The sequence below is a fragment of the Rhodococcus koreensis genome, from assembly GCF_017068375.1.
GTDB lineage: Bacteria > Actinomycetota > Actinomycetes > Mycobacteriales > Mycobacteriaceae > Rhodococcus_F > Rhodococcus_F koreensis.
In genome coordinates this window covers 8088199-8145318 of sequence record NZ_CP070609.1, presented here as the reverse complement: position 1 = coordinate 8145318, position 57120 = coordinate 8088199, and the positions used below count along the sequence as shown (strand labels likewise).

The window sequence follows — 57120 nt, the reverse complement described above, 5'->3', positions numbered from 1 at the left end:
GTCGATTCCGTGCCGGACTCCCCGATTCCCATCGCCCAGAGCCGGATGCCGGCACTCTCACACAGCAGGAAGGTCGCTGTGCGGTGCCCGATCTCGTGCTGATGGAAAGACAGGATCTCCATCGCACACCCCGCGTCGTACAGCATCGAGGTCATGGCGGCGACGGGGCCGGGCGCGCTCGCACCGGTCTTGCAGATCGATTCGCCGATGCCGAGGGTAGCTTCGAAATCCCACATTCCGGGTCCGGTCTTCGTTTCCGACCAGCTACCCAGGCGGAACGGGCCGTTGGACGGCGCGTAGACGGTGTCGAACGCCTTCCAGGCCATTCCGGCGGCCTCGGTGCGGAGTTCCGACGGCAGCGACTTGCCGTGGCGGGCGGCGAACGGGTCGGCGGCCGGTGCCGACGAGGGAAAGGTCGAAGCGAAAGAAGTGTTGGCGCTCATTCTCGTGGTCTTCCTGAAAGGAGGGAGGACCAACGCGTAGCTCAACGACCCGCAGCGAGGGGTCGGTCCGTATCAGACCCCGCTACGGCGGAGAACTACGAGGATGCGCTGCATGGAGGACACTGTAAGCGACAACCGTCCGCCGAGACAACCCCGGTGCGTGCGGTAGTGCCGGCGACGGTCGGGTGACGAAATCGTTACCCCTGCTTCTGGAACGTGAGGAATTCCTCATGTATCGTCGAACTTGCCATCCACCCCCCCGATGGCAATGAGCCCCAGCCATGACCCCCCATCCAAGGCTGGGGCTCAGTCTTGTTCCGGGCACCTCACCGACCGTCGCTTTCGGACATATCGCCCGCCGATCCGGAGAACGCTGCGCATCCCCGCAAAGTATTGGACACTCGTCCAATCATCGGATGTCCACGATCGAAGGCCGGCCCCATGACGGATCCACCACGCGCGGAAGTGTCCACCGACCACCGATCGGCACGGATCGCCGCCGCGGCCGCCTTCGGACTGCAGGGTTTTCTCCTCGCAGCCGTCCTCACCCAGCTGCCGCAGTACCAGGACCGATTCGGGTTCGACGACACGGTCATCGTGGTCGCCGTCGTGACCGTGTCCCTCATCGCCGGGGCGGGCAGCATCCTCGCCGAGCACCTGGCCCGCCGATTCTCCAGCAGGACGGCACTGCAACTCGGGCTCGCGACGATCGCGGCCGCAGGCGGGGTGCTCGGTTTCAGCCCGAACACCGCCGCCTTCTTCGTCTGCCTGTCCGCGTACGGCGCCGGACTCGGCATCGTCGACGCCGCCGCCAACATGCAGGCGGTGACGATCCAGCACGCCTACGGCCGCTTCATCCTGTCGTCGTTCCACGCGGTGTGGAGTGTCGGCGCCATTGCGGGCGCGCTCTTCGTCGCCGCGACGTCGGCACTCGGCGTGGGTGTCGCCGCCGACCAGCTGACGGCGGCGTTCGTCGTGACCGCCGGTCTGGCCGGCTGCGGGCCCCGGCTCCTCCGCCGCCGGGAACCGGCGGGCACCGCCGCACCGGCGACCGGCCCTGTGGCCGTTCCGGTTCCGATCCGCGCCCTGCTCGCACTCGGTACCGCGATGGCGTTGTTCTATGCCATCGATTTCGGTGTCGCGAACTGGTCCGCGCTGTACGTCAGGAATGTGCTGCTCGCGGATGCGGGCACCGCTGCGCTGGCCCTGGCCGCGTACCAGTGCGCGGCCCTGGTGTCGCGGCTCAGCGGCGACTTCTGGGTCGCGAAGTACGGCGAGATCGCCGTCGTCCGTGCGGGTTCGGCGGTCGGTGTCGCCGGAATGGCGGTCGTCGTGTTCGCCGGGTCCCCGGCCGTCGCCATCGGAGGATTCCTCGTCGTGGGCCTCGGTGTCCCGGTCGTCGCTCCCCTGTGCTTCAGCGCCGCCGGACGACTGGCGCCCGCCGGACAGGTCGACGACGTCGTGGCGCGGATCAACCTGTTCAACTACGCGGGAACCCTCGTGGGCGGAGCGATCATCGGCGGCGTCGCCGCCGCGACCAGCCTGCGGATCGGGTTCGTGGTCCCGCTCCTGTTCGCGGTCGGGCTCCTGCTCCTCGCGCCCGCGTTCGCCCCGGACCGGGACCGCGACGAGCAATCCAAGTGGGCCCCGGATCGCGACTGACAGCAGATGTTCTACTTAGGTCATGCCGACTTGGGGATGGTTCGTGATCGCGGTGGGAAACGTCTACATCGCGGTTCTGGTCTCGTCGCGGTCCTGTCGTGGCGGCTCGCACACCCCACCCGACCTGCATCCCGCATCGACGTGGCGGCAACTCGACGACGCCACCCGGGACGAGGTGACGTGCCTCCTGGACCGGGGCCGGACCACCGAGGCGATCAAGCTTCTCGTCGCACGGGACGGAATCGGCGTGCGGCACGCGAAGGCCACGGTCGAGTACGGCCGGACCGTTGCGGCGGCCGGCCTGCTGCGGGACAGTACGGGGATGACACTTCGGGAAGCGAAGGACGCGGTGGATCAGCTGTGACTGTCGAAATCGACCCGGCGGGAATCTGGGATTCCGAAGCGATCGCCGACGTCGCCGCGGCGACGTTCCCCCTCGCGTGCCCGCCCGGGGCGACGCAGGACGACATCGCCACGTTCATCGACGACGTGCTGTCCGCCGAGCGGTTCTCCGAGTACCTCACCGACCCCGACCGCACCGTCCTCAAGGTCACGCACGGCGGGGCGATCGTCGGCTACGCGATGCTGATCGACGGGGAACCCGCCGACCCGGACGTCGGCAGGGTCGTGACCCTGCGGCCGACCACCGAGATCAGCAAGCTGTATGTGCTGCCCGGCAATCACGGGACCGGTGTCGCGTCCGCGCTGATGGATGCGATCGTCGAACGCGCGGTCGCGGCGGGGTGCGCCGGGCTGTGGCTGGGCGTGAACCAGGAGAACGTGCGAGCCCAGCGCTTCTACGCGAAGCACGGATTCGCGCAGGTCGGAACGAAGACGTTCGTCGTCGGCACCCAGCTGCACCACGATTTCGTGATGCAGCGGGCGCTGTAGCGGCCGGGTCAGCTCGCCGCGACCTCGAAACGCGAGAGCGCCAGCAGGCGCGACGTGGCACGCAGATACTTCTTCCGGTACCCGCCGGCCAGCATCTCGGGGGTGAAGATCGCGTCGAGCTTGGCCCCGGCCACGGTGACCGGGATGCTCGCGTCGTAGAGGCGGTCGGCGAGGACCACCAGCCGCAGCGCGACCGACTGGTCCTCGGCGGGGTGGACGCCGTCCAGGAACACGGCCGGAATACCCGCGACCAGCTTGTTGTAGCGGGACGGGTGCAGCGTGCTGAGGTGCTTGCACAGCGCGTCGAAGTCGTCGAGCGTGGCGCCGGGGATGCTGTCGGCGCGCTCGGCGAGCTCCTCCGAGGAGATCGGGTCCGGGGCCGGCGGCAGGTCGCGGTGGCGGTAGTCGGGTCCGTCGACGCGGATCGTCTCGAAGATGGAGCCGAGCTTCTTGATCTCCCGCAGGAAGTCCTGTGCGGCGAATCGGCCCTCACCGAGCTGGCCGGGCAGCGTGTTCGATGTCGCCACGATGGACACGCCGCGAGCCGACAACTCCGACAGCAGGCGGGAGACCAGCATGGTGTCGCCCGGGTCGTCGAGTTCGAATTCGTCGATGCACAGGACGCTGTGGTCGGACAGCTGCTCGACGGCCTTGTTGAAGCCGAGGGCGCCGACGACGTGCGTCAACTCCACGAACGTGCCGAACGCCTTGGGCGACGGGACGCTGTGGAAGATCGAGGCCAGGAGGTGGGTCTTGCCGACGCCGAAGCCGCCGTCGAGGTAGAGACCGGCACCGGTGGCCGGCGTCTTCTTCCCGAACAGACCGCGTCGACCGCCGCTGCGGATCTTCACGACCTTCTTCGCGAACTCCTCCGCCTTCTGGACCGCGGCGGCCTGGCTGGGTTCTGCGGGATCGGGAATGTACGACGCGAAGCTCACCTCGTCGAACATGGCCGGGGGCACCATCTGAGCTACCAACTGATCAGCGGGGACCACGGGGCTGCGATCGACAAGACGTGCATGCATACAAGCAGGGTATCCACGTGTTGTGATCACCAACATGCACCGTGTACATATTGCGACATTTTTCACACCGGACCGCCCGCCCGTCCGGGAGGAGTCCAGCGAATCGGCCGCGAACACGCTGCGCGAACTGTATGCCTACCCGGCGGAGACCCCTCGACCGTGGATCCGCGTCAACTTCGTGAGCAGCATCGACGGCGCCGTCTCGGTCGACGGGGTCAGCGGGGCGCTCGGCACCCCCGCGGACGCACTGGTCTTCGCAACCCTGCGGGAACTGGCCGACGTCGTCCTGGTCGGGGCCGGAACCGTCCGGGCGGAGAACTACGGCGGGGCGCGCGTCGGCGCCGAGGGCAGGCGTCGCCGGGTGGCCTCGGGGATGCCGGAGGTCCCGCCGATCGCCGTCGTGTCCGCTCGCGCCCACCTCGACCCGCAGGCCCGCCTGTTCACGGACACCGAGGTGGCCCCTATCGTCGTCACGTGCGCGGACGCGGACCCGGCGCGGATCCGCGCCCTCACCGACGCGGGCGCCCGGATCGTCACCGCCGGCGACGGGCAGATCACCAGTGAAGGACTGCTCGCGGCGCTGGACGACCTCGGACTCCGGCGGGTGCTCTGTGAGGGCGGCCCGAGCCTGTTCGGGCAGCTGATCGCGGACGACGCCGTCGACGAGGTCTGCCTGACTACGGCGCCGGTGCTCGCCGGGGGAACCGCCGGTCGCGTCGCGACCGCACCGAATGCCCGGATCACCTCGATGACTCCCGCGCACATCCTCACCGACACCGATGGCACCGTCCTCACCCGATGGGTGCGGATGCCCCGCCCGTAGGGGAACCTGGCAGGGTGGTCGCCATGCGCAGATCGGTGTTGCTCGCAATGGTTCTCGTGGTGTGCACCGCGTGCGGAGCCGGACCGTCCAACCGTCCGCACGTAGCAGTCGAGCGCGAGGGCGGCGGCAGCGAACCCACCGCGACCGAGAGCGAGAACCCCGACGCTGCCCCGCCCGTGTTGCAGACCCCGAAGAACGACGTGGCGTGGACGGACTGCACGCAGAGCACGCTCGGCGCCCTGGGCCCGGGCACGACACCCCCTGCCGGGCTCATCTTCGAATGCGGCTCCTACGAGGCGGCCGTCGACGAGAGCGGCACCCTGCCCGGGACCTTCACGATGGGCGCGATGCGGGCGCGGCTCGCGGACACCCCCGAGAACGCGGCCCCGCTCGTGCTCACGTCGGGATCGGACCGGTCGTCGACCGCGACGCTCGCGGCGCTGAGCACCGGTGGTCTGACGTCGCTGCTGTCGACGCGTCCGGTGGTCGCGGTGGACCGCCGCGGGATCGCCGCCTCGCAGGAGATCGAGTGCCTCACCCCGGAACTCCGCAGCAGCCTGGCGAATCTCGGGCAGTTCGACCCGGGGACGGGTGACCAGGTCGACAAGGTGACCGCGCTGGGCCGCGACGCCACCATCGCGTGCACCGACTACCTGCAGCCGCAGGAACTCGCGTTCGACAGCACCCACGCCGCCGACGACATCGAGGAACTGCGCCGCACCTGGGACGTCGACGCGCTCGGGATCCTCGCCACCGGCAACGGCAGCGCCGTCGCGCTCAGCTACGCCGCCAAGTACCCCGGCCGGGTCGGCCGGCTCGTCCTCGACTCCCCCGCCGTCACCACGGTGGACGCCGCGACCGTCACGGAGCAGCAGGTGGCGGGTCAGGAGGCGGCGTTCGACGCGTTCGCCCGCCAGTGCACCGCCCTGAACTGCTCTCTCGGCGCCGATCCCCGCGCCGCGGTGACGGACGCCGTCACCCGCGCCGCGAACGGCCAGATCCCGCGGGTCTCCGCGAACGCCCTCCTCACCGCGGTGTCCGGGTCGCTCGCCGCGGCAGGCGGCGACCAGCAGGGCCGTGTCCGCGCCCTGTCGGATGCGGTGTCCGCCGCCCTCGCCGGGAACACGGCGCCGATCCTCGCGGCGATCGCGCAGGCCGAGGCCGCCTACGAGAGCGACGGCCAGTTCATCACCCGCTGCACGGACGGCCAGCAGTGGCCCGCACCCGACCGGGTCCGGGAACTGCAGAAGCTGTGGGGCGAACGGTTCCCGCTGTTCGGCCCGAACGCCGCCGTCGGCCTGCTCACGTGCACGTCCTGGCCCGCGACCGCGCCCCCCGCCCTGCCCGGCGAGCTGACACTGCCGGTCCTGGTGCTCAGCGGCACCGCCGACCCGGTCGTCGGGAACGCCGGGGTGGGGACGGTGACGGGGGCCGTGTCGAGTGCCGGCGCCGCGACGGCGACGCTGACGTGGCACGGCAGCGGCCACCCCGCCACCCATTCGGACTGCGCGCAGAAGTCGATCGTCACCTACGTCACGGACGGGAAGCTGCCGCCGGACGGCAGCGCCTGCCCCGCTTAGCGGAGGTGTTCCGCCCGACACCCACAGGGGGTGCGTGACCGCACGTCAGGGCATCTCGGTGTACCGTGCCGTGGTGTTCCTTCGACAACTCGAACCGCGCACCGGGCGGACTGCCAACGAGGTAATCAACTTCGCGCTGTGGCCGATCGCCGTCATGACCGTGCTGCATCGAGTGGTCGTCAAGGCGGTCAACGGGTACATCACCGACGACTTCCGGCCGGTCTACAACGCAGCGCTGGCCTTCCTCAACGGGCGTCCCGTCTACACCGCCAACTTCAACTGGGTCGATCCGCACTACCTGTATCCGCCGTCCGGGACGCTGCTGATGGCGCCGATCGCGGTGATCGACCCCGAGAAGTCCCGCTGGTTGTTCATCATCGCGAACGCGATCGCCATCGTGATCGCGCTGTACCTGCTGCTGCGGCTGTTCGGCCTGGGATTGAACTCCATCGCGGCCCCGATCCTGCTGCTCGCCACGTTCTCGTCCGAGACCGTCACCAATACCCTGGTCTTCACCAACATCAACGGTCTCGTCCTGCTGGGCGAGATCGCGTTCCTGGTGTTGCTCATGAAGCGCAAGGACATGTGGTCCGGCGTCGCCATCGGGTTGACGTTCGCGGTCAAACCGATCCTCGCCCCACTTCTGCTGCTGCCTCTGGTGCGCGGACAGTGGAAGGTGTTCGTCACCGCGATCGGCATCCCCCTGATCCTCACCGCCGTCGCGTGGCCGCTGTCCGCGGACCCGATGGACTTCGTGCACCACACGGTGCCGTACCTGATGGAGTCGCGCGACTACTTCAACAGCGCGATCGTCGGCAACGGCAAGTATTACGGTCTGCCCACCGGCATGATCTGGGCGCTGCGCGGCGTCTTCGCCGCCATCGTGCTCTCGTCGCTGTGGCTGCTCCACCGCTTCTACCGCCACGACGAACTGTTCTTCGTGGTCACCACGTCCGGGGTTCTGCTGACCGCGTCGTGGCTGCTCGGCTCGCTGGGCCAGATGTACTACTCGATGATGCTGTTCCCGCTCCTGATGTCCGTGGTGCTGAAGAATTCGGTGATGCGGAACTGGCCGGCGTGGCTGGCCGTGTACGGCTTCATGAGCTACGACAGCTGGCTGTCGAGCCGGTTCATCGAGGCCGGCCGGACCGCCGAGTACATGAAGACCACGCTGGGGTGGAGTCTGATGCTCCTCGTGATCTTCGGTGTGCTCACCGTCCGCTACGTCACGGCGCGACGCGAAGGCCGCCTCGACCGGGGCATCGATCCGGCGTTCCTCCTCGAACCGGGCGAGAAGGCCCCCGAGACTCCGCGGGAGCCGGAACCGGACCGGCAGCCGCACATCGAGTCGGCCGCCGCCAAGACGTAGCTCTGTCACACGCCGGGGCCTCACGGCCGGAACCGGCGAAACGTATTAGCGTGGAGCCATGAGTTCGCAGCAGCAGGATCCCACGCAGTCCGCCCCGAAGGTTGCTCTCTCCGACAGCGAGTGGCGCGAGAAACTGACTCCCGAGGAGTACGCGGTGCTGCGCCAGGCCGGCACCGAGCGCCCCTTCGTCGGCGAATACACCGACACCAAGACGGAAGGCGTCTACCACTGCCGGGCCTGTGGCGCCGAACTGTTCCGCAGCACCGAGAAGTTCGAATCGCACTGCGGGTGGCCGTCGTTCTTCGACCCGTCCGACTCGGACGCCGTCATCCTCCGCGAGGACACCTCGCTGGGCATGCGCCGCGTCGAGGTGGTCTGCGCGACGTGCCACAGCCACCTCGGCCACGTCTTCGAGGGCGAGGGCTACCCCACCCCCACCGATCAGCGGTACTGCATCAATTCGATCTCGCTGGTTCTGGAACCGGCCGGCGAATGATCGCGGGCGGATCGAACGCCCGGATCGGCGGCAGCTCGCCGTCGTAGCGTTCGATCTGCACGAGCACGTGCTGGCCCGTGCAGCCGTGGGCGAGTGACGACGTCCCCACGTCCGGGGTCAGCACGTTCGGGTTCCCGTGCACGCAGAGCGAATCCGGGTCGGTCGCGTCCAGCGGGTCGTACCAGGCCCCCGTCGACAGCTGCACCACCGCGCGGCGGACACCCTCGTCCACCACCACACCGGCGAGGCACGCGCCCCGGTCGTTGAACACGCGGACGACGTCGCCGCCGGTCAGTCCGCGGTCGGCGGCGTCGTCCGGATGGATGCGCAGCGGTTCGCGGCCCCGGATCTTCGACTTCTGGCTGGTGCCGCCGTGATCGAGTTGGCTGTGCAGGCGGGTGCGTGGCTGGTTGGCGATCAGATGCAGCGGGAACTGCCGGGCCCGCGGGCCGCCGAGCCACTCCTCCGGCTCGTACCAGCGGGGGTGGCCGGCGCAGTCGTCGTAGCCGAATCCGTCGATGTCCTCGGAGAAGATCTCGATCCGCCCGCTCGGGGTGCCGAGCGGGAACTTCACCGGATCCGCCCGGAAGTCGCCGAACAGGATCAGGTCGTCCTCGGTCCGCATCCGCACGTGGCCCTGCGTCCAGAAGTCGTCGAAACTCGGCGCCGGTCCGCCGTCCGCCCGGACGAAGTCCCGCCACTGCCCGTACAAGTGCTCGAGCCACTGCCCGGACGTGCGGCCCTCGGTGAACTTCTCGCCGACACCCAGTTTCCGGGCGACGGCGGCGAACGTGTCGTAGTCGTCCTGCGCGTCGGCGTACGGCGTCACCGCGGCGTGCATGGCGACGAGCAGCGGATCGTTGCGGGTGCAGCTGATGTCGGCCCGCTCGAGCGACGTGGTGGACGGGACGACGATGTCCGCGTGCCGGGCCATCGGCGTCCAGTAGGGGTCGTGGACGACGATCGTGTCGGGCCGGGCCAGTGCGCGGCGCAGACGCGGAATGTCCTGATGGTGGTGGAACGGGTTGCCGCCCGCCCAGTACAGCATCTTGATGTCCGGGTACGTCAGACGCTGACCGTCGTAGTCGAACGGGGCGCCCGGGTTCAGGAGCATGTCCGAGACCGCGGCCACGGGGATGAAGTCGCGGACCGGGTTCAGACCCTGAGGAAGCGTGGGCAGCGGGTACGGGACCGGGGCGAGCCCGGGCTCGTTCATGGAACCGTAGCCGTGACCGAAACCTCCACCGGGAAGGCCGATCTGGCCCAGCATCGCCGCGAGGGTGACCCCCATCCACGGGGCCTGCTCGCCGTGCCGGACCCGCTGCAGCGACCAGGTGACGGTCACCATCGTCCGGCCCGCCGCCATCCGCCGGGCGAGGGCCACCAGGTCCGGGGCGGCGATGCCGGAGATCTGCTCCGCCCAGGCCGGCGACTTCGGGACACCGTCGGAGCGTCCGAGCAGGTAGTCCTCGAAGCGGTCGTAGCCGACGCAGTGGCTGGCGAGGAACGCCGTGTCGTGCAGGCCTTCCGACGCGAGAACATATGCGAGGGCCAGCATGATCGCGACATCGGTGCCGGGCACCGGCGCATGCCGTTCGGCGACGCCGTGCACGTCGTCGCTCAACGGACTGAACGACACGACGGATCCGCCGCGCCGCCGCAGGGCATCGAGGGCGTCACGGGTGGGGTGGTCGCTGGTGCCGCCGTGATTGACGCCGGTGTTCTTGAGGGGGACGCCGCCGAAGCACACCATGACGTCGGTGTGCTCGGCGATGAGCCTCCAGGACGTGGAGCGGGCGAACATCTTCCAGTGCGTGCCCACCACCCGGGGCATGACGACGCCCGTCGCGCCCAGCGAGTAGCTGTGCACCGAACGGGTGTAGCCGCCGAGGGTGTTCAGGAACCGGTGCACCTGGCTCTGCGCGTGGTGGAACCGGCCCGCGCTGGCCCACCCGTACGAACCGCCGTAGATCGCGCTGTTGCCGTGGGTGTCGACCACCCTGCGCAGTTCGTTCGCCAGCCGCTGGGTCAGCTCCTCCCAGTCGACCGGCACGAACTCGTCGGAGCCGCGGGAGGTGCTCGGTCCCGGGCCGTTCTCGAGCCACCCCCGGCGCACGACCGGACCGGTGATCCGCGCCTTGGTTCGGACCGACCCGGCGAGGTTGCCCAGCACCGGTGACGGGTCGGCGTCACCGGTGTACGGGTGCGCGGCCACGACGTCGCCGTCGGCGACCTCGGCCTCGAACATGCCCCAGTGCGACATGTGCTGGTAGCGGGGCGCCCTGTGGGCCCCGTCGGCGTCACTCATTTCTCGTGCGTCAGATCACGGCAGAGCCGCGACGAGCTTCTCCACATCCACCCGCGGGCCGGTGAAGAACGGCACCTCCTCGCGGACGTGCAGCCGGGCCTCGGTGGCGCGCAGGTCGCGCATGAGGTCCACGATGCGGTACAGCTCGGGCGCCTCGAACGCGAGAATCCACTCGTAGTCGCCGAGCGCGAACGCCGGCACGGTGTTGGCGCGCACGTCCTTGTAGGTGCGGGCCGCCATGCCGTGGTCGGCGAGCATCTTCCGGCGCTCGTCGTCGGGCAGCAGGTACCACTCGTAGGAGCGGACGAACGGGTACACGCAGATGTAGTTGCCCGGATCCTCGCCTGCCAGGAACGCCGGGATGTGGCTCTTGTTGAATTCGGCCGGACGGTGGCACGCGACGTTGCTCCACACGGGCTTGCTCACGCGGCCCAGGGCGGTGGTGCGGCGGAAGTCGGCGTACGTCGCCTGCAGGGCCTCGATACTCGCCGAGTGCGTCCAGATCATGAAGTCGGCGTCGGCGCGCAGTCCCGCCACGTCGTAGAGCCCGCGCACCACGACACCCTTCTCGGCCTGAGCTTCGAAGAAGATCCGTGCCTCCTTGATCACAGCTTCCCGGTCGTCCCCGAGTACACCGGGTTCCACCTGGAACACCGAGAACATGAGGTAGCGGATTTCAGAATTCAATGCGTCGAAGTCGAGGCGTGCCATGGGTCTATCGTGCCACTCGCCCGGAGAGCCGTGCAGCCGCCGTCGTCGCAGCGGCCACGCACGCGGGTACACCCACCCCCCGCAGGAGCGCCCCGGACACCTCGACACCGTCCAGACCTGCGATTTCCTGCTCGATCACCGCCACCCGCTCGAGGTGGCCGGGACCGTACTGCGGCAGTCCGCCGTGCCAGCGCTGGACGTGCGCGGCGACGGGCTCCGCGGACACCCCGGTGACGGTCGCGAGGTCGCGCCGGGCCGCGGCGATCAGCTCGTCGTCGGGTGCGTCGATGACGGCGGCGTCGCCGAACCGTCCGAACGATGCCCGCACGAGGGTGACCTCCCGCTCGGCGAGGTGCGGCCACTTGCGGCTCGACAGGGTGAACGCCTTCGCGCCGAGCGACGTGTCGGTGGCGACCAGGATCCCGGAGTTCTGCGGGATGTCGGTGCCGGCAGGCAGGGCCAGCGCGACTACGGCCGAGGAGGCCAGCGGGATGTCGGCGGCGGCCGCCGACGCGCGGGGGGCGACGCCGGCGAGCAGTTCGGCGAGCTGCGGAGCGGGCACGGCGAGCACGACACCGTCCACCCGGCCCACCGGGTCCGCCGACCAGCCGTCGCCGTCGCGGTCGAGCGCTTCTATTCGCTCGTGCACGATCTCTGCGCCCGCGGCGTCCGTCAGGGCGCGCAGCAGGACGCCGTAGCCGTCGCGCAGCGCCCCGAACACCGGTCCTGCAGCGCGAGGGGGAAGTGCCTCCGCCACGGCCGCGGACAGGCTCGTGGCACCGCGGTCGAGGGCGGCCGCGAGGGTGGGGAGGGCGGCGCGGACACCGATGGTGTCCGCCAGCCCCGAATAGACCCCTCCGAGAAGCGGATCCACCGACCGCCGGACCACCTGCGCACCGAACCGGTCGCCGACCAGCGCACCGACGGAGACGTCGTCACCCGGCGTCCAGTCGAGGGGCACCGTCCGCTCCCCCGCCACCCGCGCGAGGGTCCGTTCGTCGACGAGTCCCCGGAGGCTGTTCTCGTCCGCGGGGATCCCCATGAGGGTGTCGGCGGGCAGCGGGTGCAGAGCGTTCTCGGACCAGATGAGCGGACGCAGCCCCGCCGGATACACGAGCTGGTCGGCGAGACCGAGTTCGCCGAGCAGGGCAGGCAGTTCCGGGCGCCGCGCGATGAAGGCTTCCGCCCCGACGTCGACGGGTTCCCCGGCCAGATCCACCGTGCGCAGCTTGCCCCCGAGCCGCTGCGCGCCGTCGGCGACGACGATCCGGGCACCGGCGCCGAGCCGTTGCCGCAGGCGGTACGCGGCAACGAGCCCGGAGATGCCGCCGCCGACGACGAGTACGTTCGGCGACGACCCGGTCACAGGGAATGCACCAACTCGACCAGCGCGGTCAGCGCGCCCGGGTCGGTATCGGGCAGGACGCCGTGCCCGAGGTTGAAGATGTGTCCCGTCGCGCCTGCGGCGAGGGCGGCGTCGGCCTCCGCGGTGATGCGGCGGACCTGCTTCTCGACGGCCGCCGGTCCCGCGAACAGCACCGCGGGGTCGAGGTTGCCCTGCAGCGCCTTGCCCGGGCCGACCCGGCGCGCCGCGACGTCCAGGGGGATGCGCCAGTCGACGCCGACTACGTCGGCGCCCGCCTCGCCCATCGCGCCGAGCAGTTCACCGGTTCCGACACCGAAGTGGATCCGCGGCACCTTCGCGCTCGCCACCTCGGCGAACACCCGCTCGGAGTGCGGCAGCACGAATTCGCGGTACTCGGCCAGCGACAGCGCACCCGCCCACGAGTCGAACAGCTGGATCGCGTCGACGCCGGCGCGCAGCTGGGTCTGCAGGAACGTGATGGTGGTGTCGGCGAGCGTGCCGAGCAGCGCGTGCCACGTCTTCGGGTCGGAGTGCATCAGCGCCTTCGTGCGCTCGTGATTGCGGCTCGGTCCGCCCTCGACCAGATACGACGCGAGGGTGAACGGGGCGCCGGCGAAGCCGATCAGCGGCGTCGACCCGAGTTCCGCGGTGAGCAGCTGCACGGCCTGCGCGACGGCACCGACCTCCTCGGGCACGAGGCGGGGCAGGGCTGCGACGTCCGCGATCGACCGGACCGGATTCGCGACGACGGGACCGGTGCCGGCCACGATGTCGAGATCGATGCCGGCTGCCTTCAGCGGCACCACGATGTCGGAGAACAGGATCGCGGCGTCGACCCCGTGCCTGCGCACGGGCTGCATGGTGATCTCGCAGACCAGTGCCGGATCGAAGCACGACTCGAGCATGCCGATCCCCGACCGGATCTCGCGGTACTCGGGAAGCGAGCGGCCCGCCTGCCGCATGAACCACACCGGGCGTCGGCCGGGAGCGCGGCCTCCCGCGGCCGCCAGGAGGGGTGCGTCGGGGAGCACCCGCCTCGCGGCGTACGTCGCCCGTTCGCTCATGCCTGCATTGGTGCTTTCCAACCCGCTCATCGGTCCTCGCGCTCTCTGCCTGCTCGAATTTCGGCAGCTCTCATGCTGCCATGCCGCGGCTCCGCCGCCGATCGGCCCTGCTCGGCGCGCCTCCGACGAGATGCGTGGGTCCGGGTCTAACGTCCCGGGCTGTGACGACTTCGGGATCGCCCGCCGAACCGGCCGAGTTCCGCGCCGCCGTCGAAGCGATGAATTCCGCGCAGGTCCGCGCGGACATCGAGCTGGGTCCCATCCGGCCCCCGCAACGACTCGCGCCGTTCAGCTACGCCGTCGGCGCCGAGGTCGTGCACGAGGACACCGGGGTCGTCGCCGAGCAGAGCGAGGGTGACGCGTTCGGCAGATTGATCCTCCTGTTCGACCCCGAGGGCGACGAGGCCTGGAACGGCACGATGCGGCTGGTCGCCTACATTCAGGCCGACCTGGACGCCGCCGTGGCGTCCGACCCCCTGCTTCCCGAGGTGGCGTGGAGCTGGCTCGTCGACGCGCTGGAGTCGCGCCACGAACCCCTCAACGCGCTCGGCGGGACGGTGACCGCGACGACGTCGGTGCGGTACGGCGACATCGCCGGTCCCCCGCATGCGCATCAGCTGGAGCTGCGCGCGTCGTGGACGGCGACGTCGGTCGAACTGGCCGCGCACGTCGAGGCGTTCTGCGAGGTGCTGGCGTACGCGGCCGGTCTGCCGCCCGCCGGGGTGGCGCAGCTGAAGACGCTCGGCGGCAAGTAGTCAGGCCGATTCCGTGCCCGCCGCGGGCACGTCGGTGGTGGCGCTGCGCGACCATTCCAGGAACCGCCCGACCGCCTGCGTGACCGAGATGCTGCGGATCGAGGGGAACACGTCGAACGCGTGCTGCGCGCCCTTCAGTTCCGCGTAGACGACGGGGTTGCCGGACACCTGCCGGAGTTCGTCGACGAAGATCCGCGCCTCGGCGACGGGAATGAGCGAATCACTCGTGCCGTGGATCACGAAGAACGGCGGTGCGTCCGCCCGGAGGTGCGCGAGCGGCGACGCGGCCCGGTAGTCGTCGGGGAACGCGGCGTTCTTGCCGAGCACCATCGGCATCAGTCCGGAGTGCACGCGCTGGAGGACCGCCTTGATTCCGGTGTCGCCGGCGAAGTCGTAGACGCCGTAGTAGGGCACACACGCCTGGACCGACGTGTCGACGTCCTCGAATCCGGGCTGCAGCCGGCTGTCGTTCGCGGTGAGGCCGACCATGGCGGCGAGGTGGCCGCCCGCGGAACCGCCGGTGACGGCGATGAAGTCGGGGTTGCCGCCGTACTCCTCGACGTGCTCCCGTAACCAGGCCAGTGCCTGCTTGATCGCGATCAGGTGTTCCGGCCATTTCGCCTTCGGCGACAGCGGGTAGTTGACGGCCGCGCACACCCACCCCCGCGAGGCCATCTCGAGCATCAGCGGCAGACCCTGCTGGTCCTTGTTCCCGATCACCCAGCCTCCGCCGTGGATCTGGAGGAGGACCGGGCTCTTCGACGGCAGGTCCTGCCGGTGGTAGATGTCGAGGCGGGCCCGGCGCCCGCCCGGCCCGTACGCGAGGTTGCGGACCCGGGTGACGGCCTTGTTCCGCATCCAGAACGGATTGAGGAGTTGCCGCCACACCGGTCGCCCGGGATGGTCGATGGCGTGGTCGCGGTCGGTGTAGTTCTCGCCGAGCGTCTCGACGAGCGCGGATTCGGCTTCGGCTCCGGCGCCCCGGCCGGTCGCGATGACGGCGGCGAGCCCGGCGGCGGAGGCGGCGGCCAGCGCGAGACCGACACGGTCGCTGCGGGTCCGCGTTCCGTGACGGGCCGCGTGCTGGGCGGCGTCGGCGGCGGTCACGGCGAGGAGGTGGGGTGCGAGTTCGGTGGTCAGCCACCCCGAGAAGAACGCGACCACCGAGGTGGGCGCGCCGGGCAGGGGACGCAGGGCGTTGGCGGCGAGTGCGGCGCCGACGGCCTGCCGGAGAACGAAGCCTCGGGTCATACCTCCCACCGTAGAACATGTTCTAATGGCGCGGTTGCGCGCCCCGCACCCCTGCGCGGGCGGATCGAGAACGACATCGAGCGCCGCCTCGTCGGCCCACCGCCGCGCGGACCTCGCGGTTCCGCGATTCGTTAAACCAGATTCTAGAACGTGTTCTAGTATCGGTTCATGCAGCGACTCAGCGGTCTCGACGCGTCCTTCCTCTATCTCGAAACGTCGACGCAACTCCTCCACGTCTGCGGAGTCATCGTTCTCGACGTCTCGACGATTCCCGGCGGCTACACGTTCGCCGGGCTCAAGGCCGAACTCGGCGCCCGCACCGAGGCGATTCCCGCGTTCCGGCGCAAGCTGCAGGACTCCAGGTTCAACCTCGACCACCCGGTGTGGGTCGAGGACACCGACTTCGACATCGACCGGCACTGCCACCGCGTCGCCCTTCCCGCCCCCGGCGGCCGCGACGAGCTGGCCGAACTGTGCGGCGACATCGCGGGCATCCCCCTCGACCGCGCCCGGCCGCTGTGGGAGATGTGGGTGATCGAGGGCCTCGAGGACGGTTCCGTCGCCGTGATGTCGAAGATGCACCACGCCGGCGTCGACGGGATCACCGGCGCCAACATGATGGCCCAGCTGTGCGGCCTCGAACCGGACGCCCCGCGGCCCGACCGCGACGACTCCGCCGAGAGCGCGGGGCAGGCGAGCACGCTCGACATCGCCGTGGGCGGGCTGCTCGCCGTCGCGTCCCGGCCCGCGAAACTGCTGCGGATCGTCCCGCAGAGCCTGACGCTGCTGCCCCGCTGGATCGGCCGGGCCCGGCGCGGCGAGGCGATGCCTGCGCCGTTCACCGCACCGCGCACGTCCCTCAACGGCACGCTGACCAGCCACCGCAATCTCGCGTTCACCCAGCTCGACCTCGACAAGGTCAAGACGGTCAAGAACGCGTTCGACGTCAAGGTCAACGACGTCGTTCTCGCCCTGTGCTCGGGCGCACTGCGGAAGTACCTGCACAGCCGCAGGGAACTGCCCGACAAGTCGCTGGTCGCGATCGTCCCGGTGTCGGTCCACGGAAAATCGGACCGGCCCGGCACCAACCAGGTGTCCGGGATGTTCACCCAACTCGGCACGCAGATCGAGGATCCCGCCGAACGCCTGCTGGCGATCGGCGAGCACAACTCGACGTCCAAGGAACACAACGAGACGCTCGGCCCGAGCCTGCTGCAGGACTGGTCGCAGTTCGCCGGCCAGGCCGTGTTCGGCACGGCGATGCGCCTCTATTCGACCCTCGGCCTGGCGGAACGGCATCCGGTGGTCCACAACCTGGTGATCTCGAATGTGCCGGGGCCTGCGGTCCCGCTGTACTTCCTGGGCGCCCTGATCCGGGCGATGTATCCGCTGGGCCCGATCTTCCACGGCGCGGGGCTCAACGTGACGGTGATGTCGCTGAACGGTCAACTCGACGTCGGTCTGATGAGCTGCCCCGAACTCGCGCCCCACCTCTGGGACCTCGTCGACGCGTTTCCGGCGGCCTTGGACGAGCTCGTCGAGGCAGCGGGGAACCGGCCGTGAACCCGCCGGTGCGCTGCGGGAATCCCGAAGCGACGTAGAGTCAGCTGTCATGTCCGAAGTCACCGACGACGCCTCGTCACCCGTCCCCGCCGAAGAACCCGGCAGGCAGGTAGTACCCCTGCTCGCACCCCGGGACGGCGTACCCGACGTGGTGACCACCGCGGAGGGTGTCGCGAAGGCCGCGGCCGCGCTGAGCGAGGGCACCGGGCCGCTGGCGGTCGACGCCGAGCGGGCGTCCGGCTTCCGCTATTCGGCGCGGGCGTATCTCGTGCAGCTGCGCCGGGAGGGCGCGGGGACGGTGCTCCTCGACCCGATCCCCACCGCCGCCGATCTCGCCCCGCTGGCGGACGTGATCAACCCGCTGGAGTGGATCCTGCACTCCGCCGACCAGGATCTGCCGGGGCTGGCGGAGATCGGCCTGGCGCCGGCGACGCTGTTCGACACCGAACTCGCGGGGCGCCTCGCCGGGTTCGAACGGGTCGGCCTCGCCGCCATCGTCGAGCGGACGCTGGGCCTCGAACTCCGGAAGGGGCACGGCGCCGCCGACTGGTCGAAGCGGCCGCTGCCCGACACCTGGCTGAACTACGCGGCCCTCGACGTCGAGGTCCTGGTCGAGTTGCGGAACGTGATGGCCGCGGAACTCGACGAGCAGGGCAAGAGCGAGTGGGCGGCACAGGAATTCGAGCACATCCGGCTCGCGGGACCACCGAAGCCCAAGGCCGACCGCTGGCGGCGGACGTCGCACATCACGTCGCTGAAGACGCAGCGGCAACTCGCCGCCGCACGGTCGCTGTGGCAGGCCCGGGAGGACCTGGCCCGCAAACGCGACGTCTCCCCCAGCCGGGTGCTTCCGGATTCGGCGATCATCGACGCCGCGACCAAGGACCCCCGCAGCATCGAGGCGCTGCGGGCGCTGCCCGTATTCGGCGGTCCCCGGCAGCGGCGGCATTCCCGGATCTGGCTGCAGGCGCTCGAGGATGCCGGGGCGCTGCCGGACTCCGAACTTCCCCCGAAGACCCCGCCGTTCACGGGCCCCCCGCCCGCGAGCCGGTGGGCGCGGCACGACCCCGACGCCGCGGAACGGCTGACGGCGGCCCGCGCCGCGCTGGCCGCACTCGGGGCGGAGGCGTCGGTGCCGGTGGAGAACCTGGTGACCCCGGAACTCGTCCGGAGGCTGTGCTGGGACTGGGCGGCTCCCGAGGACGGCGCCGAGGCGGCGATCGACCGGGTGCTCGACGCCGGCGGGGCGCGACCCTGGCAGCGGATGCTGACCGTGCCCCGGCTGGCGACCGCACTGCGCGCCGCGGCCGAGCAGAAGGGCTCCGGCGACGACTGATCGCGAGCACCGACACGCGGGGTGAGCGCGTGAATTCCCGATGAGGTACCCATTAAGTTACCCGCGAGTAACGGTAGGGGTACGCTGGTCTGGAGGCCGGACGCCTGGCCGTGATCCGGAACCAAACTGCTCCATCAGGAGGAATTCGCGTGGCTCCATCCACCACAACTCAACGCAACGTCGTCTTCGTCGACGGCATCCGCACTCCGTTCGGCAAGGCCGGCCCCAAGGGCATGTACGCGGAGACCCGCGCGGACGACCTCGTCGTCAAGACCATCCGTGAGCTGCTTCGCCGCAATCCGCAACTCGACCCCGCGCGCATCGACGAGGTCGCCATCGCCGCGACCACGCAGACCGGCGACCAGGGCCTCACCATCGGCCGCACGTCCGCGATCCTGGCCGGGCTCCCCGAGACGGTCCCCGGTTTCGCCATCGACCGCATGTGCGCCGGCGCCATGACGTCCGTCACCACCACCGCCTCGGGCATCGGCTTCGGCCAGTACGACGTGGTGATCGCCGGCGGCGTCGAGCACATGGGCCACCACCCGATGGGTGAGGGCGCCGACCCGAACCCCCGGTTCCTGGCCGACCGCCTCGTCGACCCCAGCGCACTCGTCATGGGCAACACGGCCGAGAACCTCCACGACCGGTTCCCGAGCATCACCAAGGACCGCACCGACGCGTACGCCGTCGCCAGCCAGAACAAGTACGAGGCCGCCCGCAAGGCCGGCTTCATCGCCGACACCCTCGTGCCCGTCGCCACCCGCTCCGCCGCGGGCTGGGGGCTGGCCACCGAGGACGAGCCGCCGCGTCCGGGCACCACCCTCGAGGACCTCGCGAAGCTGAAGACGCCGTTCCGTCCCGCGGGCCGTATCACCGCAGGCAACGCGGCCGGCCTGAACGACGGCGCCACGGCCGCTCTCCTCGCCGGTGAGGACACCGCGCTCGAACTCGGGCTGCCGATCGGCATGCGCATGGTCGGATTCGCGTTCCAGGGCGTCGACCCCGCGGTGATGGGCATCGGACCGGTGCCCGCCACCGAGAAACTGCTGGGCCGCACCGGTCTGAAGATCGAGGACATCGGCCTGTTCGAGATCAACGAGGCGTTCGCCGTCCAGGTCCTCGCATTCCTCGAGCACTACGGCATCGCCGACGACGATCCGCGAGTCAACCAGTGGGGCGGCGCCATCGCGTGCGGCCACCCCCTCGCGTCCTCCGGCGTCCGCCTGATGACCCAACTGTCCCGCCAGTTCGCCCAGCGCCCCGACGTCCGCTACGGCCTGACCACGATGTGCATCGGTCTGGGCATGGGCGGAACCGTGATCTGGGAGAACCCGAACTTCGATGGAGCCAAGTAGATGACCGACATTGCAACGGCATTCGCCGACGAGGTCGTGACCAACGCGTACACCAAGATCGTCGCGGTACCGGGCATCGAGGGCCCGGTCGCGCTGATCACCCTCGACAACGGTTTCGACCACACCAAGCCGTCGTCGTTCGGCCCGGGTGGCCTGGCGGCCCTCGACGCGGCCCTGGACGAGGCGTTCGCCGCCCACCCCGTCGCGATCGCGATCACCGGCAAACCCTTCATCTTCGCCGCCGGCGCGGATCTCAAGGGTGTTCCGAGCATCACGAACCGGGACCAGGCGCTCGAACTCGGCCGCCTCGGGCACAAGGTGTTCCGCAGGCTACGCGAATCGTCCGTGCCGACATTCGCATTCGTCAACGGCGTCGCGCTCGGCGGCGGCCTCGAGGTCGCGCTGCACAGCCACTACCGCACCGCCTCCGAGAGCGCCGGCGCGCTGGGTCTGCCCGAGACATTTCTCGGGCTGGTGCCGGGCTGGGGCGGAACGCAGTTGCTGCCCAACCTCATCGGTCCCTCGAACGCGGTCACCGTCGTCCTCGAGAACGCGCTGAACCAGAACCGGACGCTCACCCCGAAGAAGGCCCTCGAACTCGGCGTCGTCGACGCGGTGTTCGGTTCGGCCGACTTCCTCGAGCAGTCGTTCGCCTGGGCGGCGCAGGTCCTGGCCGGCGAGATCACCCCCGCGCGTCCCGAGATCGACCGGGGCAAGGGCTGGGACGACGCGATCGCCCGCGCGAAGGCAATCGTCGAGGGCAAGACCAAGAACAACGCACCCGGACCGGTCAAGGCCGTCGAACTCCTCGAGCTGGCCCGGACCACCGATCTCACCGACCCGGCGTCGCTCGACAAGGGCTTCGCCGCCGAGGACGAGGCGCTCGCCGACCTGCTGCTCGCCGACGAACTCCGCGCGGGGCTGTACGCGTTCGACCTGGTGAACAAGCGGGCCAAGCGGCCCGCGGGCGCACCGGACAAGTCGCTCGCGCGCAAGGTCACCGGTGTCGGCATCGTCGGGGCCGGTTTGATGGCCAGCCAGCTCGCGATGCTGTTCGTCCGCCAGCTGAAGGTGCCGGTCGTCCTCACCGACATCGACCAGGAGCGCATCGACAAGGGTGTCGGCTACGTCCACGGCGAGATCGACAAGCTGCAGGGCAAGGGCCGGCTGTCCCCCGACGCCGCCAACCGTCTCAAGGCACTCGTGTCCGGGTCGCTCGACAAGGCGGCGTTCGCGAACACCGACTTCGTGATCGAGGCGGTGTTCGAGAACCTCGACCTGAAGAAGAAGATCTTCGTGGAACTCGAGGAGCACATCGCCCCCGAGACGGTCCTCGCCACCAACACGTCCTCGCTGTCGATCACCGAGATGGCCGCGGACCTGAAGCACCCCGAGCGGGTGGTGGGCTTCCACTTCTTCAACCCGGTCGCCGTGCTGCCGCTGCTCGAGGTCATCAAGGGCCAGAAGACCGACGACGCCACCCTGGCAACGGCATTCGCCACCGCCAGGGCGCTGAAGAAGTCGGCCGTCGGCTCCGCCGACCTGCCCGGGTTCGTCTTCAACCGGCTCCTGATCCGCACCCTCGGTGAGGTCATGAACGCGGTCGACGAGGGAACCCCGTTCGAGGTGGCCGACAACGCCATCGCCGAACTCGGCATGCCGATGACCCCGTTCACGTTGCTGGCGCTCGTCGGTCCGGCGGTCGCGTTGCACACGGGCGAGACCCTCGCCGCGGCGTACCCGGAGCGGTTCCACAACTCCCCCGGGCTCGAGGCGCTCGTCGAGGCGAAGAAGCCGGCGGTGTGGAGTTACGGCGCCGACGGCACGCAGGTCGTCGACCCCGAGGTCGCGACGCTGTGGAAGCAGGGCGACACGGCGTCCACGTCCGCGGAGGTCCTCGATCGCACGCGGCGCGCGTTCGCCGAGGAGATCCAGATCATGCTCGACGAGGGCGTCGTCGCGGCGGCCGAGGACATCGATCTCTGCCTGATCCTCGGCGGCGGGTTCGGCTTCTGGAACGGCGGCATCACGCCGTACCTGGACCGCACCGGCACGTCCGAGGCCGTCAACGGCAAGCGGTTCCTGGCGCCGGGCGTCGCGAGCGTCTGACCCCCACGTGAGTGGCGATGTGTGCCCCGGCACACATCGCCACTCACGTGCTCAGGGAACGGGGACGGGGTCTGCGGCGACGAGGGCCTGGCGGGCGTAGGCCCGCACGTCGGCGTCCGTGTCGTCGAGTGCAGTGGTGAGCGCGCCGACGGCGGCGCGGTCGCCGGACCACCGGCCGAGTGCGAGGACGGCGGCCTTGCGCACGTCGAGGTGCGCATCCGTCAGGGCGTCCGCCAGCGCGGGCACCGCGACTTCGGGGTCCGCTCCGGCGAGTGCCCGCGCGGCGCCCTGCCGGATCTGCCAGGCCGACTCCCGCAACGCCGCCACCGCGAGGGTCACGTCGTCTCCGCTGCAGCCCAGGCTCGCGAACGCCGTCAGCGCGGCGGCGCGCACCAGCGGATCGCGGTCGCCGGCCAGTGAGCGCACCGTGTCGACACCGCCGATTCCGATGGTGGCCAGTCCGTGCGCGACGGTGATCCGCACTTCGCGGTTCTCGTCGTGCGCCCCCGCCGCCACCGACTCCCACCGGTCCAGCGACACCAGCGCCCGCACCGCTTCGATCCGGACGTGGTGATCGCCGTCGGACAGTGCCGCCAGGAACTGCTCCGCCGAACCTGCGTGCAGAGCGCGTAATACGTCGATCACGGCGGCCCGGACCACGGCGTCACCCGACCCCAGGTGATCGGCCAGTCCGTCGGCGGACGGCAGCACCTCGACGAGTTCGCGCAGGCCGTCGGCGGCGGCGCGGCGCACCGTCACCGCAGCGTCGCCGAGGGCGTCGACGAGAGCCGCCCCGAATCCGTCGGGGGTTCCTTCGGTCAGCACCGAGAGTGCCGTGACCCGGACCTGCGGGTCGGCGTCGCCCAGATACGGTGCGAGTTCGGCGACGCTCGGCGCGTCGAGTCCGAGGACCGCGACGATGGCCGGCGACGACGGCTCCTGCCGGACCGGCGCCGCGATGCGCGAGCGCTCCTCCACCGGGGCCCGCCCGCCGACCAGCGGCGGCTGCGCGACGGGTACGACCGTCCGGTCCACCGGCGGAAGGGAATCGAGTCCGGGCACCGGCACGAAGTACGGTTCCACGGGGCGCTTGAGGAATTCCATGTCGCCGTTCTCACCGCGCCGCAGATTCAGGTGGTATCCCCATTCGTCGTCCCGCTGCTCCGGGAGATCCGCGCGTTCGTGGTAGAGCCCCCAGCGACTTTCGGTTCTGGTGAGGGAGCTGCGGGACGCCATTTCCGCGCAGTCCCGGATGAACGTGACCTCCGCGCAGCGCATCAGCTCGTGCGGGGTGGTCGCGCCCATCCCGGCGATCTCCCCCGCCATCCGTTCGAACGTCTCGACGGCGATCGACAGCTTCGTCGCCGTCTTCGGCGGCGCGACATAGTCGTTGACGAAGCGGCGCAGCTTGTACTCGACCTGCGGCTGCGGCGGCCCGTCCGGGTGGCGCAGCGGCCGGTAGATCAGCTCGTGCGCGGCGGCCAGCTGCTCTGCGGGCAGCGCGGCCGGCGCCTCGACGCCGGGCAGGGTGCCGGTGGCGTGCGCTCCGGCGAGGTCGCCGTACACGAATGCGCCGATCATGTAGTTGTGGGGGACGCAGGCGAGGTCGCCTGCCGCGTACAAGCCGGGGACGGTGGTCGCGCCGTGCTCGTCCACCCATACCCCGGACGCGGAATGCCCGCTGCACAAGCCGATCTCGGAGATGTGCATCTCGATGTCGTGGCTGCGGTAGTCGTGGCCGCGGTTCGCGTGGAACGTGCCACGGGTGGGGCGTTCGGTGGTGTGCAGGATCGACTCGAGCGTGTCGAGGGTTTCCTCCGGGAGGTGGCTGACCTTGAGATAGATGGGGCCGCGGGCGGATTCGATCTCGCTCTTGACCTCGCTCATCATCTGCCCGGACCAGTAGTCGGAGTCGACGAACCGCTCCCCCTCGGCGTTGACCTGGTAGCCGCCGAACGGGTTCGCGACGTACGCGCAGGCCGGGCCGTTGTAGTCCTTGATCAGGGGGTTGATCTGGAAGCACTCGATGCCGCTGAGTTCGGCGCCCGCGTGGTAGGCCATCGAGTAGCCGTCGCCGGCGTTCGTGGGGTTCTCGTAGGTGCCGTAGAGGTACCCCGACGCCGGTAGCCCCAGCCGGCCGCACGGGCCGGTCGCGAGGATGACCGCCTTCGCGCCGACCGCGACGAACTCGCCGGTGCGGGTGTTCAGCGCCGCGGCGCCGACCGCCCGGCCGTTCTCCGTCAGGACCCGGACCGGCATCAGCCGGTTCTCGATGCGGATCTTCTCGCGCATCTTCCGCTGCCGCAGCACCCGGTACAGCGCCTTCTTCACGTCCTTGCCCTCGGGCATCGGCAGCACGTACGAACCGGAGCGGTGCACACGGCGGACCGCGTATTCGCCGTACTCGTCCTTCTCGAACTTGACGCCGTACTTCTCGAGGCGCTGCACCATCGCGAAACCGCGGGTCGCCGTCTGGTATACGGTGCGCTGGTTGACGATTCCGTCGTTGGCGCGCGTGATCTCGGCGACGTAGTCCTCGGGTTCGGCCTTGCCGGGGATGACGGCGTTGTTGACACCGTCCATCCCCATGGCGAGCGCACCGGAATGGCGCACGTGCGCCTTCTCGAGCAGCAGCACGTTCGCGCCGTTCTCGGCGGCGGTCAGCGCCGCCATCGTGCCTGCCGTGCCGCCGCCGATGACGAGGACGTCGCAGTCGAGGCGGACGGTGTCGGCGAGGTCGGGGATGTCCATCAGGTCTCCGGAGTGTGGTTCAGCGCGCCGAGAACGTCGGCGCGGGCGGCACGGGTGCCGGGATGGTCGAGGTGGTCGCGGTCGCGGGGGTGCGGGATGTCGACGAGCGCCCGCAGCGGCTCACCTGCCCGGCCCAGCACCGCCACCCGGTCGCCGAGCAGCACCGCCTCGTCCACGTCGTGGGTCACGAACACCACCGTCGTCGGGTGCGTGCTCCACGTGTCGACGAGCAGTCGCTGCATGACGCCGCGGGTCTGGGTGTCGAGGGCGCCGAACGGTTCGTCCATCATCACGGCCCGCGGCGCCCCGGCGAGGCCGCGCGCCAACTGGACCCGCTGGCGCATGCCGCCGGACAGGTTCTTCGGCAGGTAGTCGCCGAACCCGGTCAGACCCACCTCGGCGATCCAGCGGTCGGCGGTCTCACGGCGCCCCTTGCGGGGTTCGCCGCGCAGCGCGAGGGCCAGTTCGATGTTCGAGCGCACGGTGCGCCACGGGAGGAGCGCGTTGTCCTGGAAGACGACCGCCCGGTCCCGGGAGGTCGACTCCACCGCGGCGCCGTCGGCGACGACCCGCCCCGAATCGGGCGGCAGCAGCCCCGCCAATGCGCGGAGCACGGTGGACTTGCCGCACCCCGAAGGTCCGGTGAGCACCAGGATCTCGCCGGGCACCACGGTCAGCGACAGCGAACGGATGACGGGTTTCCCGGTGTAGGACAGGGTGACGTCATCGAGGACTAGCGACATGCCCGCGGCCACGGACGTTCCGGTGGTGGCGGTCATGCGCGCTCCCCTCGTGGCAGCCAGCGGGTGACCCGCCTGCCGAGCAGTTCGACCGCCCCGGACGTGAGAAATCCGAGGATGCCGATCGTGATCATGCCGACGAAGACGCCGGGGTAGTCGACGATCGTGTACGCCTGCCAGGTGCGGTACCCGACACCGAGCCTGCCGGAGATCATTTCGGCGGAGATCACACAGATCCAGGCGACCCCGATCCCGACGGACAGTCCACCGAACACGCCGGGCAGGATCCCGGGCAGCACGACCCTGGCCAGCACGTCCCAGCGTCCGCCGCCGAGGGTGCGCACCGAGTCCTCCCACAGCGTGGGCAGTGCCCGGACGGCGTGCCGGGTGCTCACCATGATCGGGAAGAATGCGGCGACGAACGTGATGAACACGATGCCCGCCTCGTCGCTGGGGAACAGCAGGATCGCGACGGGTACGACCGCGATGGCGGGGATCGGCCGGGCGAGTTCGGTCAGCGGGCCGAGGACGTCGGCGAACAGTTCCGATCTGCCGAGGGCGATTCCGGTGGCCACCCCGATAACCGTGGCGAGTCCGAATCCGCTGAGAATGCGGATCAGCGACTGTCCGAGGTCGAGGTAGAACAGATCGGTCTGCAGCTGGGTGCCGAACGCGGACACCACGTCGGTGACGGTGGGGAGCGTGTCGAACCGCAGCCACAACCGGACGTCGTAAGCGGTGAGCAGCTGCCACGCGAGGATCGCAGCCAGCACCGAGGCGACCCGCACGAGCGGGGACCGCCACGGCGACGATCGTCGGCGGGTCTCCGGATCATGTTCTTCCACAACGCCTTCGGCGTCGGACAGGACTTCCGGTTGTTCCAGTGTGGTCACGGCCGGACCTCCTCGACGGCGCGGTCGTAGGTGACCACGGCCCCCGACGGGTGCGCCCTCAGGTAGCGGTCGGCCGCGGCGCCGGTGGTGAACGGCAGGAAGGTGTCGCCGTCGCGCACCCACACGGCCTTGTCCGCGAACCATCGGGTGCCCAGTTCGGCGTCGGGAACGTAGCCGGCGCGCACGGTGCGGCCCTCGGCGCGGGCCTGCTTCACCGCCCGGAGCAGGCAGGTCGGGTTCGCGGCCGGCTGGGTCTCGCCGGTGCCGTCGAACCACACCTCCCCGGCCAATGCCGGGTCGCTCGCGGGCGCGGCGCACACGGGGTCGGTACCGGTGACGGCGGCGGGGTTGGCGGTGGACGCGAGCGTGGTGTCGTAGTCCTGCCCGTCCGCCGCGAATGCCGACCGCAGCGGTGCGTCGTTCACGAAACCGTCGACGTCGAGGTCGGCGAAGTCGCCGATCGACTTCAGATACGGCACATCGTTCTTCAGTGCACCGATCAGACCGGGCTTGAGCGTGGTGTCGAACGAGGTGCCGCCCGGGCCGTTGTACAGGTACACGACCTCCTGCGGCAGCCCGCTGGTGTCGGCGACGATCCGCGACGCCTCGAGGGGTTCAGTCTGCACGAACCGGGTGGCGTCGAGTTGTGCCCGGAGGAACGCGTCGAGTACCTCGGGGTGCTCGTCCGCGTACGCCTCCCGGGCCACCACACCGTGCAGGGTCGGGGTGTGCAGTTCGGCGCCGTCGTACAGCAGCTTCGCCTTGTCCTGGAAGACGAGAAGTCCCGGCCACGCGACGAACTGCGACAACGCGGCCACCTGACCGGATTCCAGTGCCGAGGATCCGACCTGCGGCTGCTGGTTCAGGACCTCGACGCCGGTGGTCGGGTCGATCCCGGCGCGGTCGAGTGCCTGGACGAGGGTGCCGTGGCCCGCGGAGCCGACGCTCGCGGACACCTTCTGTCCGGCCAGGTCGCCGAGCGTGGTCGCCGGTGAGTTCGGCGGCACCACCACCATGTTCAGCGCGCCCTCGGGGTTGTATCCGGTCACCGAGACGATCTCCGTCTTCGAGCGCGGGTTCGCCTGGGTTCGGGAGCCGTTGATCAGCATCGGGTAGTCGCCCATCGATCCGATGTCGATCTTCTCTGCCACCATCTGGGCGGTGATCGGCGCACCGGTGTCGTAGTCCTGCCATTCGACGGAGTACTTCGTCCCGGTCCGTTCCGTGACGTCCTGCAGACGCTGTTCGAGGTAGCCCTGCGCCCGCAGCAGGGTTCCGGCGGTGACGGTGTTGATCGTCTTGGACTGGTACCCGATCACCACGGTGACCGCGTCGCCGTTTCCGGCCGACGGTTCGAGGGAGCAACTCGTCGCCACGAGTGTCAGTGCCGCGGCGGCGATCGCGAAGGTGGGGAAACGTCGCTTCATCTGTGTGGTCTTTCGCTCAGCGGAGGAGGTACGGCATGTTCACGGTGACCGCGCCGGTCGGGCAGCGCGCCGCGCAGGGGCCGCAGTACCAGCATTCGTCGACGTGCATGAACGCCTTGCCGTTCTCCGGGTTGATGGCGAGGGAATCGAGTGGGCAGATCTCGACGCACAGGGTGCAGCCCTCGATGCACAGCGACTCGTCGATGGTGACGGGTACGTCGGCGCGTTGGTTGACCAAGGTCATGAGGTGAGCTCCCAGTTCGTGATGTCGGGTCTGCGGACGAGGTTGCTGCGCATGGTGATCCGGTCACCGCGCATGCGGATGTATTCGAGGTCGACCGGCCGTCCGTCGACGAGCCGGGTGAGGCGCTCGAGCAGCAGGAGCGCCGCGCCCTCGGGGGTCTGGAGGTTCGCGGCGGAGTGCGCGTCGGCATTGACGGATTCGATCGCCAGATCGGCGGAACCCAGAGGCTGACCGCAGACCTCCTCGATCAGCGCGAACACGTCGTTGGTTTCGAGGTCGCGGCCGAGGATCTCGGCGCCGATGTCGGGGACGAGGTAGGTGAGGTCCAGGCTGAGCGGGAGGTCTCCGAGGTAGCGCACCCGCTCGATGTACACGGCGGGTTCGCCCGGCTCCAGCTGCAGCCGGCGGGCGACGGCGGGCGGCGGGCTGATCTCCACGGCGGCGCGGACGTCGTTGCGGACCTCGCCGTGCCCCTTCAGCGTCTCCTTCAGCCCCAGCAGGGCGTCGAGGCCGTGGTCGTACTTGCGCTGCGCCACGTGGGTTCCCACGCGGGGGGCGCGGTCGATGAGCCCCTCCTGCTTCAGCAGCGCCAGTCCGTCGCGCACCGCGTTGCGCGACACGCCGAACTCGGCGGCCAACTCCGATTCCGACGGCAATCCGCGCTCGGCGAAGGACTCCGCGTGGATCTGCTGCCGCAGCAGGTCGGCGAATCTGCGCGCATGGTCCGCACGGGAACTGCGTGACGCCGTCGGGAGGGGAGTCGGATTCACCACCATGGTTCCTTCGTCGATTGTGCGTGTGAGCTGGACGAAGACACACGCTAACGGCAGTCCGCGGGGCCCGGAGTCGCGGCGAACACGCCCCCCGGACGCCTCGGTGAATCGGCCGGGTCCGCGCCGGCGGCGACTCGTCTCACCAGCGCGAACACGGCAGTGCCCGGGTAATGCGCCAGGCGGCGGCGGGCCCGGGAATTCCAATCACGGTGATTCGAAGTGGCGGCGTCCGCCGAACGAGCGCGCAACTCTAGGTTAGGCTTACCTTCCATATTTGTCCCGAAGGAGTCGTTGCCGTGTTCGCACCCACCGCCAGACGTCAGCTCGCCGTCGCACTCGCCGTGGCCAGTTCGTCCCTCTTCCTCGCCGCCTGCTCGTCCGGCGACGGCGGCGGCGGCAGCACCGAGGCGTCCGGTGAGGGATTCCCGGTCACGATCGCGAACACGTTCGGATCGACCACGCTCGACGCGGCACCCGAACGCATCGTCACCCTCGGATGGAACGCCCAGGACGTCGTCTACGCCCTCGGCCAGACACCGGTCGGCATGCCGAAATACACGTACGGCGCCGAGGCGAACGGCGTGATGCCCTGGCTGCAGGACCGTTTCGACCCGTCCGCGACCACGCTGCTCGACGCGGCCACGTCCACCTCCATCGAGGGCGTCGCCGCGCTGGCGCCCGATGTGGTCCTCGCACCGTACGAGGGATTCGACGAGGCGACGTACGAGAAACTGTCGGGAATCGCCCCCACCGTGGCGTACCCGGACAAGGCGTGGCAGACCACGTGGCAGGACCAGACCGCACTGGTCGGTCAGGCACTCGGCAAGAGTGCCGAGGCCGAGCAGCTGGTCGCCGGTCTCGACGACACCCTCGCCCAGACCGCCGCCGCGCATCCCGAGTTCGCAGGCAAGACGATCTCGGTCGTCAACTTCGACACCGACGCCGCGACCGTCAACGTCTACATGCCCTCCGATCCCCGCGTCCAGGTGCTGACCGAGCTCGGCTTCACCGTGTCGCCCGGCGTGCAGAAGCTGGCCGCGGCGAACGATCCTGACAAGTTCTTCGCCGACATCTCCGTGGAGAACATCTCCGACGTCGACGCCGACGTCGTGGTCGCGTTCGTCCCGGAGAACACCACCGTCGCCGCGAACCCGGCCTACGCGAATCTCGGTGCCATCGGGCGCGGAACCGCGGTCGCGCTGTCGGACACGAAGATCATCTCGGGGCTCAGCCAGACCAGCGTTCTCGCGACACCGTGGGTTCTGGACAAGCTGACACCTCAGCTGAGCGAGGCCGCGAAGAAAGCGGGTGCCTGAACTCCCGCCTGACAGGCGGTGTCGAGCGTAGCGTAATCCGAGACACAAATTTCCGCTGTGCCCGCATCAGGAACGCTCGCCGAAAGCAGGTATGCGATGACGCAGATGTCCGAAAGACACACCGCGAAGGTCATCGGCGTCACCGTCGCCGCCGCGGTGGGTGGATTTCTCTTCGGTTTCGACAGCTCGGTCATCAACGGCGCCGTCGACTCCATCCAGGGCCACTTCGAGCTGGGGTCGTTCTTCACGGGCTTCGCCGTGGCGATCGCGCTGCTCGGATGTGCTGTGGGCGCGTGGTTTGCGGGCCGCCTCGCCGACCGCTGGGGCCGCAAGAAAGTGATGCTGCTCGGCTCGGTGCTGTTCGTCGTCTCCTCGCTCGGGTCCGGTCTCGCGTTCAGCGTCCCCGACCTGATGCTGTGGCGCGTCCTCGGCGGTCTCGGCATCGGTATCGCGTCGGTCATTGCGCCCACGTACATCTCGGAGATCGCGCCGGCCCGCTACCGCGGCGCGTTGGCGTCGCTGCAACAGTTGGCCATCACTCTCGGCATCTTCGCCGCGCTGCTGTCGGACGCGGTGCTGCAGAACGCCGCGGGCGGCGCGTCGGAAGAGCTGTGGCTCAACCTCGAGGCCTGGCGCTGGATGTTCATCGTCGGTGTGGTCCCCGCGGTCGTGTACGGCATTCTCGCCCTGCTCATTCCCGAGTCGCCGCGGTACCTCGTGGGCAAGCACCTCGACCAGGAAGCGGCCGACATCCTCGCGAACATCACCGGCGAAGTCGACCCGCAGGAGCGCGTCTCCGAGATCCGGCTGACCCTGCGCCACGAATCGACGGCGTCGTTCGACGACATTCGCGGCCCGAAGTTCGGGCTGCAGCCGATCGTCTGGGTCGGCATCTTCATGGCCATCTTCCAGCAGTTCGTGGGCATCAACGCGATCTTCTACTACTCCACCACGCTCTGGAAGTCGGTGGGCTTCACCGAGAACGAGTCGTTCACCACGTCGGTGATCACCGCGATCATCAACGTCGGTATGACATTCGTCGCCATCCTCTTCGTCGACCGGATCGGCCGGAAGATCCTCCTCGAGGTCGGCTCGCTGGGGATGTTCGCGAGCCTGCTCATGGCCGCAATCGCCTTCTCCCAGGCCACGGGCAGTGGCGACGACGTCACACTCCCCAGCCCGTGGGGGGCGGTCGCGCTGATCGGCGCCAACCTGTTCGTGATCTTCTTCGCCGCCACCTGGGGCCCGGTCATGTGGGTGATGCTGGGCGAGATGTTCCCCAACAACATGCGCGCCTACGCACTCGGCATCAGCACGGCGGCGAACTGGATCGCGAACTTTACGGTCACACTGGCGTTCCCGCCGCTCACCCGGTCGGTGGGGCTGTGGTTCCTGTACGGACTGTTCGCGTTCTTCGCGCTGCTGTCCTACTTCTTCGTCCGGTCGAAGGTCCGGGAGACGAAAGGGATGGAGCTCGAGGAGATGCACACCTGACCCCGGTACCGAGAAATCCGGCCGAATCACAGTGTGATTCGGCCGGATTTCTCGTGTGGGACGGGGTCGGTCCTACTGGCCGCTGTTCTCCGCGCGCTGCGCATCGAGGCCGGCGACGACACCGTTCTGCTGCCCGGGGCGCACGTTACCGAGGCCGGCGAACCACCCGGTGATCTGCCGGGCGACGTCCTGCGCGGTGAGTCCCAACTCGGTGTGGATCTGCGCGCGGGACGCGTGGTCGAGGAACCGTTGCGGAACACCGAGATCGCGGCAGGGCACATCGACCCCGGCCGACCGCAGCGCGGCGGACACGGTGGACCCGACACCGCCGTGCAGGCCGCTGTCCTCGACGGTGACCACCATCGTGTAGTCCTCGGCGAGCTTCAGCAGCGACTCCGGGACCGGCAGCACCCACCGCGGGTCGACGACGGTCGCCGAGATGCCCTGTTGTTCCAGACGTTCCGCCGCGGCGAGCGCGAGACCGGCGAACGCGCCGACCGACACGATGAGCACGTCGTTGCGACCGGAGGGGGCGCGCAGGATGTCGACGACGCCGTCGAGCCGGCTCACGGCGGGCACGTCGTCACCGACCGTGCCCTTCGGGAAGCGCAGTGCGGTCGGCCCGTCGTCGACGGCCAGCGCCTCGCTCAGTTCCTCCCGCAGGGTGGCCGTGTCGCGGGGAGCCGCGACCCGCATCCCGGGCACGATGCCCAGCAGCGACATGTCCCACATGCCGTTGTGGCTGGCGCCGTCGCTGCCGGTGATGCCCGCGCGGTCGAGGACGAGGGTGACGGGCAGCTTCAGCAGGGCCACGTCCATCAGCAACTGGTCGAAGGCACGGTTGAGGAACGTCGAATAGACGGCGACCACCGGGTGCAGGCCGCCGAGCGCCAGGCCAGCGGCCGACGTGACGGCGTGCTGCTCGGCGATCCCGACGTCGAACATGCGGTCGGGATATTTCTCGCCGAACGCGGCGAGACCGGTCGGGCCCGCCATGGCGGCGGTGATCGCCACGATGTCCTGACGGTGGCCAGCCTGGTCGATCAGCTCGGCGGAGAACACCGACGTCCAGTCGGCGGACGCCGATCCGGCCGATTTACCGGTGACCGGATCGATCACGCCGGTCGAGTGCATCTGATCGGCCACATGGTTCTCGGCGGGCGCGTAACCCATGCCCTTGCGGGTGACGGCGTGCACGATGACCGGACCGCCGAACGCCTTCGCGCGGCGCAGCGCGGATTCGAGCGCGGCCTCGTCGTGGCCGTCGACCGGTCCGAGGTACTTGATGCCCAGGTCCGTGAACATAACCTGGGGGGCGACGGCGTCCTTGAGTCCCGCCTTCATCCCGTGCAGCACCGAGTAGGCAGTGCGTCCCACCCACGGAAGTTTCTTCACCATCCGCCGGCCGCTGTCGAGGATCCGCTCGTAGCCCGGCTGGAGCCGGAGGGCGGCGAGGTGGTCGGCGAGACCACCGATGGTCGGGGCGTACGAGCGGCCGTTGTCGTTGACGACGATGACCACCGAGCGATCCTTGCCCGCGGCGATGTTGTTCAACGCCTCCCAGCACATGCCACCGGTGAGGGCGCCGTCACCGACGACGGCGACGACGTGCCGGGCCTGGCCGGTCAGTTCGAAGGCCTTTGCGAGGCCGTCGGCGTACGACAGCGCCGCCGACGCGTGGGACGACTCGACCCAGTCGTGATCGCTCTCCGCCCGGCACGGGTACCCCGACAGGCCGCCCTGCTTGCGGAGCGAGTCGAAATCGTCCTTGCGGCCGGTGAGGATCTTGTGGACGTACGCCTGGTGGCCCGTGTCGAAGATGATCGGGTCGGCCGGCGACTCGAAGATGCGGTGCAGCGCGAGGGTCAGCTCCACGACGCCCAGGTTGGGGCCGAGGTGCCCGCCGGTCGCCGCGACCTTCTGCACGAGGAACTCACGAATCTCCGCGGCGAGCTGCTTCATCTCCGCCGGATTCAGCTGACGAAGATCGTCAGGCGTCTGGATACGGGCAAGAACACCCAACGAGATCGCTCCCTCCGTGATGCACGCTGCCTTGCGTGCCTCTGCCACGTGGCTTCGTGTCACGTCACAGTGGAACCAGTCTACGGAGCCGCGGAAGGGCGGAACACACGGTACCGGTCGCGGCGGCGGCGTGGTGCGGCTTCGTCCTCGGGCATTCCGGCCACAGCCGTGACCGGCTTCACACAATTGTGTCGCCGGGCGGACCCGGCGGAACAGCCGATTTCGTCGTGAGCAGCCTCTAGGGTCTTCTCATGAGCACCGTCGTGGACGCGCTGATCGGAAAAGTCTTCACCGAGACCCGGGAGAACCGCGGCGGACAGCTCGCCGACTACATTCCCGAGCTCGCCGCGGTCGCCCCCGACTCGTTCGGCATCTGCGTCGCGACCGTGGACGGCTATGTGTACGAGGTCGGCGACACCCGTCTGCCGTTCACGATCCAGTCCATCTCGAAACCGTTCACGTACGCCCTGGCGCTCGCCGATCGCGGGTCCGCCGCCGTCGCCGAGAAGATCGACGTCGAACCGTCCGGGGAACCGTTCAACGAGATCAGCCTCGACCCACGGACGGAACGGCCCCGCAATCCCATGATCAATGCCGGGGCGATCACTGCGACGTCGCTGGTGGCCGGACCGGACCTGGACACGCGATTCGAGCGGATCCGGTCCACGTACTCCCGGTACGCAGGGCGGGACCTGACGTTCAACCGGGCGGTCTACGAGTCCGAGTCGCGGAGCGGGCACCGCAACCGGGCGATCGGCCACATGCTGCGCTCGTTCGACATCATCACCGGCGACCCCGACGAGGCGGTCGATCTCTACTTCCGTCAGTGCTCCCTCGACGTGACGTGCCGCGACCTGAGCCTGATGGCGGCGACGATGGCGAACAACGGCGTCAATCCCGTCACCGAGGAGACCGTCCTCGAGCCGGCCCTGGTCGAGCGGGTCCTGAGTGTGATGTCGACGTGCGGCATGTACGACGCCGCGGGCAAATGGGTCTACGAGGTCGGGCTGCCCGCCAAGAGCGGCGTCGGAGGCGGCGTGCTCGCCGTCCTGCCCGGGCAGATCGGGATCGCGATCTACTCGCCGCGCCTCGACTCCCACGGCAACAGCGTCCGCGGAGTCGAGTCGTGCCGCGCCCTGTCGAACGAGTTGGAACTGCACTTCCTGCACGTCACCCGCGCCGCCCGTTCCGCGGTCCGCGCCCGGTACTCCGTGTCGGACGCCCCGTCCCGGATGCGGCGGTCCCCCGCCGAGCGCGCCGCCCTCGACGACGTCGGCAAGCGCAGCCGGATCTACGAACTGCACGGGGATCTGCTGTTCGCCGGCGCGGAGAGCGCCGTCCGCGAGATCGGCGGCGTCGAGGAGAACCTCGAAGCGGTGGTGATCGACGTCCGGCGCGTCGACGACGTCAGCGGGGTCGCACGCCGGATGTTCGAGACCCTGCGGGCCGACCTCGGACAGAGCGGGTGCGCGCTGGCGTTCGTCGACCCGGCCGGTCTGCTCGGCAACACCCGCTCCGACCTGTCGGGACGGGCGGGCCGGGTGTTCGCCGACCTGGATGCCGCCGTGCAGTGGTGTGAGGACATCCTCCTCGACCGGCACTGCAGCACGGCACGTCAGCCGTCGTCCGTCACGATCGCCGAGCACCCCATGCTGTCCACCCTCAGCGCGAAGCAACTCGAACGGTTCACCCGCGATCTGGTCACCCAGTCGTATGCGCGCGGCGACCTCGTCATCCACCGGGGCGACCGGGCCGCCGGGCTGTTCCTCATCCTGTCCGGCAGCGTCAGTTCCACGGTCACCGACCAGTCGGGTGCGGTGCACCGGATCATGACGTTGTCGGCCGGCATGAGCTTCGGGGAGATGACGATGATGATCGACTCCCGTTTCCTCAACGACGTCCGCGCCGACACCGAGGTGACGGTTGCGGTGCTGACCACCGAGCGTTACACCGAAATGGCTTCGGAGGAACCGAAACTGAAGCTGGCGCTGCTCGAACGTCTCGCGTCGGGCGCGTACGAGCAACTCGACGTGATGCTGCGGGCGCTGCTGCGCCAGGGCGGCGGACTCTGACCGGCTCACGGGAAAACCCGTTGCCCGAACCGGAAAAATCGGACAGGCTTGGGGCTCGGAACCGACGACGCTCGAATCGAAAGCAGGGTGCAATGCTCACAGCGACCAAGCTGGCCATCGAGACGACGGGACTCGTCAAGACATTCGGATCCACCCACGCGGTCGACGGCCTGGATCTGGCCGTTCCCCTCGGGGGCGTCTACGGCGTCCTCGGACCGAACGGCGCGGGCAAGACCACCGCGATCCGCATGCTGGCCACGCTGCTGCCCCTCGACGGTGGAACCGCCACCGTGCTGGGACACGACGTCGCGACCGAGCCGGACGCCGTGCGCAGCAAGGTCTCCCTCACCGGGCAGTTCGCCTCGCTCGACGAGGATCTGACGGGCAGCGAGAATCTGCTGCTGCTCGGCCGGCTGTACGGGTACTCCCGCGCGGCGGCCCGCACCCGGTCCGAGCAGTTGCTGTCCGCGTTCGGTCTGGAGGAGGCGGGCAACCGGCAGGTGAAGAACTACTCCGGCGGCATGCGCCGGCGGCTCGACATCGCGGCGAGCATCATCGTCACCCCGGAGATGATCTTCCTCGACGAACCCACCACCGGTCTCGACCCACGCAGCCGCAATCAGGTGTGGGAGATCGTCCGCGCACTGGTGGCCGGCGGAACGACGGTGCTGTTGACCACGCAGTACCTCGACGAGGCCGACCAACTCGCCGACCGGGTGGCCGTCATCGACCACGGCAAGGTGATCGCCGAGGGCACCACCGGCGAACTCAAGGCCTCCGTCGGATCGGGTGCGCTGCACGTGCGGGTCACCGACATCGCCACCCGTCCCGCGGCGGCGGCGCTGCTGCGGGACGTGCTCGAGGTGCCGGTCACCGAGGAAGCCGATCCCGCCGCACTCACCGCCCGCATCGACGACCCGGCCCGGGTCTCGCGGGCGCTGCCCGCACTCGACGACGCCGGAATCGCAGTCAGCACATTCGCATTGGGGCAGCCGAGCCTCGACGAAGTCTTTCTCTCCCTCACCGGCCGACCCACCGAGGAGCACGCATGACCTCCACCACCGACCGGACCGCCGACACCGCAGCGGCTGTCGCCGACGTCCTGAAGATGCCCGGCCCGAGGCCCGCGCGACCCACCGCATTGTCGACGTCGCTGTCGTTCGGCTGGCGGGCCCTGCTCAAGATCAAGCACGTTCCCGAGCAACTGTTCGACGTGACGATGTTCCCGATCATGTTCACGTTGATGTTCACGTATCTGTTCGGGGGTGCGCTGGCCGGATCGACCAGCGCCTACGTGCAGTTCCTGCTGCCGGGCATCCTCGTGCAGACGGTCGTCATGATCACCATGTACACCGGCCTGACGCTCAACAAGGACATCGAGAAGGGCGTCTTCGACCGGTTCCGGTCGCTCCCGATCTGGCGTCCGTCGCCTCTCGTGGGCGCGCTGCTCGGCGACGTCGTCCGCTACACGATCGCCTCGATCATCGTCCTGATCCTCGGGCTCGTCCTGGGATTCCGCCCGGATGGCGGGCTCGTCGGTGTGGTGGCGTCGATCGGACTGCTGCTGTTGTTCTCCTTCAGCCTGTCGTGGATCTGGACGATGTTCGCGATGCTCATGCGCACCGAGCAGGCGGTCATGGGGGTGTCGATGTTCATCCTGTTCCCACTGACGTTCGCCAGCAACATCTTCGTCGACCCCGCGACCATGCCGGGCTGGCTCCAGGCGTTCGTCGGCGTCAACCCGATCAGCAAGCTGGTGACGTCCATTCGCGGGCTCATGGCCGGAACGGTGGAGATGGCGGATCTCGCCGTGGTGTTCGGGTGGTGCGCCGGATTCGTCGTGATCTTCGGACCGCTGACGATGCGCCTGTACAACCGTAAGTCGTGACGGCGCCTGTGTCCGGTCCCGCCGAGCATGCGGTGACGGTGCGCGGATCCGGAATCGTCTCCGCGGTTCCGGATCTCGTCCGCGCCTCCGTCACCGTGACGGCGACGCGTCCCGCGGTGGCCGATGCGTTCGAGGCCGTCGCCCGCTCCACCACTGCCGTCACCGACACCCTGCGCGGGTACGGCGTCTCGGGCCCCGACCTCGCGACCACCGGGCTGTCCGTGCACTCCGAGACCACGTGGGCCGAGGGCCGGGGCAACGAGGTGACGGGCTACACCGCGGCGACGACACTGCAGATCACCGTCCGTGCGGCCGGCGCATCCGCACCGTCACCGGCGCAGGTGGTGGCCGCCTGCGTCGGCGCGGGTGGCGACGACATCCGCCTCGGCGGACTCGAATTCGACTTCTCCGATCCGGCCGCGCTGACGGCGACCGCCCGGGAACGGGCGTGGGCCGATGCCCTCGGCAAGGCGGAGCAGTACGCCTCGCTGTCGGGGAGCGCACTGGGCGAGGTGCTCGACATCGCGGAGGTCGACATCGGTGAGGTATCCCCGCGACCGGTCGCGAAGGCGTTCGCGGCGGCCGATTCCGCGATCGCCGTCGAACGCGGTGAGAAGCCGACGCGGGTGGACGTGCGCGTGCGGTGGCGGCTGGTCTAGGCCCGGGGGCCGCGCTGCTGCACCGAGGCGGCGAACGTGTCGGTGAGCTGGGTCAGCGACGTCACTGCCGCCAGTGCCTGTTCCTGTGACCAGTCTTCGAGCATGCCGCGCAACCGTTCGGCCCGGCGCGCGGTGGTCTCGGCCAGAATGTCCATCCCGCTCGGCGACACCCGGATCCGGGAGGCCCGCTTGTCGTCGGGATCGGCGGCGCGGGATACGTATCCCGCGTCGACCAGTTCGGAAATCTGCCTGCTCAGCGAGGACTGACTCACGCACAGGTCGGCGGCCAGTTCGTTCTGGCGGCACTCCCCGCGCGCGGCGAGCACGAAGAGCACGCTCGTCAGTGCGGGCGCGATCGGGGTCTCGCCGCTCGCGGAGACGACCGCCCGCAACGACCGCCCGAGCGCGAACACCGCATCGACGAGCGCCTGCGCAGTATCTGCCTGTACCGACATCCTGTCCCCGTCCCGAACACCCACTACCTGCGGGCTCGACTATACGTATTGTTGCGTTCGGTAACGAACTTCGTCAGCGCGTGAGCAGCGCGATGCACTCCACGTGGTGGGTCAGCGGGAACGCGTCGAACGCGCGCAACTCGTCGACATGATATCCCTGCCCGAGGTACAGACCGATGTCGCGGGCGAACGACGCCGGGTCGCACCCCACGTGCACCACCCGCTCGGCGCCGGCGGCGGCGACCGTCTCGATCACCGCACGCCCGGCACCCGCACGCGGCGGATCGAGTACCACGACCCGGGGTGGGGAGGCCAACCCGGCGATCGCGCGCTCGACCCGGTCGGCGTGGAAGCGCACCTGCGGGAGGTCGGAGAGCGCCGCCTTCCCGTCCGCCACGGCCTGGCGCGCGGACTCCACGGAATCCACGTGTCCCGACGACCCGGCGCTCCCGGCGAGGGCGGCGGCGAACACCCCGACTCCCCCGTACAGGTCCCATGCCGTCTCACCCGCGGACAGCCCGGCCCATTCGGAGACCACCGCGGAATACGCTTCGGCGGCCCCGCGATGCGCCTGCCAGAACCCGGTGGCGGCCAGTTCCCATGAGCGGTCGCGCACCCGCTCCACCGGGCGGCCCGATCCCACGACCACCCGCTCCGCGCGCGGCGCACCGCCGGCGGCCCGCCGTGCCATGGCACCACGCCGCCCGGGACTCGTGCGGCCGGTCCGCGACACCTTCGGCGGCGCGATCTCGACCACGTGCCGCTCCCCCGCGCCGTCGAGAACGATCTGCACCTCGCTGCCGGGCTTCCAATCGTGTTCGCCCACACCGTCGTAGGCGGCGGCCTCGATCTGCGGGCACGCGAGGTCCGTGACGATCCCGGAACTGCGGTGCCGGTGGTAGCCGGGACGGCCGTCCGGGTCGACGGCCAGCCGCACCCGGGTGCGCCAGCCGGTGCCGTCCCCCGTGCCGGGCAGTTCCTCGACGTCCACGTCACGCTGCACCCGCGCGAGCCGCACCAGCTGCTCCGACACGACCTGCGACTTCATGTCCCGCTGCAGGTGCAGGCTCGCGTGCGAGAAGTCGCAGCAGCCCGCGCCGCCCGGACCGGACACCGGGCACACCGGGGCGACCCGCTCCGGGGACGCGTCGAGGATCTCGATCGCGTCGGCCCGGCAGTACGACCCGCCGCGGTCCTCGGTGACCCGGGCGACGACGCGCTCGCCCGGCAGCCCGTGCCGGACGAAGACCACCCGGCCCTCGTGGCGGGCGACGACGAAACCGCCGTGCCCGGGATTTCCCAGCCGCAGCTCGAGGTGGCGGTCCGACCAGTTCTCACTCAACGCTTCTCGTCCGTCACTTGTCGTCGGGTTCGTAGCCGCGGCGCGAGGCCCCGGCCGTGTATTCGATGTTCAGTGTCTTCGCCTTCTCGGACGAGTTCAGTTGCCACGGCACGCTGGTGACCATCACACCCGGCTGGAACAGCAGCCGGCTCTTGAGCCGCAGTGCACTCTGGTTATGCAGGATCTGCTCCCACCAGTGCCCCACCACGTACTCGGGAATGAACACGGTGACGACGTCCCGCGGCGAGTCCTTCCGGACGCGGCGCACGTAGTCGAGCACGGGTTTGGTGATCTCGCGGTACGGCGACTCGATCACCTTGAGCGGCACCGAGATGTCACTCTTCTCCCACCGCCGCACGAGCGCCCGGGTGTCGGGTTCGTCGACATTGACGGTGATCGCCTCGAGCGTGTCCGGCCGTGTCGCCCGGGCGTAGGCCAGCGCGCGCATCGTCGGCATGTGCAGCTTGGAGACGAGCACGATGGAGTGCGTGCGGCTGGGCAGCACCCCGTCCCATTCCTGTTCCTCGAGTTCCCGCGCGACGCTGTCGTAGTGCTTCCGGATCATCTTCATCACGACGAAGATCGCGACCATGGCCACGATCGCGATCCACGCGCCTGCCGCGAACTTCGTGATGAGCACGATGATCAGGACGGCACCGGTCATGGCGAGGCCGATGGAGTTGATCACCCGGGAGCGCTGCATCCGCCGGCGCGAAGCGGGATCGTTCTCGGTCTTCAGATGCCGGGTCCAGTGCCGGATCATGCCCGTCTGGCTGAGCACGAACGAGACGAACACGCCGACGATGTACAGCTGGATCAGCTTGGTCACCTCGGCGCCGAACAGGACGACGAACGCGATCGCCGCCCCGGACAGGAACAGGATGCCGTTGCTGAACGCCAGACGGTCGCCGCGGGTGTGCAGCTGACGCGGCAGGTAGCGGTCCTGCGCGAGGATCGAGCCGAGCACGGGGAAGCCGTTGAAGGCCGTGTTCGCGGCCAGCACCAGGATCAGGGCCGTCACGATGGCGATGAAGTAGAACCCGATGGGGAAACCGCCGAACACCGTCTCCGCGATCTGCGCGATCAGCGTCTTCTGGTGATAGCCGGCCGGCGCGCCGATCAGCTGCTCGGCCGGGCTGTGCGCGTACACGATCCCGATCTTCTGAGCCAGGATGATGATGCCCATCAGCAACACGATGGCGATCGACCCCAGCAGCAGCAGCGTGGTCGCCGCGTTACGGGACTTCGGCTTCTGGAACGCGGGAACACCGTTGCTGATCGCCTCGACACCGGTCAGCGCCGCACACCCGGACGAGAAGGCCCGCGCGATCAGGAACGCGAACGCGATCCCGTACAGGTGTGAGTCCTCGGCTTCGAGTTCGAACCCGGACGATTCGGCGCGCAGGTCGTCGCCGAACACGTAGATCTGGACGAACCCCCACAGCAGCATCAGCGCCATGCCGGCGATGAACGCGTACGTCGGGATCGCGAAGGCGGCACCGGATTCGCGGATGCCCCGCAGGTTGATGGCGGTCAGCAGGACGATGGCCGCGACCGCGAACAGCACCTTGTGCTGGGCGACGAACGGGACCGCCGAACCGATGTTGGACGCCGCCGACGAAATGGACACGGCCACCGTGAGCACGTAGTCCACCAGCAGGGCGCTGCCGACGGTCAGACCGGCGGTGGGACCGAGATTGACGGTCGCGACCTCGTAGTCGCCGCCGCCCGACGGGTAGGCGTGCACATTCTGCCGGTAGCTGGCGACCACCACCGCCATCACGGCGGCGACGGCGAGCCCGATCCAGGGGGTGTAGGCGTAGGCGGAGATGCCCGCCACCGACAGCACCAGGAAGATTTCCTCGGGGGCGTACGCCACCGACGACATCGCGTCGGACGCGAAGACGGGGAGGGCGATTCTCTTGGGAAGCAGCGTGTGCCCGAGCTTGTCGCTCCGGAAGGGTCTGCCTAGCAGTAGCCGCTTTGTGGCGGTCGAGAGCTTTGACACTGCCAAAGCGTAAGCCGTCCGCAGAAAACCTGGACCCTCACCCACCAATGTGTCCGGATTGCGATCTCTGTCCCGGTTGCTCTTCCGTCCGGGCACTGTACGGTTCGATTCGGTACGCACGTACTCGAGACGTGAAACCAGAGCCCAGAAACGGAGTACAAGGTGTATGTGGTCATCATGGGATGCGGCCGGGTCGGCTCATCCCTCGCCGGCTCGCTGACCCGGATCGGCCACGAGGTCGCGGTCATCGATCGCGACCCCGCCGCATTCCTGCGCCTCGAACCCGACTTCCCCGGACACACTGTCGTCGGCATGGGTTTCGACCGTGACGTGCTGGTCAAGGCCGGTATCGAGCGTGCGGAGGCGTTCGCCGCCGTGTCGTCGGGCGACAACTCCAACATCATTTCCGCGCGGGTCGCCCGCGAGACGTTCGGTGTGGAACGCGTCGTCGCCCGGATCTACGACGCGAAGCGTGCCGCCGTGTACGAGCGGCTCGGGATCCCCACCGTCGCGACCGTCCCGTGGTCGACGGACCGGTTCCTGCACACCCTCACCCGCGACAGCCAGACCACCAAGTGGCGCGACCCGTCCGGAACGGTCGCGGTCACCGAGTTGTCCCTGCACGAGGATTGGATCGGCAGGCCCGTCGCCGAACTGGAGGCGGCGACCCATTCGCGGGTCGCGTTCATCATCCGCTTCGGCACCGGCGTCCTGCCGGACCGCAAGACGGTGTTCCAGGCCGACGACCAGGTGTACATCGCGGCCGTGTCGGGAACGGTGGCCGAGGCCGTGGCACTCGCGGGCAATCCCCCGCCTTCGGACAATTGAGACGGCAGCGAGCTGAGACGGCAGTGAGAATGTTCACGATCGACCACCCGAACGGAAGCAATCGATGAGAGTCGCAATCGCAGGAGCCGGCGCAGTCGGACGCTCGATCGCGCGCGAACTGGTCCGCAGCGAACACGACGTCATGCTGATCGAGCGCAAACTCGAGCACGTCGAGCAGGAGTCGGTGCCCGAGGCGACCTGGGTCCACGCCGACGCGTGCGAGCTGAGCAGCCTCGAGACGGCCTCCCTGGAAACCTACGAGGTCGTGATCGCGGCCACCGGTGACGACAAGGCCAACCTCGTCCTCAGCCTCCTCGCGAAGACCGAGTTCGGGGTCAGCCGCGTGGTCGCCCGCGTCAACGATCCGCGCAACGAGTGGTTGTTCGACGAGTCCTGGGGCGTCGACGTCGCCGTGTCCACACCTCGGATGCTCGCCTCGCTGGTGGAGGAGGCGGTGTCGGTAGGCGATCTCGTGCGGCTGATGACGCTGCGCCAGGGGCAGGCCAACCTCGTCGAGATCACGCTGCCCGACAACACGCCCCTCGCCGGGAAACCCGTCCGCAAGCTGCAATTGCCCCGCGACGCCGCGCTGGTCACCATCCTGCGCGGTGGACGAGTCATCGTGCCGCAGCAGGACGATCCGCTCGAGGGCGGTGACGAGCTGCTGTTCGTCGCCGCGGTGGACGTCGAGGACGACCTGCGCGCGGCGGTCGGGCTCTCGTAGCCGCCCGGCGCGAGCAGCGCCGAATTCTTCTCCGGCACAGTCGGTCAGCGCTCAGGCGGCCCCGGGTAGGGACCGCACTCAGGGGCGGTCGGTTTCCTCCCGGGGGCCGCCCGCTTCCGTGTCGTCGGTCGGTACGCCCGTGGCCTCGGTCGGACCCGGCTCGACGATCCGGTCGGCCCGGCGCACGGCCCAGATCGTCACCAGGAGAGCCAATCCGGCCAGCGGCCAGCCCATCGCGATGCGGGCGAACGCGAGCCAGCCGGTCTGGTCCGAATCATAGAGTTGCGACTGCACGAGGTATCGGGCCGCGAACACCAGCGCCCAGGCGGCGGTGGCCACGTCGTAGGCGCGCACAGCGCCGCGATGGCGCCGCCAGAGATTGCCGTGGCCGTTGAGGAAGCCCCAGATCAGGCCGACGAGCGGCCGGCGCACCAGAATCGAGACCAGGAAAACCGCCCCGTACGCGAGGCTCGTGTAGATGCCGAACAGGAAGTACCCCTTGGCATCGCCTGTGCGGTAGGCGATGAACGCGGAGATACCGACGCCGAAGAACCCGGACACCGCGGGCTGGATGGGGCTGTGGCGGACCAGACGCCAGACGAGAATCGCGACGGCGACGCCGAGGGCCGCCCAGATCGCCGGGCCCAGACCCCATACAGCGTTGACCGGAACGAAGACCAGGATGGGCAGGGTCGAATAGATCAGCCCGCTGATACCACCGAGCTGGTCGAGTATGGATTGCTGCTTCGTTTCGGTCACTCAACGAGAGTGCCACACAAGGCGGACCCTACGAGTCGCCGCGCAGCTCGTAATACGGGTTGAAGATCACCTTCTGGCCGTCGCGTTCACCGACACGTCCACGCACGAGCAGCGTCTTGCCCGGCTCGATACCCGGAATTCGCCGCCGCCCGATCCACACCAACTTGATCTGTTCCGTGCCGTCGAAGAATTCCGCCTCGATGCTGGCGTTTCCGGACTTCGGACAGGCTTCCACACTGCGGAGCCGTCCCAGCATGGTGACCTCTTCGCCGCGGCTGCAGTCGCAGGCACGTTGTGCGCCGGACGCCTGAGACGTCTCGGCCATTTCCTCGGCGTCCAGCTGCTCGAGGTCTTCGGTGAGCCTTCGAGTCAGCCGACGAAAATATCCTGCCGTGGCGGGTGCCATTGCGCGCTCCTGGAGCATGTGCGACGCGAGATCTTCGCGCCGCTCGTAGGGCTGTGTATTCGCCACTGTAGACCCATTGGTTCCCCGCAACCACACCACCGGGAGGCCGCTGTGACGCACCAGGCAGGATCAACTCATGCCCTCTGATGACCGGCCGTCCGTGGCCGTCGTGCTCCCCGGTACGGGGTCCGATGCGGACTTCGTCGCCCGTGCCTTCACCGAGCCCCTGACCAGCCGTGGAGTGCGTACGGTCGCAGTCGAACCCGATCCCCGGAGGGTCGTCGGCAGCTACCTCGACGCGCTCGACGGCGCCGCCGCACAGCACGGAAGAATCCTCGTCGGCGGGGTCTCCATCGGCGCCGCGGTGGCGTTGCAGTGGGCAGGATCACACCCCGATCGTGTCGCGGGGGTACTCGCGGCGCTGCCCGCGTGGACCGGGACCGCCGCGGACGCCCCCGCCGCCGCCAGCGCCCGGTTCACCGCCGCCCGGCTGCGGGCGGACGGCCTCGAACAGGTCACCGCCGAGATGATCGCCTCCAGCCCACCGTGGCTGGGCCGGGAACTGGCGAAATCCTGGCGATCCCAGTGGCCGCACCTCCCCGCGGCACTGGACGAGGCGTCGGAGTATCACGCGCCCGGTCTCGACGACCTCGAGCGCATCACGGCGCCGGTGGGCATCGCCGCCGCGACCGACGACGCCGTGCACCCCCTCGAGGTCGCCCGCACCTGGTCCGAACGACTACCGCACGCGGGCCTCGTCACGGTCACACTGGACGAGATCGGCGCCGATCCGGCGGTTCTCGGCTACACGTGCCTCAGCGCGCTGGACTCGATCCTGCACACGGCCTGAGCGTCGTCATCCCCGCAATCCCCCCGCAATCCCCAGCCGGACGCGGGCTCAGCGACCGAGTTGCTGCATCGCCGAACCCGATTCGCCGCGACGCTGCTGCGGCTGGGCCGGGGCCTGCGGCGGCTGCTGCTGCTCGCCCTGCGAACCCGGGGCCGGTTGCTGCGCCGGTTGCTGCGGAGCCGGTTGCTGCGGGGCGCCTCCCTGCTGCTGCGCCAGCTGCTGCTGGTGGGCGGCGGCCAGCTGCTGAGCGAGGGCGTCGGGCAGCACCACCGGCAGTGGGGTCCGCACCGGGTTCGGCTCGTTTCCCCGCTTCACCACGGTGTCACGCAGGATCGCCCGGGCGGTCGCGACGAGTTCCGAGTCGGTTGTGTTGCCACCGCTCGGTCCCGCGACCACGCAGCGCACCATCCACCGGTAGCCGTCGACGCCGATGAAGCGCAGGTCGGCGTTCGGGGTCACGGCGAACACCTCACGTCCCCACGGTCCGCTCTCGACGCTCACCGTCGCGTTGTCGTTGCGCAACGATTCGGCGAGGTCACCCGCGACCTCGCGCCACTGACCGGGAGATTTCGGGGCCGCATACGCGGCCACCGTGATGCGTCCGTGCTGGGTGACGAGATGCACGGCCTGCGGCGAACCGTCGGGCGCCATCTCGACCTGCAACTGGGCGCCCTGCGGCATCGGCACGAGGACCGAACCGAGGTCGAGGCGGGTCCCGACCTCGCCGACGGTGAGGTCGGCGCCCGACTCGAGGTCGTCGGCGTCGTACGGACCGCCGTCCACCTCGGTCACGGCGTCGTAGTCGTCCTCGTAGTCCGCGGCGTCGGCGTCGTCATCCGCGGCGTCCGTCTCCGCGTCCTCGAAGAAATCGGGCCGGTCGGCCTCGGCTTCCGCCTTCTTACGACGTCCGAACATGATCAGGCTCCTTCACTGGCATTGCCGACGAGGCTGGCGTGGCCTCCACTCGACCCGTGCCCGTCGCTGCCGCGGGTGGTGCCGTCGAGGGACTCGACCTCGACGAACGACACCAGTTCGACCCGCTGCACGAGCAGTTGGGCGATCCGGTCGCCCCGCCGGATCTCGATCGGGGTCTCGAGGTCGTGATTGATCAGGCACACCTTGATCTCGCCCCGGTATCCCGCGTCGATGGTGCCGGGGGTGTTGACCACCGACAATCCCGATTTGGCCGCCAGCCCGGATCGGGGGTGGATCAGCCCGACGGTGCCCAGGGGCAACGCGACCGCGATGCCGGTTCCGACGAGGACCCGGCGCCCCGGCTCGATGGTCACATCGGTGGTGCTGCAGAGGTCGACACCTGCGTCGCCGTCGTGCGCGCGCTGCGGAACCGGAATGCCCGGGTCCAGCCGCTGGAGGGCGACGGGCGGAATGGTGGGGGTCGCGGCGGGAGAATGGCCGGGAGATAGGTCGCTCACGTGCACCGAGCCTACTCTCAGACACCGACTATCCTGGTCGGGTGTCAGAAACGTCCCGGCCCGAAGTCGCGCCCACCGATAACGCCTCGCCCGTGCTGTACTCCGAGCGCCTGTGGGTGCCCGTCTGGTGGTGGGCAGTGGGCCTGTTCGTCGCCGGACTGCTCGCCGCGGAGGTGCACATGGGTGCGCCCGGCCTGCGCGCGTGGCTGCCGTACGTCCTGCTCCTGCCCCTGCCCGTGTGGGGGCTCGTCTGGCTCAGCCGCCTGCGGGTCGAAGTCGTCGAGGAACCGAGCGGCGTCCACCTGCGCGTCGGACAGGCGCATCTGCCGGTGGACGTCATCGCGCGGGTCGCCGAGGTACCGGGTTCGGCGAAGAGTGCGGCGCTCGGCCGTCAGCTCGACCCCGCCGCCTTCGTGCAACACCGGGTCTGGGTCAAGCCGATGGCACTGATCGTGCTCGACGACCCCGAGGACCCGACCCCCTATTGGTTGATCAGCACGCGCCGGCCCGCGGAGTTGCTGGCCGCGCTCGACCGTGCCCGCCCGCAGACGGACGGAGACTGATCGGACGGTGGGCCCCCACCGTCCGCCTCTCGAACTCGCCGCCGGTCAGGCCGCGCAGTCCCTGCACACCAGCACTCCACCCGCGTCACTGGCGAGCCGGCTGCGGTGGTGCACCAGGAAACAGCTCGAACACGTGAACTCGTCGGCCTGCTTCGGCACGACCCGCACCGACAGTTCCTCACCGGACAGATCCGCGCCGGGCAGTTCGAACGACTCCGCGGTGTCGGACTCGTCGACGTCGACAACAGCCGACTGAGCCTCGTTGCGTCGCGCCTTCAGTTCCTCCAGCGAATCCTCCGAAACCTCGTCGGACTCTGTTCGCCGCGGTGCGTCGTAGTCAGTTGCCATGTCGCCTTCCCCTCATCTTCTTCCGTGTATCCCGGCCCGTGCGACGCGTCGAACCGAGTGCCGGTCGACCGTCCACACGAAAACCGCCTCGGCGCAGACCACACCCTGCGGCTGCACAACGCTGCAGCGGATGGATACGTGCCCGGATACCAGGCTCCGGAAACATGATCTACGCCTCTTTTGTCATCTTCTGCCGACCCTCGTTCTGCATGCTTTGAACGACTGGGGCCGCCAGACAGTAGCCGAAGGAAGTACAAAAGACGTAACCGAATCGACCGATCGCGCAAATTGTCTGCTAATCGTCACCAACACCACAGCAAGCTGTGACATTCCACAACGGGGACGGGTTCGGGGTTATGACGCCGCAGGGATCTAAGGTAGGTGCCGAACCTGCGCCACGACGTGTGGCCGGGCCCTGTATCGGTGCGCTGGACGGGCGAAACGTTCGAAGCGCAGTTCGTAGGAGAGGTCGAGGCACACTGTGGTTTCACTGATCACCGAAGGCAGCCCGCTCGACGACAAGGGTCGTCCGTTCCGGCGGCGACGGGCGATGCCGATCCTCGTGGTGTTCGCGATCCTCGCCCTGCTCGGAGCCGTCGTGTGGATCGGCGTCCTCGGCGACGACGAGGACCTGGCCGCGACGGTCGACTGCAATCTTCCGCAACCGGCCGCGCAGCCGGTCGATCCCGCAGCCCCGCCGCCGCAGGCGCTGGGCGAGAGGGTCGACGGTTCGACGTTGCGGGACGTGGAGCCCGCCGCGCTGTCCGCCACGAAGGTGCGCGTGTTCAACGCCAACGGCGAGCACGGCCAGGCGGCGCAGGTGGCCGCGCAGCTGAGCGACTACGGGTTCGCGAGCGCACCCGATGTCCAGGCGGGCAACGACCCGATCTACGTCGACCAGAACATGCAGTGCCAGGGGCAGCTGCGGTTCGGCCCGAACGGCGCCGCCGCCGCGAGCGCGCTCTGGCTGGTGGCCCCGTGCGCGGAACTCATCCAGGACACCCGCACCGACGACACGGTCGATCTCGCCCTCGGAACCTATTTCCGCAAGATCTCGCCGAACGCCGACGCCGAGGAGGTTCTGCGGTCCCTGAAGGATCCGCCGTTCGGGACCCAGCCCGCACCTCTCGACATCGATCTCCTGAAGGCGGCGCGTACCGCCCGCTGCTGACCGCCGGTCACTCCTCCGGGATCGCCCTGTCCGCCCCGATCTCGGCGAACAGGGCGTCCAGCGCGTCCGCGATGCCGGGGGCCGCGGCCACCACCACCTCACCGTCCGCACTCGACGTGTGCGGCGACGGGATCCGCACGCGGGCGCCCGCCTCGGTCGCGATCAACGAGCCCGCCGCCCAGTCCCACGGGCTCAGCCCGTGTTCGAAATGGGCGTCGACACGGCCGGCCGCGACCATGCACAGGTCGAGGGCCGCCGAGCCGATCCGGCGGATGTCCCGCACCCTCGGCAGGATGTCGGCAATGAGGGCGCCCTGAACCTTGCGCCGGGCCGCGCCGTATCCGAATCCGGTGGCGAGCAACGCCATCGACACGTCGGTGACGGGGTTGCACCGCAGTGCGCTGACCCGTCCGTCGGCGTCGGTGAGGGTCGCCCCTCCGCCGCGCGCCGCCGCGTACGTCGACCGGGCCGCCACGTCGACCACGACCCCGGCGACGGACACTCCGTCGATCTGGGCGGCCACCGAGACGGCGTACGCGGGCACCCCGTACAGAAAGTTGACGGTGCCGTCGATCGGGTCGACGATCCAGCGCACGCCCGCGACGGAATCGCCCTCTCCCCCACCTTCTTCGCCGAGGATCGCGTCCTCGGAACGAAGCTCCGCGAGGCGGTCGCGGATGACCTGCTCGCTCTCGGTGTCGACGACGGTGACCGGGTCGGTGGGAGTGCTCTTCGACGCCACCGAGTCGCCGGATTCCGCTCGCGTCCCGACGATTCCGAACACCTCGGGCCGCCGTGCCCGGACGTGTGCGGCGGCCTCCTCGGCCACCGTGACGGCGACCTCGAGCAGTCGTCTGGGATCGGTGCCGACGTGGCCGGGCGCGGTGTCTGAACTCTGGGGTGCATGCACACACCCATCGGAACACACTTTCGCTGCCTCACACCACCGCTGACGGTCCGCGCTCCCCTTCCGGCGCCACAGCGTCGTCCGGTGTCATCACCCACCGAACCCGCCTCGACGCACTAGTGTGACGGGCAGCAGAAGCGCGCCCGGAGAACACGTCGTCGTCGACACGGAGGAGCACACGCCATGGCCAAAACGGGGTTCGGTGTCGACGTCGGAGGCAGCGGCGTCAAGGGTGGCGTCGTGGATCTCGAGACCGGAGAACTGATCGGCGACCGCATCAAGCTCCTCACCCCCCATCCGTCCACCCCGGAGGCGGTCGCGAAGACCGTCGCGGAGATCATCCGCCAGGCCGAATGGGACGGACCGGTCGGTATCACTCTGCCGAGCGTCGTCACCGGCGGCGTCGCACGATCCGCCGCGAACATCGACAAGGGGTGGATCGGGACCGACGCGCGCGCGCTGTTCTCGGACGCACTCGGCGGCAGGCGCGTCACCGTCCTCAACGACGCGGACGCGGCGGGGATGGCCGAGGACGCGCTCGGCGCGGGCAAGGACGCGAAGGGGGTCGTCATCCTCCTCACCTTCGGCACGGGCATCGGCTCGGCGATCCTCCACAACGGCGTACTGCTTCCCAACACCGAGTTCGGGCACATGGAGGTCGACGGCAAGGAGGCCGAGCACCGGGCGGCGTCCTCGGTGAAAGAGAAGAAGGATCTGTCGTACAAGGAGTGGGCCGCCGAGGTCAGCCGGGTGCTCACCCGGTTCGAGAACCTCCTGTGGCCGGATTTGTTCATCGCCGGCGGCGGAATCAGCCGCAAACACGAGAAGTGGATCCCCCATCTGACCAACAGGACACCCGTCGTACCTGCTGCGCTGCTCAACACGGCGGGAATCGTCGGTGCAGCGCTCGCGGTCGAAACGGGCATCGCTCCGTAACTATTTCGGATGGGTCGTTACAATGGAAGAGCCCGGCTGCGCGCCGGCGAAACCAGTAGACCTCTCCGCCGGATGACCACTCTGGCGTGACGCCGCACGACACCGTCACGAAAGGGCGTACGTGGCAGCCACCGATACACGTCAGACTGCTGATTCGACTTCAGAGTCAGGACCGGAAGCACCAGTCGCAGCGGCAGCCACCGGCACCGCTCCGGCAGCCGAGGCAGCTCCCGCGAAGAAGGCAGCGGCGAAGAAGGCCCCCGCCAAGAAGGCAGCAGCGAAGAAGGCCCCCGCCAAGAAGGCGGCGGCGAAGAAGGCGGGCGGCAAGAAGGCCACGGCCGGTAAGGGTGCGGACGGCGAGGACCTCGACGAGGATGCCGCCGACATGGAAGACATCGACATCACCGAGGGCGACCTCGCCGAGGTCGAGTCCGATGTCGTGGAGGTCGTCGCAGTCGGCGAGGACGAAGAGACCGAGGAGCCGTCCGAGAAGGACAAGGCGTCCGGCGACTTCGTGTGGGACGAGGAGGAGTCCGAAGCGCTCCGCCAGGCCCGCAAGGACGCCGAGCTGACCGCATCCGCAGACTCCGTCCGCGCCTACCTCAAGCAGATCGGCAAGGTCGCCCTCCTCAACGCCGAAGAGGAGGTCGAGCTCGCCAAGCGGATCGAGGCGGGGCTGTACGCGACCCAGATCATGCAGGAGCTGTCCGACTCCGGCGAGAAGCTCCCCGCCGCCCAGCGCCGGGACATGAGCTGGATCTGCCGCGACGGAAACCGCGCCAAGAACCACCTCCTGGAGGCCAACCTCCGGCTCGTCGTGTCGCTGGCCAAGCGCTACACCGGCCGCGGCATGGCGTTCCTGGACCTGATCCAGGAAGGCAACCTGGGCCTCATTCGTGCCGTCGAGAAGTTCGACTACACCAAGGGCTACAAGTTCTCGACCTACGCCACGTGGTGGATCCGCCAGGCCATCACCCGCGCGATGGCCGACCAGGCCCGCACCATCCGCATCCCGGTGCACATGGTCGAGGTCATCAACAAGCTCGGCCGCATCCAGCGTGAACTCCTGCAGGACCTGGGCCGTGAGCCCACGCCCGAAGAGCTCGCCAAGGAAATGGACATCACGCCCGAGAAGGTGCTGGAGATCCAGCAGTACGCGCGTGAACCCATCTCCCTCGACCAGACCATCGGCGACGAAGGCGACAGTCAGCTCGGCGACTTCATCGAGGACTCCGAGGCCGTCGTGGCCGTCGACGCCGTGTCCTTCACCCTGCTGCAGGACCAGCTCCAGTCGGTGCTCGAGACGCTCTCCGAGCGTGAAGCGGGCGTCGTGCGCCTGCGCTTCGGCCTGACCGACGGGCAGCCCCGCACCCTCGACGAGATCGGACAGGTCTACGGCGTCACGCGTGAGCGCATCCGCCAGATCGAGTCCAAGACCATGTCGAAGCTGCGCCACCCGTCGCGGTCGCAGGTGCTGCGCGACTACCTGGACTGACGCACAGACTGCGATGCCCCCGGACTCCGAGCGAGTCCGGGGGCATCGTCGTTCGTGCGCCGGGGCATCCGGCGGGCACCCGTCACGCGGTGGTGCGAACCCGGATCCAGGCGCCCGCCACCGGTTCGACCACCCGTGCCGCCACCGGGCCGATGACGGCCATCAGGAGCACGTACGCGGTGGCGAGTGCCACGAGTTCGCTCTCCACTGCGCCTGCCGACAACGCCAGCCCGGCGATGACGATCGAGAACTCGCCGCGCGCGATCAACGCGACCCCGGCGCGGGCCCGGCCCAGCCGCCCGACCCCTTGCTGTTTCGCCGCCCACGCACCGGTGACCATCTTCGTCAGCGCGGTGACGACGGCGAGCAGCACGGCCCAGCCGAGGACCGGCGGAATCGCCCGGGGATCGGTGTTGAGCCCGAACACGACGAAGAACATCGCCGCGAACAGATCGCGGAGCGGCTCGAGGACGCGGCTCGCGTTGTGGGCGGTGGTGCCGGAGATCGCGATCCCCAGGAGGAAGGCCCCGACCGCGGCCGAGACCTGCATCGCCGAGCTGATCCCCGCCACCAGAAGCGCGGCACCGAGCAGCTTCAGCAGCAGGGTCTCGCTGTCCGGGCTGTCCAGCAGCGCGGACACGTAGCGGCCGTACCGCAGCGCGATCACGAGGACGACGGAGATCACGACGAGGGAGATGCCCACCGCCTCGAGTCCACCGGCGAAACTGACGCCGGCGAGCAGGGCCGTCAGAATGGGCAGGTACACGGCCATCGCGAGGTCCTCGAACACCAGGATCGACAGCACGACCGGCGTTTCCCGGTTACCGAGCCGTCCCAGGTCGCTCAGCACCTTCGCGATGATGCCCGAGGACGAGATGTAGGTGACACCGGCCATCACGACGGCACCGGTGGTCCCCCACCCCAGCATCAGGGCGACGACCGCTCCGGGCGCGGCGTTCAGGACGGCGTCCACGACACCGGCCATCCACGACCGTCGCAGCCCGGTGACGAGTTCCGATGCGGTGTACTCGAGCCCCAGCAGAAGCAGGAGGAGGACCACCCCGATCTCGCTCGCGAGGTGGCTGAACTCGCTGATGTCGCCGAGGTTGACGAATCCGCCGCTGCCGAAGCAGAGGCCTCCGAGGAGATAGAACGGGATGGGCGACATCCCGAATTGAGCTGCCAGACGGCCCAGCAGGCCGAGCGCGAAGAACACCGCGCCCAGTTCGATGAGCGCGAGCGTGGTGGTGTTCACGGGTCTGTCAGCCGTTGGCCAGGAGCTTGGCTGACGCGTCCAGTCCGTCTGTGGTTCCGACGGCGACCAGCAGGTCGCCGGAGGTGAGCAGGAAGTCGGGCTTCGGTGACGGGTACACCTGGCCCGCCCTCATGACCGCGACGATCGAGACCCCGGTGCGCGTGCGCATCGCGGTGTCGCCGAGCGGGCGGCCGTCGAATCGGGAATCTTCCTTGATGTACAGCTGCTTGGTGCGGATGCCGGGCAGGTCCCGGTGTTCCTCCTCCAGCTGCGCCACCAGTTGCGGCGCTCCCAGCAGATTGCTGAGCACGGCCGCCTCCTCGGTGGTGAGCGGCACGGACGCGGCGCAGGCGTCGGGGTCGTCGGCCTTCGACACGATCAGGTCCGTGCGGCCGTCGCGATGGGTGATGACACCGATGCGGCGACCGGCGGCGAGTTCGAAGTCCTTACGCACCCCGATACCGGGTAGTGGCGTCACTTCAACGTTCATGCCTCCACGGTAGTCCGATGGGGGTGACCAACAGCGGAAGGCTCGCGTCAGCGCCGGGCCGGGAACGTGCCGTCGGCCTCGGGGAGGTACTCCTCGACGGCGGTGACCGCCGTGACGGGCAGCGGCCCGTACAGGTGCGGGAACAGCATCGACGCCGGATCGGCCGGCACGCCCGGCTCCCACTTCACCGGCGCACCGAGCGCGTCGGGGTCGAGTCTCAGGAGGACGAGGTCCGTGCGCCCGGCGAACAACCGGTTGGCGGGCAGATGCACCTGAGCGGGTGTGGAGAGGTGCACGAATCCGTCCGCGGCGTACGCGGCGGGCACGCGAGCGCCTTCGCGTTCCGCGGCGCGCCATTCGTCGCGGCTGCAGATGTGAACGAGTTGGTCTTCGGATTTCACACGGTGAGACTAGCGTCACGGCCGAAATCGAATCAGCTGTCAGCGAACTCGGACCGATCGGTCTGTTCGCATCGGCGCTCGTCACGTCGCTGTCGGCACGTTTCGGGCCGGTTTCGTGTGTGATGCAACACTGAGAAACGCCGTCGGGAACAACGCGTAAACCCCAAACGTCTGACAGAGTAGATCCACCGCGCCACCCCCGACGCGGCGGACCAAGGCCCCAGGCACTCGGCATCAGTCGAAAGCCAGTACGGAGGAGTCATGCCCGGAACACTGACCAGCCCCCCGTTGACCGCAGCCGACCGGTGCGACCGGTGCGGTGCGGGAGCCCGCGTTCGCGCGGTCCTTCCGACCGGAGGAGAGTTGCTCTTCTGCGGTCACCACGCCAACGAGCACGCAGACCGTCTTCGCGAGATGAACGCCACGATCGTGTCCGAAGCCGAAGCTGCAATCTGATACGTCAGCCCGGGTGACCCGTCCCAGGCTCACCTCTTTCAGCAACAAGAGACCGGCGAGTGCAGTGCACTCGCCGGTCTCTTGTGCGTTCGCGTCACGCGGTGACGGGGGTCACCACTGCCGCAGGGTGGAGATCCGCTCGGTGAGCTGCTCGACGGTGGCGATGGCCGTGGGCGGTCCCCCGCAGACCCGGCGGAGTTCGCCGTGGATCGTGCCGTGCGGCTTGCCCGTCCGGTGGTGGTGCATCGCGACGAGACTGTTCAATTCGCGGCGCAGTTGCGCGAGCTGCCCGGCGGCAGCCACCCGGTCCGCGACCTGTGGAACCGGCGTGTGCGCGGGCGCGGGCGCGGCGGGCTCCTGCTTGTCCAGCTGCTCCGACTGACGCTGACGCAGCAGGGCCCGCATCTGATCGGCGTCGAGCAGACCGGGCAGACCCAGGTAGTCGGCCTCCTCGTCGGATCCCGAGAACGTGGCCGTCCCGAAGGACGAGCCGTCGTAGATCACCTGATCGAGCTCGGCATCGGCACCGAGTGAGGTGAACGCCTTCTCCTCCTCGCCGAGTTCGTCCTTCTGCTTGTTCGCGTCGGCGAGCAGGTCGTCGTCGAAGCCGTCCTTCTCCCGGTGCGGCTTGCCGAGCACGTGGTCGCGCTGCGCCTCCAGCTGGCTGGCCAGGTCGAGGAGCACCGGCACCGACGGGAGGAACACGCTCGCGGTCTCACCCTTGCGGCGGGACCGCACGAAACGACCGATCGCCTGCGCGAAATAGAGCGGGGTCGACGCGCTGGTGGCGTACACGCCGACGGCCAGGCGGGGGACGTCGACGCCTTCCGACACCATGCGGACGGCGACCATCCACTTCTGGGTGCTCGCGCCGAACTCGGCGATCCGCTTGGACGCCGTCGGGTCGTCGGAGAGGACCACGACCGGGTCTTCGCCGGTGACCGCCTTCAGGGTCTGCGCGTAGGCACGGGCGACGGTCTGGTCGGTGGCGATCACCAGGCCGCCCGCGTCGGGCATGCCGCCGGTGCGCAACTGTCCGAGGCGGGTGTCGGCGGCGTGCAGGACCGCGGGAATCCAGTCACCCGACGGGTCCAGGGCGGTGCGCCACGCCCGGGCCGTCTGTTCCGCGCTGAGCGGCTCCCCGAGCCGCGCGGAGAACTCCTCGCCCGCATTGTTCCGCCAGCGTGCCTCGCCGGAGTACGCGAGGAACACGACGGGCCGGACGACGCCGTCCGCGAGCGCGTCCGAGTACCCGTAGGAGTGATCCGCCTTCGAGCGCATCAGACCCTCGCGGTCGGGTTCGTACGTCACGAACGGGATCGCGCTGTCGTCGCTGCGGAACGGCGTACCGGTCAGGGCCAGACGGCGGGTGGCGTCACCGAATGCCTCCCGGATGGCGTCACCCCAGCTCTTCGCGTCGCCACCGTGGTGGATCTCGTCGAGGATGACCAGCGTGCGCCGGCTCTCGGTGCGGACCCGGTGCTTGAACGGGTGGGAGGCGACCTGCGCGTACGTCACCACGACACCCTGATAGTCGCTGGACGTCTGCCCGGTCGAGTTCGAGAAGTACGAGTCCAGCGCGATGCCGTTGCGCGCCGCGGACTCCGCCCACTGGTGCTTGAGGTGCTCCGTCGGCGCGACCACCGTCACCTGGTCGACGGTCCGGTCGCGCAGCAACTCCGACGCGACGCGCAGCGCGAAGGTGGTCTTACCGGCGCCCGGCGTCGCGACCGCGAGGAAATCCTGCGGTCCGGTGGACAGGTACTTGGTCAGCGCACGACGCTGCCAGGCGCGCAGCGATCCCGCGGGCCTGGCTGGTTCGGTCTGTGCGAGGTAGGCCTCGGTACCCACGATCTGCGCGGCCTCGGTTTCCACTGTCGGCGCCGACTGGGAGCCCACTGTCT

53 protein-coding genes (1 of these 53 only partly in view) are annotated in these 57120 nt (G+C 69.3%); 26 read left to right on the top strand and 27 right to left on the bottom strand.

Going from position 1 to position 57120, the window contains the following annotated elements; translation table 11 throughout:
• Positions 1–443, bottom strand: the 5' portion of a protein-coding gene (locus tag JWS14_RS37020; RefSeq protein ID WP_072942277.1) for a 2-isopropylmalate synthase. It extends 46 nt beyond the left edge of the window; only the first 443 of its 489 coding nucleotides appear in the window; it begins with the start codon at positions 441–443; its stop codon lies beyond the left edge, outside the window.
• A gap of 441 nt (positions 444–884) precedes the next feature.
• On the opposite strand from JWS14_RS37020, the gene JWS14_RS37015 reads away from it, so the two are divergent.
• The 3 genes from JWS14_RS37015 to JWS14_RS37005 are packed head-to-tail and all read left to right on the top strand — an operon-like array spanning position 885 to position 2996.
• Positions 885–2105, top strand: a complete 1221-nt coding sequence (locus JWS14_RS37015; RefSeq protein ID WP_206015394.1) for an MFS transporter — start codon at positions 885–887, stop codon at positions 2103–2105.
• A 22-nt stretch (positions 2106–2127) separates the two neighbouring features.
• On the top strand, positions 2128–2469 hold the full coding sequence (locus tag JWS14_RS37010) for a hypothetical protein (RefSeq protein WP_072942280.1): 342 nt from the start codon (positions 2128–2130) through the stop codon (positions 2467–2469).
• Positions 2466–2996, top strand: a complete 531-nt coding sequence (locus JWS14_RS37005) for a GNAT family N-acetyltransferase (protein ID WP_072942281.1) — start codon at positions 2466–2468, stop codon at positions 2994–2996. Before JWS14_RS37010 ends, JWS14_RS37005 begins: the two co-directional genes overlap by 4 nt.
• A gap of 8 nt (positions 2997–3004) precedes the next feature.
• On the opposite strand, the gene zapE is transcribed toward JWS14_RS37005, so the two are convergent.
• Positions 3005–4021, bottom strand: a complete 1017-nt coding sequence (zapE, locus tag JWS14_RS37000) for a cell division protein ZapE (protein ID WP_206015393.1) — start codon at positions 4019–4021, stop codon at positions 3005–3007.
• A gap of 34 nt (positions 4022–4055) precedes the next feature.
• Here zapE and JWS14_RS36995 point away from each other — a divergent pair, with 34 nt between their 5' ends.
• The 4 genes from JWS14_RS36995 to msrB are packed head-to-tail and all read left to right on the top strand — an operon-like array spanning position 4056 to position 8289.
• Positions 4056–4844 carry a pyrimidine reductase family protein gene (locus JWS14_RS36995; protein WP_206016258.1) on the top strand — a complete coding sequence of 263 codons (789 nt, stop codon included), beginning with the start codon at positions 4056–4058 and terminating at the stop codon, positions 4842–4844.
• 14 nt (positions 4845–4858) lie between these two features.
• Positions 4859–6424 (top strand): alpha/beta hydrolase, encoded by a 1566-nt coding sequence (locus tag JWS14_RS36990; RefSeq protein WP_083395547.1) that lies wholly within the window; start codon positions 4859–4861, stop codon positions 6422–6424.
• Positions 6425–6458: 34 nt separating this feature from the next.
• On the top strand, positions 6459–7793 hold the full coding sequence (locus JWS14_RS36985; RefSeq protein ID WP_095860665.1) for a glycosyltransferase family 87 protein: 1335 nt from the start codon (positions 6459–6461) through the stop codon (positions 7791–7793).
• A gap of 58 nt (positions 7794–7851) precedes the next feature.
• On the top strand, positions 7852–8289 hold the full coding sequence (gene msrB / locus JWS14_RS36980; RefSeq protein WP_072942286.1) for a peptide-methionine (R)-S-oxide reductase MsrB: 438 nt from the start codon (positions 7852–7854) through the stop codon (positions 8287–8289).
• On the opposite strand, the gene JWS14_RS36975 is transcribed toward msrB, so the two are convergent.
• From JWS14_RS36975 to hemE, 4 genes are read right to left on the bottom strand one after another with little or no spacing between them, the layout of a single operon-like run.
• The gene (locus tag JWS14_RS36975) at positions 8249–10597 is read right to left on the bottom strand and encodes a molybdopterin-dependent oxidoreductase (protein WP_095860666.1); all 2349 of its coding nucleotides are present in this window, start codon (positions 10595–10597) and stop codon (positions 8249–8251) included. The two genes, msrB and JWS14_RS36975, sit on opposite strands and share 41 nt — an antisense overlap.
• Positions 10598–10612: 15 nt before the next feature.
• A complete protein-coding gene (hemQ, locus tag JWS14_RS36970; RefSeq protein WP_072942290.1) occupies positions 10613–11308 on the bottom strand; it encodes a hydrogen peroxide-dependent heme synthase in 696 nt (231 codons plus the stop codon).
• A gap of 4 nt (positions 11309–11312) precedes the next feature.
• Positions 11313–12674: a protoporphyrinogen oxidase gene (locus JWS14_RS36965; protein WP_206015392.1), complete on the bottom strand. Its 1362-nt coding sequence runs from the start codon at positions 12672–12674 to the stop codon at positions 11313–11315.
• A complete protein-coding gene (gene hemE / locus JWS14_RS36960; protein WP_174705497.1) occupies positions 12671–13738 on the bottom strand; it encodes a uroporphyrinogen decarboxylase in 1068 nt (355 codons plus the stop codon). The genes JWS14_RS36965 and hemE overlap by 4 nt, the downstream gene beginning before the upstream one ends.
• Before the next feature lie 161 nt (positions 13739–13899).
• Between hemE and JWS14_RS36955 the strand changes: the two genes are divergently transcribed.
• Positions 13900–14493, top strand: coding sequence for a DUF3000 domain-containing protein (locus JWS14_RS36955; protein WP_072942294.1), 594 nt, complete (start codon positions 13900–13902; stop codon positions 14491–14493).
• On the opposite strand, the gene JWS14_RS36950 is transcribed toward JWS14_RS36955, so the two are convergent.
• Positions 14494–15744: an alpha/beta hydrolase gene (locus JWS14_RS36950; protein ID WP_072942296.1), complete on the bottom strand. Its 1251-nt coding sequence runs from the start codon at positions 15742–15744 to the stop codon at positions 14494–14496.
• Positions 15745–15912: 168 nt separating this feature from the next.
• Between JWS14_RS36950 and JWS14_RS36945 the strand changes: the two genes are divergently transcribed.
• The 4 genes from JWS14_RS36945 to JWS14_RS36930 all read left to right on the top strand — a co-directional run bounded on the left by JWS14_RS36945 (position 15913) and on the right by JWS14_RS36930 (position 22110).
• Positions 15913–17307 carry a WS/DGAT/MGAT family O-acyltransferase gene (locus JWS14_RS36945; RefSeq protein WP_072942297.1) on the top strand — a complete coding sequence of 465 codons (1395 nt, stop codon included), beginning with the start codon at positions 15913–15915 and terminating at the stop codon, positions 17305–17307.
• A gap of 49 nt (positions 17308–17356) precedes the next feature.
• On the top strand, positions 17357–18643 hold the full coding sequence (locus JWS14_RS36940) for a ribonuclease D (protein WP_206015391.1): 1287 nt from the start codon (positions 17357–17359) through the stop codon (positions 18641–18643).
• A gap of 149 nt (positions 18644–18792) precedes the next feature.
• On the top strand, positions 18793–20001 hold the full coding sequence (locus JWS14_RS36935; protein ID WP_072942301.1) for a thiolase family protein: 1209 nt from the start codon (positions 18793–18795) through the stop codon (positions 19999–20001).
• The gene (locus JWS14_RS36930; RefSeq protein ID WP_206015390.1) at positions 20002–22110 is read left to right on the top strand and encodes a 3-hydroxyacyl-CoA dehydrogenase NAD-binding domain-containing protein; all 2109 of its coding nucleotides are present in this window, start codon (positions 20002–20004) and stop codon (positions 22108–22110) included.
• Between the two features lie 51 nt (positions 22111–22161).
• Here the strand turns inward: JWS14_RS36930 and JWS14_RS36925 are convergent, their stop codons facing one another.
• From JWS14_RS36925 to JWS14_RS36900, 6 genes are read right to left on the bottom strand one after another with little or no spacing between them, the layout of a single operon-like run.
• Entirely contained in the window at positions 22162–24861 is a 2700-nt protein-coding gene (locus JWS14_RS36925; RefSeq protein WP_206015389.1) for a fumarate reductase/succinate dehydrogenase flavoprotein subunit, read from the bottom strand.
• Complete coding sequence (locus JWS14_RS36920) at positions 24861–25640, bottom strand: ABC transporter ATP-binding protein (protein WP_206015388.1); 780 nt, start codon at positions 25638–25640, stop codon at positions 24861–24863. Before JWS14_RS36920 ends, JWS14_RS36925 begins: the two co-directional genes overlap by 1 nt.
• Positions 25637–26494: an ABC transporter permease gene (locus JWS14_RS36915; RefSeq protein ID WP_206015387.1), complete on the bottom strand. Its 858-nt coding sequence runs from the start codon at positions 26492–26494 to the stop codon at positions 25637–25639. The genes JWS14_RS36920 and JWS14_RS36915 overlap by 4 nt, the downstream gene beginning before the upstream one ends.
• Entirely contained in the window at positions 26491–27921 is a 1431-nt protein-coding gene (locus JWS14_RS36910; protein WP_206015386.1) for an ABC transporter substrate-binding protein, read from the bottom strand. Before JWS14_RS36910 ends, JWS14_RS36915 begins: the two co-directional genes overlap by 4 nt.
• A gap of 16 nt (positions 27922–27937) precedes the next feature.
• On the bottom strand, positions 27938–28165 hold the full coding sequence (locus JWS14_RS36905) for a 4Fe-4S dicluster domain-containing protein (RefSeq protein WP_005240903.1): 228 nt from the start codon (positions 28163–28165) through the stop codon (positions 27938–27940).
• On the bottom strand, positions 28162–28941 hold the full coding sequence (locus JWS14_RS36900; protein WP_072942313.1) for a GntR family transcriptional regulator: 780 nt from the start codon (positions 28939–28941) through the stop codon (positions 28162–28164). Before JWS14_RS36900 ends, JWS14_RS36905 begins: the two co-directional genes overlap by 4 nt.
• 293 nt (positions 28942–29234) lie before the next feature.
• Between JWS14_RS36900 and JWS14_RS36895 the strand changes: the two genes are divergently transcribed.
• Positions 29235–30254 (top strand): iron-siderophore ABC transporter substrate-binding protein, encoded by a 1020-nt coding sequence (locus JWS14_RS36895; RefSeq protein WP_206015385.1) that lies wholly within the window; start codon positions 29235–29237, stop codon positions 30252–30254.
• 96 nt (positions 30255–30350) lie between these two features.
• Positions 30351–31748 carry a sugar porter family MFS transporter gene (locus tag JWS14_RS36890; RefSeq protein WP_072942317.1) on the top strand — a complete coding sequence of 466 codons (1398 nt, stop codon included), beginning with the start codon at positions 30351–30353 and terminating at the stop codon, positions 31746–31748.
• Between the two features lie 72 nt (positions 31749–31820).
• On the opposite strand, the gene dxs is transcribed toward JWS14_RS36890, so the two are convergent.
• The gene (gene dxs, locus JWS14_RS36885; RefSeq protein WP_072942458.1) at positions 31821–33770 is read right to left on the bottom strand and encodes a 1-deoxy-D-xylulose-5-phosphate synthase; all 1950 of its coding nucleotides are present in this window, start codon (positions 33768–33770) and stop codon (positions 31821–31823) included.
• Positions 33771–34021: 251 nt separating this feature from the next.
• Here dxs and glsA point away from each other — a divergent pair, with 251 nt between their 5' ends.
• The 4 genes from glsA to JWS14_RS36865 all read left to right on the top strand — a co-directional run bounded on the left by glsA (position 34022) and on the right by JWS14_RS36865 (position 38389).
• A complete protein-coding gene (gene glsA / locus JWS14_RS36880; RefSeq protein WP_206015384.1) occupies positions 34022–35842 on the top strand; it encodes a glutaminase A in 1821 nt (606 codons plus the stop codon).
• 92 nt (positions 35843–35934) lie between these two features.
• The gene (locus JWS14_RS36875; protein WP_072942321.1) at positions 35935–36894 is read left to right on the top strand and encodes an ATP-binding cassette domain-containing protein; all 960 of its coding nucleotides are present in this window, start codon (positions 35935–35937) and stop codon (positions 36892–36894) included.
• Positions 36891–37730, top strand: a complete 840-nt coding sequence (locus JWS14_RS36870; protein ID WP_072942323.1) for an ABC transporter permease — start codon at positions 36891–36893, stop codon at positions 37728–37730. Before JWS14_RS36875 ends, JWS14_RS36870 begins: the two co-directional genes overlap by 4 nt.
• On the top strand, positions 37727–38389 hold the full coding sequence (locus tag JWS14_RS36865) for an SIMPL domain-containing protein (protein WP_206015383.1): 663 nt from the start codon (positions 37727–37729) through the stop codon (positions 38387–38389). Before JWS14_RS36870 ends, JWS14_RS36865 begins: the two co-directional genes overlap by 4 nt.
• On the opposite strand, the gene JWS14_RS36860 is transcribed toward JWS14_RS36865, so the two are convergent.
• From JWS14_RS36860 to JWS14_RS36850, 3 genes are all read right to left on the bottom strand, one after another.
• Positions 38386–38844 (bottom strand): MarR family winged helix-turn-helix transcriptional regulator, encoded by a 459-nt coding sequence (locus tag JWS14_RS36860; RefSeq protein ID WP_072942327.1) that lies wholly within the window; start codon positions 38842–38844, stop codon positions 38386–38388. The two genes, JWS14_RS36865 and JWS14_RS36860, sit on opposite strands and share 4 nt — an antisense overlap.
• A gap of 73 nt (positions 38845–38917) precedes the next feature.
• Positions 38918–40186, bottom strand: coding sequence for a class I SAM-dependent RNA methyltransferase (locus JWS14_RS36855; RefSeq protein ID WP_072942329.1), 1269 nt, complete (start codon positions 40184–40186; stop codon positions 38918–38920).
• A gap of 13 nt (positions 40187–40199) precedes the next feature.
• Entirely contained in the window at positions 40200–42194 is a 1995-nt protein-coding gene (locus JWS14_RS36850) for an APC family permease (RefSeq protein ID WP_072942331.1), read from the bottom strand.
• 162 nt (positions 42195–42356) lie between these two features.
• On the opposite strand from JWS14_RS36850, the gene JWS14_RS36845 reads away from it, so the two are divergent.
• Together JWS14_RS36845 and JWS14_RS36840 are read left to right on the top strand one after the other, a co-directional pair.
• Positions 42357–43022, top strand: coding sequence for a potassium channel family protein (locus tag JWS14_RS36845; protein WP_072942332.1), 666 nt, complete (start codon positions 42357–42359; stop codon positions 43020–43022).
• A 64-nt stretch (positions 43023–43086) separates the two neighbouring features.
• The gene (locus JWS14_RS36840; protein WP_072942334.1) at positions 43087–43746 is read left to right on the top strand and encodes a potassium channel family protein; all 660 of its coding nucleotides are present in this window, start codon (positions 43087–43089) and stop codon (positions 43744–43746) included.
• A gap of 78 nt (positions 43747–43824) precedes the next feature.
• Here the strand turns inward: JWS14_RS36840 and JWS14_RS36835 are convergent, their stop codons facing one another.
• Both JWS14_RS36835 and JWS14_RS36830 read right to left on the bottom strand, forming a co-directional pair.
• Entirely contained in the window at positions 43825–44505 is a 681-nt protein-coding gene (locus tag JWS14_RS36835; RefSeq protein WP_072942336.1) for a DUF3159 domain-containing protein, read from the bottom strand.
• A gap of 28 nt (positions 44506–44533) precedes the next feature.
• Positions 44534–44911, bottom strand: coding sequence for an OB-fold nucleic acid binding domain-containing protein (locus JWS14_RS36830; RefSeq protein WP_043825920.1), 378 nt, complete (start codon positions 44909–44911; stop codon positions 44534–44536).
• Between the two features lie 136 nt (positions 44912–45047).
• Here JWS14_RS36830 and JWS14_RS36825 point away from each other — a divergent pair, with 136 nt between their 5' ends.
• Entirely contained in the window at positions 45048–45761 is a 714-nt protein-coding gene (locus JWS14_RS36825) for an alpha/beta fold hydrolase (RefSeq protein WP_072942338.1), read from the top strand.
• Between the two features lie 48 nt (positions 45762–45809).
• On the opposite strand, the gene JWS14_RS36820 is transcribed toward JWS14_RS36825, so the two are convergent.
• Positions 45810–46676 (bottom strand): DUF3710 domain-containing protein, encoded by an 867-nt coding sequence (locus JWS14_RS36820; protein WP_206015382.1) that lies wholly within the window; start codon positions 46674–46676, stop codon positions 45810–45812.
• A 2-nt stretch (positions 46677–46678) separates the two neighbouring features.
• Positions 46679–47200 carry a dUTP diphosphatase gene (gene dut / locus JWS14_RS36815; RefSeq protein ID WP_174705494.1) on the bottom strand — a complete coding sequence of 174 codons (522 nt, stop codon included), beginning with the start codon at positions 47198–47200 and terminating at the stop codon, positions 46679–46681.
• Between the two features lie 86 nt (positions 47201–47286).
• Between dut and JWS14_RS36810 the strand changes: the two genes are divergently transcribed.
• Positions 47287–47757 (top strand): DUF3093 domain-containing protein, encoded by a 471-nt coding sequence (locus JWS14_RS36810; RefSeq protein ID WP_072942341.1) that lies wholly within the window; start codon positions 47287–47289, stop codon positions 47755–47757.
• A 45-nt stretch (positions 47758–47802) separates the two neighbouring features.
• On the opposite strand, the gene JWS14_RS36805 is transcribed toward JWS14_RS36810, so the two are convergent.
• The gene (locus JWS14_RS36805; protein ID WP_005240850.1) at positions 47803–48105 is read right to left on the bottom strand and encodes a DUF4193 domain-containing protein; all 303 of its coding nucleotides are present in this window, start codon (positions 48103–48105) and stop codon (positions 47803–47805) included.
• A gap of 481 nt (positions 48106–48586) precedes the next feature.
• Here JWS14_RS36805 and cei point away from each other — a divergent pair, with 481 nt between their 5' ends.
• Positions 48587–49276: an envelope integrity protein Cei gene (gene cei / locus JWS14_RS36800; RefSeq protein ID WP_206015381.1), complete on the top strand. Its 690-nt coding sequence runs from the start codon at positions 48587–48589 to the stop codon at positions 49274–49276.
• Positions 49277–49283: 7 nt separating this feature from the next.
• Here cei and JWS14_RS36795 read toward each other — a convergent pair whose 3' ends face one another.
• Positions 49284–50186 carry an inositol monophosphatase family protein gene (locus tag JWS14_RS36795; protein WP_206015380.1) on the bottom strand — a complete coding sequence of 301 codons (903 nt, stop codon included), beginning with the start codon at positions 50184–50186 and terminating at the stop codon, positions 49284–49286.
• A gap of 180 nt (positions 50187–50366) precedes the next feature.
• Here JWS14_RS36795 and ppgK point away from each other — a divergent pair, with 180 nt between their 5' ends.
• Both ppgK and JWS14_RS36785 read left to right on the top strand, forming a co-directional pair.
• The gene (ppgK, locus tag JWS14_RS36790; protein WP_072942346.1) at positions 50367–51119 is read left to right on the top strand and encodes a polyphosphate--glucose phosphotransferase; all 753 of its coding nucleotides are present in this window, start codon (positions 50367–50369) and stop codon (positions 51117–51119) included.
• 121 nt (positions 51120–51240) lie between these two features.
• Positions 51241–52614: an RNA polymerase sigma factor gene (locus tag JWS14_RS36785; protein WP_072942348.1), complete on the top strand. Its 1374-nt coding sequence runs from the start codon at positions 51241–51243 to the stop codon at positions 52612–52614.
• A gap of 82 nt (positions 52615–52696) precedes the next feature.
• Here JWS14_RS36785 and JWS14_RS36780 read toward each other — a convergent pair whose 3' ends face one another.
• Genes JWS14_RS36780 through JWS14_RS36770 form a run of 3 tightly spaced genes read right to left on the bottom strand, consistent with a single transcriptional unit; the run spans position 52697 to position 54760 of the window.
• Positions 52697–53869 carry a cation:proton antiporter gene (locus JWS14_RS36780; protein ID WP_072942350.1) on the bottom strand — a complete coding sequence of 391 codons (1173 nt, stop codon included), beginning with the start codon at positions 53867–53869 and terminating at the stop codon, positions 52697–52699.
• A 7-nt stretch (positions 53870–53876) separates the two neighbouring features.
• Positions 53877–54359, bottom strand: a complete 483-nt coding sequence (locus JWS14_RS36775) for a cation:proton antiporter regulatory subunit (RefSeq protein ID WP_005240833.1) — start codon at positions 54357–54359, stop codon at positions 53877–53879.
• A 47-nt stretch (positions 54360–54406) separates the two neighbouring features.
• Positions 54407–54760: a DUF952 domain-containing protein gene (locus JWS14_RS36770; protein ID WP_095860673.1), complete on the bottom strand. Its 354-nt coding sequence runs from the start codon at positions 54758–54760 to the stop codon at positions 54407–54409.
• Positions 54761–55021: 261 nt separating this feature from the next.
• Between JWS14_RS36770 and JWS14_RS36765 the strand changes: the two genes are divergently transcribed.
• Positions 55022–55216 carry a DUF7455 domain-containing protein gene (locus tag JWS14_RS36765; protein WP_005240831.1) on the top strand — a complete coding sequence of 65 codons (195 nt, stop codon included), beginning with the start codon at positions 55022–55024 and terminating at the stop codon, positions 55214–55216.
• 111 nt (positions 55217–55327) lie between these two features.
• On the opposite strand, the gene JWS14_RS36760 is transcribed toward JWS14_RS36765, so the two are convergent.
• Positions 55328–57091 carry a DEAD/DEAH box helicase gene (locus JWS14_RS36760; RefSeq protein WP_095860674.1) on the bottom strand — a complete coding sequence of 588 codons (1764 nt, stop codon included), beginning with the start codon at positions 57089–57091 and terminating at the stop codon, positions 55328–55330.
• Between the last annotated feature and the right edge of the window lie 29 nt (positions 57092–57120).

Bases quoted from the DNA above. Each gene is read 5' to 3' on its own strand.
- JWS14_RS36950 (WP_072942296.1), bottom strand. From the start codon at position 15,744: ATGACCCGAGGCTTCGTTCTCCGGCAGGCCGTCGGCGCCGCACTCGCC.
- JWS14_RS36975 (WP_095860666.1), bottom strand. From the start codon at position 10,597: ATGAGTGACGCCGACGGGGCCCACAGGGCGCCCCGCTACCAGCACATG.
- JWS14_RS36945 (WP_072942297.1), top strand. From the start codon at position 15,913: ATGCAGCGACTCAGCGGTCTCGACGCGTCCTTCCTCTATCTCGAAACG.
- JWS14_RS36825 (WP_072942338.1), top strand. From the start codon at position 45,048: ATGCCCTCTGATGACCGGCCGTCCGTGGCCGTCGTGCTCCCCGGTACG.
- JWS14_RS36875 (WP_072942321.1), top strand. From the start codon at position 35,935: ATGCTCACAGCGACCAAGCTGGCCATCGAGACGACGGGACTCGTCAAG.
- JWS14_RS36830 (WP_043825920.1), bottom strand. From the start codon at position 44,911: ATGGCACCCGCCACGGCAGGATATTTTCGTCGGCTGACTCGAAGGCTC.
- glsA (WP_206015384.1), top strand. From the start codon at position 34,022: ATGAGCACCGTCGTGGACGCGCTGATCGGAAAAGTCTTCACCGAGACC.
- JWS14_RS36920 (WP_206015388.1), bottom strand. From the start codon at position 25,640: ATGACCGCCACCACCGGAACGTCCGTGGCCGCGGGCATGTCGCTAGTC.
- JWS14_RS36930 (WP_206015390.1), top strand. From the start codon at position 20,002: ATGACCGACATTGCAACGGCATTCGCCGACGAGGTCGTGACCAACGCG.
- JWS14_RS36840 (WP_072942334.1), top strand. From the start codon at position 43,087: ATGAGAGTCGCAATCGCAGGAGCCGGCGCAGTCGGACGCTCGATCGCG.
- ppgK (WP_072942346.1), top strand. From the start codon at position 50,367: ATGGCCAAAACGGGGTTCGGTGTCGACGTCGGAGGCAGCGGCGTCAAG.
- JWS14_RS36900 (WP_072942313.1), bottom strand. From the start codon at position 28,941: ATGGTGGTGAATCCGACTCCCCTCCCGACGGCGTCACGCAGTTCCCGT.
- JWS14_RS36995 (WP_206016258.1), top strand. From the start codon at position 4,056: ATGCACCGTGTACATATTGCGACATTTTTCACACCGGACCGCCCGCCC.
- JWS14_RS36925 (WP_206015389.1), bottom strand. From the start codon at position 24,861: ATGGACATCCCCGACCTCGCCGACACCGTCCGCCTCGACTGCGACGTC.
- JWS14_RS36775 (WP_005240833.1), bottom strand. From the start codon at position 54,359: ATGAACGTTGAAGTGACGCCACTACCCGGTATCGGGGTGCGTAAGGAC.
- zapE (WP_206015393.1), bottom strand. From the start codon at position 4,021: ATGCATGCACGTCTTGTCGATCGCAGCCCCGTGGTCCCCGCTGATCAG.
- hemE (WP_174705497.1), bottom strand. From the start codon at position 13,738: ATGAGCGAACGGGCGACGTACGCCGCGAGGCGGGTGCTCCCCGACGCA.
- JWS14_RS36940 (WP_206015391.1), top strand. From the start codon at position 17,357: ATGTCCGAAGTCACCGACGACGCCTCGTCACCCGTCCCCGCCGAAGAA.
- JWS14_RS36870 (WP_072942323.1), top strand. From the start codon at position 36,891: ATGACCTCCACCACCGACCGGACCGCCGACACCGCAGCGGCTGTCGCC.
- hemQ (WP_072942290.1), bottom strand. From the start codon at position 11,308: ATGGCACGCCTCGACTTCGACGCATTGAATTCTGAAATCCGCTACCTC.
- JWS14_RS36890 (WP_072942317.1), top strand. From the start codon at position 30,351: ATGACGCAGATGTCCGAAAGACACACCGCGAAGGTCATCGGCGTCACC.
- JWS14_RS36765 (WP_005240831.1), top strand. From the start codon at position 55,022: ATGCCCGGAACACTGACCAGCCCCCCGTTGACCGCAGCCGACCGGTGC.
- JWS14_RS36820 (WP_206015382.1), bottom strand. From the start codon at position 46,676: ATGTTCGGACGTCGTAAGAAGGCGGAAGCCGAGGCCGACCGGCCCGAT.
- JWS14_RS36905 (WP_005240903.1), bottom strand. From the start codon at position 28,165: ATGACCTTGGTCAACCAACGCGCCGACGTACCCGTCACCATCGACGAG.
- JWS14_RS37010 (WP_072942280.1), top strand. From the start codon at position 2,128: ATGCCGACTTGGGGATGGTTCGTGATCGCGGTGGGAAACGTCTACATC.
- JWS14_RS36910 (WP_206015386.1), bottom strand. From the start codon at position 27,921: ATGAAGCGACGTTTCCCCACCTTCGCGATCGCCGCCGCGGCACTGACA.
- msrB (WP_072942286.1), top strand. From the start codon at position 7,852: ATGAGTTCGCAGCAGCAGGATCCCACGCAGTCCGCCCCGAAGGTTGCT.
- JWS14_RS37015 (WP_206015394.1), top strand. From the start codon at position 885: ATGACGGATCCACCACGCGCGGAAGTGTCCACCGACCACCGATCGGCA.
- JWS14_RS36805 (WP_005240850.1), bottom strand. From the start codon at position 48,105: ATGGCAACTGACTACGACGCACCGCGGCGAACAGAGTCCGACGAGGTT.
- JWS14_RS36860 (WP_072942327.1), bottom strand. From the start codon at position 38,844: ATGTCGGTACAGGCAGATACTGCGCAGGCGCTCGTCGATGCGGTGTTC.